The sequence below is a fragment of the Polynucleobacter sp. genome, assembly GCF_030693775.1.
Classification (GTDB): domain Bacteria; phylum Pseudomonadota; class Gammaproteobacteria; order Burkholderiales; family Burkholderiaceae; genus Polynucleobacter.
On the sequence record NZ_JAUXZY010000004.1, the window covers coordinates 959,750 to 1,013,326 of the forward strand.

Annotated in this window: 62 protein-coding genes and 1 pseudogene (1 of these 63 running past the window's edge); 48 read left to right on the top strand and 15 right to left on the bottom strand. The window is 50.1% G+C overall.

All coding sequences use genetic code 11. The features are described from left to right. From Q8M75_RS07645 to Q8M75_RS07680, 8 genes are all read right to left on the bottom strand, one after another. Positions 1–1,460, bottom strand: partial view of a bifunctional chorismate-binding protein/class IV aminotransferase gene (locus tag Q8M75_RS07645; protein WP_305488013.1) — the 5' portion only. 370 nt of this gene lie to the left of the window's left edge; the window shows 1,460 of its 1,830 coding nt (coding positions 1–1,460); the start codon lies at positions 1,458–1,460; the stop codon falls past the left edge of the window. Positions 1,461–1,484: 24 nt separating this feature from the next. Beyond that, entirely contained in the window at positions 1,485–2,081 is a 597-nt protein-coding gene (locus tag Q8M75_RS07650) for a peptidylprolyl isomerase (RefSeq protein WP_305488016.1), read from the bottom strand. A gap of 62 nt (positions 2,082–2,143) precedes the next feature. After that, positions 2,144–2,770 (bottom strand): 2-hydroxychromene-2-carboxylate isomerase, encoded by a 627-nt coding sequence (locus Q8M75_RS07655; protein ID WP_305488019.1) that lies wholly within the window; start codon positions 2,768–2,770, stop codon positions 2,144–2,146. Beyond that, positions 2,767–4,077, bottom strand: a complete 1,311-nt coding sequence (locus tag Q8M75_RS07660) for a replication-associated recombination protein A (protein ID WP_305488022.1) — start codon at positions 4,075–4,077, stop codon at positions 2,767–2,769. Before Q8M75_RS07660 ends, Q8M75_RS07655 begins: the two co-directional genes overlap by 4 nt. A gap of 28 nt (positions 4,078–4,105) precedes the next feature. Next, on the bottom strand, positions 4,106–4,618 hold the full coding sequence (locus tag Q8M75_RS07665; RefSeq protein ID WP_305488024.1) for a DUF3429 domain-containing protein: 513 nt from the start codon (positions 4,616–4,618) through the stop codon (positions 4,106–4,108). A gap of 12 nt (positions 4,619–4,630) precedes the next feature. Further along, positions 4,631–5,485 carry a 3-hydroxybutyryl-CoA dehydrogenase gene (locus tag Q8M75_RS07670; RefSeq protein WP_305488026.1) on the bottom strand — a complete coding sequence of 285 codons (855 nt, stop codon included), beginning with the start codon at positions 5,483–5,485 and terminating at the stop codon, positions 4,631–4,633. 46 nt (positions 5,486–5,531) lie between these two features. Continuing rightward, entirely contained in the window at positions 5,532–6,236 is a 705-nt protein-coding gene (locus Q8M75_RS07675; RefSeq protein WP_305488240.1) for a glutathione binding-like protein, read from the bottom strand. Between the two features lie 76 nt (positions 6,237–6,312). Then, complete coding sequence (locus Q8M75_RS07680; RefSeq protein WP_305488029.1) at positions 6,313–7,524, bottom strand: pyridoxal phosphate-dependent aminotransferase; 1,212 nt, start codon at positions 7,522–7,524, stop codon at positions 6,313–6,315. Between the two features lie 68 nt (positions 7,525–7,592). On the opposite strand from Q8M75_RS07680, the gene yaaA reads away from it, so the two are divergent. Beyond that, complete coding sequence (gene yaaA, locus Q8M75_RS07685) at positions 7,593–8,372, top strand: peroxide stress protein YaaA (RefSeq protein ID WP_305488032.1); 780 nt, start codon at positions 7,593–7,595, stop codon at positions 8,370–8,372. A 1-nt stretch (position 8,373) separates the two neighbouring features. Then, complete coding sequence (locus Q8M75_RS07690; protein ID WP_305488033.1) at positions 8,374–9,585, top strand: DUF2863 family protein; 1,212 nt, start codon at positions 8,374–8,376, stop codon at positions 9,583–9,585. Positions 9,586–9,670: 85 nt separating this feature from the next. Here Q8M75_RS07690 and Q8M75_RS07695 read toward each other — a convergent pair whose 3' ends face one another. Then, positions 9,671–10,036, bottom strand: coding sequence for a hypothetical protein (locus tag Q8M75_RS07695; RefSeq protein WP_305488035.1), 366 nt, complete (start codon positions 10,034–10,036; stop codon positions 9,671–9,673). A gap of 10 nt (positions 10,037–10,046) precedes the next feature. Continuing rightward, positions 10,047–11,036 carry a malate dehydrogenase gene (locus tag Q8M75_RS07700; protein WP_305488037.1) on the bottom strand — a complete coding sequence of 330 codons (990 nt, stop codon included), beginning with the start codon at positions 11,034–11,036 and terminating at the stop codon, positions 10,047–10,049. 153 nt (positions 11,037–11,189) lie between these two features. Between Q8M75_RS07700 and Q8M75_RS07705 the strand changes: the two genes are divergently transcribed. The 24 genes from Q8M75_RS07705 (at position 11,190) to Q8M75_RS07820 (ending at position 33,820) form a co-directional block, all read left to right on the top strand. Beyond that, entirely contained in the window at positions 11,190–11,927 is a 738-nt protein-coding gene (locus Q8M75_RS07705; protein WP_305488040.1) for a GntR family transcriptional regulator, read from the top strand. Between the two features lie 103 nt (positions 11,928–12,030). Next, the gene (sdhC, locus tag Q8M75_RS07710) at positions 12,031–12,450 is read left to right on the top strand and encodes a succinate dehydrogenase, cytochrome b556 subunit (protein WP_305488041.1); all 420 of its coding nucleotides are present in this window, start codon (positions 12,031–12,033) and stop codon (positions 12,448–12,450) included. 24 nt (positions 12,451–12,474) lie between these two features. Then, on the top strand, positions 12,475–12,840 hold the full coding sequence (sdhD, locus tag Q8M75_RS07715; RefSeq protein ID WP_305488044.1) for a succinate dehydrogenase, hydrophobic membrane anchor protein: 366 nt from the start codon (positions 12,475–12,477) through the stop codon (positions 12,838–12,840). A gap of 4 nt (positions 12,841–12,844) precedes the next feature. Next, positions 12,845–14,623, top strand: coding sequence for a succinate dehydrogenase flavoprotein subunit (sdhA, locus tag Q8M75_RS07720; RefSeq protein WP_108469115.1), 1,779 nt, complete (start codon positions 12,845–12,847; stop codon positions 14,621–14,623). A gap of 19 nt (positions 14,624–14,642) precedes the next feature. Continuing rightward, positions 14,643–15,347: a succinate dehydrogenase iron-sulfur subunit gene (locus Q8M75_RS07725; RefSeq protein ID WP_108469114.1), complete on the top strand. Its 705-nt coding sequence runs from the start codon at positions 14,643–14,645 to the stop codon at positions 15,345–15,347. Then, positions 15,344–15,613 (top strand): succinate dehydrogenase assembly factor 2, encoded by a 270-nt coding sequence (locus Q8M75_RS07730; protein WP_305488047.1) that lies wholly within the window; start codon positions 15,344–15,346, stop codon positions 15,611–15,613. The genes Q8M75_RS07725 and Q8M75_RS07730 overlap by 4 nt, the downstream gene beginning before the upstream one ends. Positions 15,614–15,671: 58 nt before the next feature. Then, on the top strand, positions 15,672–16,985 hold the full coding sequence (gene gltA, locus Q8M75_RS07735; protein WP_305488049.1) for a citrate synthase: 1,314 nt from the start codon (positions 15,672–15,674) through the stop codon (positions 16,983–16,985). Between the two features lie 17 nt (positions 16,986–17,002). Beyond that, the gene (gene leuC, locus Q8M75_RS07740; RefSeq protein WP_305488052.1) at positions 17,003–18,412 is read left to right on the top strand and encodes a 3-isopropylmalate dehydratase large subunit; all 1,410 of its coding nucleotides are present in this window, start codon (positions 17,003–17,005) and stop codon (positions 18,410–18,412) included. 24 nt (positions 18,413–18,436) lie between these two features. Next, positions 18,437–18,652 carry a hypothetical protein gene (locus Q8M75_RS07745; protein WP_305488053.1) on the top strand — a complete coding sequence of 72 codons (216 nt, stop codon included), beginning with the start codon at positions 18,437–18,439 and terminating at the stop codon, positions 18,650–18,652. Positions 18,653–18,683: 31 nt separating this feature from the next. Beyond that, entirely contained in the window at positions 18,684–19,331 is a 648-nt protein-coding gene (gene leuD / locus Q8M75_RS07750; RefSeq protein ID WP_305488056.1) for a 3-isopropylmalate dehydratase small subunit, read from the top strand. Between the two features lie 45 nt (positions 19,332–19,376). Beyond that, a complete protein-coding gene (gene leuB, locus Q8M75_RS07755; protein WP_305488058.1) occupies positions 19,377–20,447 on the top strand; it encodes a 3-isopropylmalate dehydrogenase in 1,071 nt (356 codons plus the stop codon). Positions 20,448–20,483: 36 nt separating this feature from the next. Continuing rightward, the gene (asd, locus tag Q8M75_RS07760; RefSeq protein WP_305488061.1) at positions 20,484–21,656 is read left to right on the top strand and encodes an aspartate-semialdehyde dehydrogenase; all 1,173 of its coding nucleotides are present in this window, start codon (positions 20,484–20,486) and stop codon (positions 21,654–21,656) included. Between the two features lie 2 nt (positions 21,657–21,658). Next, positions 21,659–23,077 carry a FimV/HubP family polar landmark protein gene (locus Q8M75_RS07765; RefSeq protein ID WP_305488064.1) on the top strand — a complete coding sequence of 473 codons (1,419 nt, stop codon included), beginning with the start codon at positions 21,659–21,661 and terminating at the stop codon, positions 23,075–23,077. Between the two features lie 35 nt (positions 23,078–23,112). Then, positions 23,113–23,988: a tRNA pseudouridine(38-40) synthase TruA gene (truA, locus tag Q8M75_RS07770; RefSeq protein WP_305488067.1), complete on the top strand. Its 876-nt coding sequence runs from the start codon at positions 23,113–23,115 to the stop codon at positions 23,986–23,988. 2 nt (positions 23,989–23,990) lie between these two features. Beyond that, the gene (locus Q8M75_RS07775) at positions 23,991–24,668 is read left to right on the top strand and encodes a phosphoribosylanthranilate isomerase (RefSeq protein ID WP_305488070.1); all 678 of its coding nucleotides are present in this window, start codon (positions 23,991–23,993) and stop codon (positions 24,666–24,668) included. 20 nt (positions 24,669–24,688) lie between these two features. Then, positions 24,689–25,882 carry a tryptophan synthase subunit beta gene (trpB, locus tag Q8M75_RS07780; RefSeq protein WP_305488072.1) on the top strand — a complete coding sequence of 398 codons (1,194 nt, stop codon included), beginning with the start codon at positions 24,689–24,691 and terminating at the stop codon, positions 25,880–25,882. Positions 25,883–25,898: 16 nt separating this feature from the next. Continuing rightward, the gene (gene trpA / locus Q8M75_RS07785; protein WP_305488075.1) at positions 25,899–26,696 is read left to right on the top strand and encodes a tryptophan synthase subunit alpha; all 798 of its coding nucleotides are present in this window, start codon (positions 25,899–25,901) and stop codon (positions 26,694–26,696) included. A 5-nt stretch (positions 26,697–26,701) separates the two neighbouring features. Beyond that, on the top strand, positions 26,702–27,595 hold the full coding sequence (gene accD, locus Q8M75_RS07790) for an acetyl-CoA carboxylase, carboxyltransferase subunit beta (protein ID WP_305488078.1): 894 nt from the start codon (positions 26,702–26,704) through the stop codon (positions 27,593–27,595). Between the two features lie 13 nt (positions 27,596–27,608). Beyond that, entirely contained in the window at positions 27,609–28,934 is a 1,326-nt protein-coding gene (folC, locus tag Q8M75_RS07795; RefSeq protein ID WP_305488080.1) for a bifunctional tetrahydrofolate synthase/dihydrofolate synthase, read from the top strand. Positions 28,935–28,937: 3 nt separating this feature from the next. Next, a complete protein-coding gene (locus Q8M75_RS07800; protein ID WP_305488083.1) occupies positions 28,938–29,756 on the top strand; it encodes an SPOR domain-containing protein in 819 nt (272 codons plus the stop codon). Between the two features lie 26 nt (positions 29,757–29,782). Then, positions 29,783–30,337 carry a CvpA family protein gene (locus Q8M75_RS07805; RefSeq protein WP_305488086.1) on the top strand — a complete coding sequence of 185 codons (555 nt, stop codon included), beginning with the start codon at positions 29,783–29,785 and terminating at the stop codon, positions 30,335–30,337. Between the two features lie 5 nt (positions 30,338–30,342). Continuing rightward, on the top strand, positions 30,343–31,881 hold the full coding sequence (purF, locus tag Q8M75_RS07810) for an amidophosphoribosyltransferase (protein ID WP_305488088.1): 1,539 nt from the start codon (positions 30,343–30,345) through the stop codon (positions 31,879–31,881). 13 nt (positions 31,882–31,894) lie between these two features. Then, positions 31,895–33,109, top strand: coding sequence for an O-succinylhomoserine sulfhydrylase (locus Q8M75_RS07815; RefSeq protein WP_305488090.1), 1,215 nt, complete (start codon positions 31,895–31,897; stop codon positions 33,107–33,109). A gap of 81 nt (positions 33,110–33,190) precedes the next feature. Continuing rightward, on the top strand, positions 33,191–33,820 hold the full coding sequence (locus Q8M75_RS07820; RefSeq protein WP_305488092.1) for a class I SAM-dependent methyltransferase: 630 nt from the start codon (positions 33,191–33,193) through the stop codon (positions 33,818–33,820). Positions 33,821–33,825: 5 nt separating this feature from the next. Here the strand turns inward: Q8M75_RS07820 and trxC are convergent, their stop codons facing one another. Next, positions 33,826–34,260, bottom strand: a complete 435-nt coding sequence (gene trxC / locus Q8M75_RS07825; RefSeq protein ID WP_305488094.1) for a thioredoxin TrxC — start codon at positions 34,258–34,260, stop codon at positions 33,826–33,828. An 11-nt stretch (positions 34,261–34,271) separates the two neighbouring features. Next, the gene (locus Q8M75_RS07830; protein ID WP_305488096.1) at positions 34,272–35,084 is read right to left on the bottom strand and encodes a sulfite exporter TauE/SafE family protein; all 813 of its coding nucleotides are present in this window, start codon (positions 35,082–35,084) and stop codon (positions 34,272–34,274) included. A gap of 75 nt (positions 35,085–35,159) precedes the next feature. Between Q8M75_RS07830 and Q8M75_RS07835 the strand changes: the two genes are divergently transcribed. From Q8M75_RS07835 to Q8M75_RS07845, 3 genes are read left to right on the top strand one after another with little or no spacing between them, the layout of a single operon-like run. Then, on the top strand, positions 35,160–36,029 hold the full coding sequence (locus Q8M75_RS07835; protein WP_305488098.1) for an MBL fold metallo-hydrolase: 870 nt from the start codon (positions 35,160–35,162) through the stop codon (positions 36,027–36,029). A 24-nt stretch (positions 36,030–36,053) separates the two neighbouring features. Then, positions 36,054–36,362: a metalloregulator ArsR/SmtB family transcription factor gene (locus tag Q8M75_RS07840; protein WP_305488100.1), complete on the top strand. Its 309-nt coding sequence runs from the start codon at positions 36,054–36,056 to the stop codon at positions 36,360–36,362. Positions 36,363–36,391: 29 nt separating this feature from the next. Further along, complete coding sequence (locus tag Q8M75_RS07845) at positions 36,392–36,580, top strand: DUF2892 domain-containing protein (protein ID WP_305488103.1); 189 nt, start codon at positions 36,392–36,394, stop codon at positions 36,578–36,580. A gap of 37 nt (positions 36,581–36,617) precedes the next feature. On the opposite strand, the gene Q8M75_RS07850 is transcribed toward Q8M75_RS07845, so the two are convergent. Both Q8M75_RS07850 and modB read right to left on the bottom strand, forming a co-directional pair. Continuing rightward, entirely contained in the window at positions 36,618–37,739 is a 1,122-nt protein-coding gene (locus Q8M75_RS07850; RefSeq protein WP_305488105.1) for an ABC transporter ATP-binding protein, read from the bottom strand. Then, positions 37,733–38,371: a molybdate ABC transporter permease subunit gene (modB, locus tag Q8M75_RS07855; RefSeq protein WP_371131765.1), complete on the bottom strand. Its 639-nt coding sequence runs from the start codon at positions 38,369–38,371 to the stop codon at positions 37,733–37,735. Before modB ends, Q8M75_RS07850 begins: the two co-directional genes overlap by 7 nt. A 146-nt stretch (positions 38,372–38,517) precedes the next feature. Here modB and Q8M75_RS07860 point away from each other — a divergent pair, with 146 nt between their 5' ends. From Q8M75_RS07860 to mnmH, 18 genes are all read left to right on the top strand, one after another. Further along, positions 38,518–38,856, top strand: coding sequence for a helix-turn-helix transcriptional regulator (locus tag Q8M75_RS07860; protein ID WP_305488107.1), 339 nt, complete (start codon positions 38,518–38,520; stop codon positions 38,854–38,856). A 36-nt stretch (positions 38,857–38,892) separates the two neighbouring features. Further along, on the top strand, positions 38,893–40,293 hold the full coding sequence (soxC, locus tag Q8M75_RS07865; RefSeq protein ID WP_305488109.1) for a sulfite dehydrogenase: 1,401 nt from the start codon (positions 38,893–38,895) through the stop codon (positions 40,291–40,293). Positions 40,294–40,315: 22 nt separating this feature from the next. Further along, on the top strand, positions 40,316–41,359 hold the full coding sequence (locus Q8M75_RS07870; protein ID WP_305488111.1) for a c-type cytochrome: 1,044 nt from the start codon (positions 40,316–40,318) through the stop codon (positions 41,357–41,359). Positions 41,360–41,440: 81 nt separating this feature from the next. Next, positions 41,441–41,893 carry a thiosulfate oxidation carrier protein SoxY gene (gene soxY / locus Q8M75_RS07875; protein WP_305488113.1) on the top strand — a complete coding sequence of 151 codons (453 nt, stop codon included), beginning with the start codon at positions 41,441–41,443 and terminating at the stop codon, positions 41,891–41,893. 59 nt (positions 41,894–41,952) lie between these two features. Continuing rightward, positions 41,953–42,261, top strand: coding sequence for a thiosulfate oxidation carrier complex protein SoxZ (gene soxZ / locus Q8M75_RS07880; RefSeq protein WP_108469085.1), 309 nt, complete (start codon positions 41,953–41,955; stop codon positions 42,259–42,261). A 46-nt stretch (positions 42,262–42,307) separates the two neighbouring features. After that, complete coding sequence (gene soxA / locus Q8M75_RS07885; RefSeq protein WP_305488115.1) at positions 42,308–43,162, top strand: sulfur oxidation c-type cytochrome SoxA; 855 nt, start codon at positions 42,308–42,310, stop codon at positions 43,160–43,162. Between the two features lie 20 nt (positions 43,163–43,182). Then, positions 43,183–43,788, top strand: coding sequence for a sulfur oxidation c-type cytochrome SoxX (soxX, locus tag Q8M75_RS07890; RefSeq protein WP_305488117.1), 606 nt, complete (start codon positions 43,183–43,185; stop codon positions 43,786–43,788). Between the two features lie 60 nt (positions 43,789–43,848). Beyond that, positions 43,849–45,579: a thiosulfohydrolase SoxB gene (gene soxB / locus Q8M75_RS07895; protein ID WP_371131767.1), complete on the top strand. Its 1,731-nt coding sequence runs from the start codon at positions 43,849–43,851 to the stop codon at positions 45,577–45,579. A gap of 21 nt (positions 45,580–45,600) precedes the next feature. Continuing rightward, entirely contained in the window at positions 45,601–46,035 is a 435-nt protein-coding gene (locus Q8M75_RS07900; protein ID WP_371131778.1) for a DsrE family protein, read from the top strand. A gap of 32 nt (positions 46,036–46,067) precedes the next feature. Then, positions 46,068–47,054, top strand: coding sequence for an MBL fold metallo-hydrolase (locus Q8M75_RS07905; protein WP_305488121.1), 987 nt, complete (start codon positions 46,068–46,070; stop codon positions 47,052–47,054). Between the two features lie 74 nt (positions 47,055–47,128). After that, positions 47,129–47,443 (top strand): hypothetical protein, encoded by a 315-nt coding sequence (locus tag Q8M75_RS07910; RefSeq protein WP_305488123.1) that lies wholly within the window; start codon positions 47,129–47,131, stop codon positions 47,441–47,443. 22 nt (positions 47,444–47,465) lie between these two features. After that, positions 47,466–48,587: a YeeE/YedE family protein gene (locus tag Q8M75_RS07915; protein WP_305488125.1), complete on the top strand. Its 1,122-nt coding sequence runs from the start codon at positions 47,466–47,468 to the stop codon at positions 48,585–48,587. Positions 48,588–48,719: 132 nt separating this feature from the next. Beyond that, the gene (locus Q8M75_RS07920; protein ID WP_305488126.1) at positions 48,720–49,154 is read left to right on the top strand and encodes a YeeE/YedE family protein; all 435 of its coding nucleotides are present in this window, start codon (positions 48,720–48,722) and stop codon (positions 49,152–49,154) included. Next, the gene (locus Q8M75_RS07925) at positions 49,154–49,600 is read left to right on the top strand and encodes a YeeE/YedE family protein (RefSeq protein ID WP_305488247.1); all 447 of its coding nucleotides are present in this window, start codon (positions 49,154–49,156) and stop codon (positions 49,598–49,600) included. Before Q8M75_RS07920 ends, Q8M75_RS07925 begins: the two co-directional genes overlap by 1 nt. A 29-nt stretch (positions 49,601–49,629) precedes the next feature. Beyond that, positions 49,630–49,974 (top strand): TIGR01244 family sulfur transferase, encoded by a 345-nt coding sequence (locus Q8M75_RS07930; protein WP_305488128.1) that lies wholly within the window; start codon positions 49,630–49,632, stop codon positions 49,972–49,974. 3 nt (positions 49,975–49,977) lie between these two features. After that, the gene (locus tag Q8M75_RS07935; RefSeq protein ID WP_305488130.1) at positions 49,978–50,289 is read left to right on the top strand and encodes a 4a-hydroxytetrahydrobiopterin dehydratase; all 312 of its coding nucleotides are present in this window, start codon (positions 49,978–49,980) and stop codon (positions 50,287–50,289) included. A gap of 29 nt (positions 50,290–50,318) precedes the next feature. Then, positions 50,319–50,750, top strand: coding sequence for a thioesterase family protein (locus Q8M75_RS07940; RefSeq protein ID WP_305488132.1), 432 nt, complete (start codon positions 50,319–50,321; stop codon positions 50,748–50,750). 1 nt (position 50,751) lies between these two features. Further along, positions 50,752–51,828, top strand: coding sequence for a tRNA 2-selenouridine(34) synthase MnmH (gene mnmH, locus Q8M75_RS07945; protein WP_305488134.1), 1,077 nt, complete (start codon positions 50,752–50,754; stop codon positions 51,826–51,828). A 68-nt stretch (positions 51,829–51,896) separates the two neighbouring features. Here mnmH and Q8M75_RS07950 read toward each other — a convergent pair whose 3' ends face one another. After that, complete coding sequence (locus tag Q8M75_RS07950; RefSeq protein ID WP_305488135.1) at positions 51,897–53,075, bottom strand: acyl-CoA dehydrogenase; 1,179 nt, start codon at positions 53,073–53,075, stop codon at positions 51,897–51,899. Between the two features lie 199 nt (positions 53,076–53,274). Here Q8M75_RS07950 and Q8M75_RS07955 point away from each other — a divergent pair. Then, positions 53,275–53,577: pseudogene (locus Q8M75_RS07955) on the top strand (protein-methionine-sulfoxide reductase catalytic subunit MsrP); the annotation flags it as partial.

Below are 53,577 nucleotides of genomic sequence, written 5' to 3' on the forward strand. Positions count from 1 at the left end.
TTTGCATTGGGCAATACCTGGGACGCCCAAAAAACAGTTACTTCATTTGCAATTGGCTCTAATGCATGGGTTACTGCTCTAACCGAGCTATCGGAGAGTAAGTCGATGCGTAAGCGATGGGGCAGTAGGCTAGGGACTGCGAGGCAGGCTTGCTCGGCCGCCTCAATCACACGCGCCGCTACAAATGGAATACGTAGGGCAAAGGCTGAATGCTGTAATCGCCGAAGGTGCGCCGCTAATCGGAGCGGCTTTTTTTCTTCAACGCGTATGGTCTCAAATAGACCCAGCTCAGTGGGCATCTCGGTAATAAATGCCGATTTAATTTGACACTCTTGCCACTCCAGTTTCGGATCGGAATCAATCGTAATGCCAGCACCAATACCTAAGGTGAACTTGGTTTGAGGGGTGCCGCTGTTTCCTTGCAGGGTGAGTGTACGTATCGGCACGCTAAATGCAAAATCGCCATTGGGGTCAAGCCAGCCTAAAGCGCCGCAGTAATAGCCGCGCGCGGCGCCCTCTAACTTCTGAATAATTTCCATACTGCGTTTTTTGGGGGCGCCAGTGACAGAGCCACAGGGAAAGACGGCATCGAGCAGGGTGCGCAGGTTTAAATCTGGCTTGGCTGTTGCTTCAATCGTCGATGTCATTTGCAGCACATTGCCATGCTGTGCAACGTGAAATAAATTCGGTACGCTAACGCTGCCGGCTAATGCAACTCTGCTGAGGTCATTGCGTAAGAGATCGACGATCATGATGTTCTCGGCACGATTTTTAGGATCGCTTGCCAATTGCTCTGGACTCTCGGTTTGTGCGCTGGCCGTGCCCTTCATCGGCATGGCGCGCAAGCAGTCGCCATTCCGCTCCACAAACAGTTCTGGTGATTGCGACAAAATGGTCGTGTCGCCTTCTTGAATAAAAGCGCCGAAACGGCCAGGTTGCCGCGCTCTGAGGCGCGCGTATAAAGCGAGCGGGTCACCGTAGATTTCCCCGTTGATGCGATAGGTGTGATTGATTTGATAGGTATCGCCGCAGCGGATCCATTCCTGAATCCGCTCTACATCCGCCTCGAACTGTGACTGGGTAATCGATTCCGTACAGGATGCTACGCCGCTGACACGCGCATCATCTTTTAACTGCGCTAGCTGGATCTCCAGCCAGGCATCCACCTCCGCTTTTGCGAGTAATTTGGGCGGATGAAATGCCCATGCTTGCATGAGCGGTGTGACTGGAGCACTAGGAGAGGATGAAGCAGGATGGATGGGCAGCCGATGAATGACTTGGCCATACTCATACGCGACGAGGCAAACCACATATTGGCCTGCCTTTAAGGCCGACTGGATCGCTTCAAAGCAGTCATCCATTTCAGCCGCAGTAAATGCGGCCCAGTGTGCGATGGGTTCTTGGTAAAGGCGGCTGCTAGGATTGGTTGCACCGCTCTCGACATCGTCCAGCAGAATCATCGCAAAACCCGGCTGCGTCTTAGATTACTTTAAGACGGTTGCCGACTCGATTACAACTGCGGTGGTAGGTACATCCGCCATCCGTCCAAATTTAGACGCTGGCGCAACCTTGGTTGGGATCTTGCGAATGCGGTCAATGGTTTGGGTGCCAGAGATCACTTTACCGAAGACGGTGTAGCCGTTGCCCATGGCATTCGGAAAATCGAGGCCTTGATTGTCACGCACATTGATAAAGAATTGCGCTGTCGCTGAATCCGGATCCGATGTTCTAGCCATGGCAATCGTATAGATTTGATTCTTGAGTCCATTTTGCGCTTCGGAGACCACGGGTGGATTGGTTGGCTTTTGATTCAAATCAGGTGTGAAGCCACCACCTTGAATCATGAAACCATCGATCACGCGATGAAAGATCGTGCCGTTGTAAAAGCCGCTTTGAACATACTTCAGGAAGTTATCCACTGTCTTGGGCGCCTTCGCCGAATCCAGATCCACAACAAAACTACCTTGATTGGTTTTGAACTCGACGCGTGGCTCTGCCTGGGCTATGCTATTGGCAAATAAAAAGACGCCAGCAACGGCAGTGATCACTGCACGGGAAAAGCGAAAAGATGAGGTACGCATAGTTGTTCCTAAGTGGTAAATGAATGGCAAATCGAGGTCCACTCCATTGTATTGCGTGACGCTTATGCTGGTGTGGGTGGCAGTCCGTTGGGTACAGATGCAGCGGCCCGATAGGATACTTGATCAAACATCTGCGGTTGATTGAGGTAGTCAATGACCCAATCAATCGCATCGACACCCCAAAAAATCCGATCTCCAAGCGCTAGGGTAGGCACGCCAAAGGCACCGCGATCGAGGGCTTCTTGGGTGTTGGCAATTAAGTCTGCTTTGGTTTGGGCGCTTTCGGGGCGGGGTGTGGTGGGATCTAAATGCAGGTGTGCACAAAAATCAGACCAGTGCAGATTGGGATCCTTGCCTAGCACCCAAACAAACTCAAATGCACGCTCTATCATGGCCCAGTCTGCCCGTTCCTGAACCAAAAGGCGCTGCGCTGCAACGGTAATAAAGGGATGGTGCTCTGGAAACCGAAAGGGAATGCCTAACTTTGCTGCTTGCCATACGCACGTTTGATACGTGTACGCGCGCTTTGCGGGGATTTCACCGGGACCTTGATTATGTGCGCCGCGCAACAGGCCGCCAAGTAATACCGGTACCGGCTCGATTTGCAAACGCGGCTCAAGGCGATGGCGCAATTTCACATAAAAGTACGCAAACGGAGAAATGATATCGAAGTAAAAACGTGCCTTCATTTTTTTTCTGCTTCGTCGAGTGAGCGTAAAAAAGCCATGCGTTCTGCAATCTGCGTTTCAAGACCGCGCTCTACGGGTTGGTACCAATGGGGCTCAGCCATGCCTTCGGGTAAGTAGCTCTCGCCCGCAGCATAGCCATAAGGCTCATCGTGCGCATACCGATACGCCTTGCCATGCCCGAGTTCCTGCATTAATTTAGTTGGCGCATTGCGTAAGTGATTAGGAACGCCCCGACTTTGATCGGCGGCGGCAAAAGCGCGCGCCTTGTTATAGGCGACATAACTGGCATTGCTTTTGGCTGCAACGGCTAAATAGACTGCCGCTTGACCCAGCGCTAGCTCACCTTCGGGTGAGCCGAGCCGTTCATAGGTTTCTGCCGCATCGTTTGCCAGTTGAATTGCCCTCGGGTCGGCTAAACCAATGTCTTCCCATGCCATGCGAATGATGCGACGCGCAAGGTAACGCGGATCTGCGCCGCCATCGAGCATGCGGCAAAGCCAATACAAGGCAGCATCTGGATTAGAACCCCGCACTGATTTGTGCAGCGCCGATATTTGGTCATAAAACTGATCTCCGCCTTTATCAAACCGACGACCATTGCTCGTTAATGCATTTTCAATAAAGGCTTGATCCACAACTGCCGTAGTAGATCCCGGAATCGAAATAGCATTGCGGATTTGTTCCAGTACATTGAGCAAGCGACGCGCATCGCCATCGGCATTGGCGATAATGGAATCGATCGCGGCGGAATCAAATTCCACGTTCGGCATGGCATAGGCCCTAGCGCGCTGAATTAATACACCAAGCTCTTCTGCACTTAAGGATTTAAGAACATAGACTTGAGCACGAGACAGTAAGGCAGAATTTACCTCAAAGGAGGGATTTTCCGTCGTGGCGCCGATAAACGTAAACAGGCCGGACTCGACGTGTGGCAGCAGTGCATCTTGCTGGCTTTTATTAAAGCGATGAATTTCATCCACAAACAGGATGGTTTGTTTGCCATATTGATTATTGTTTTGCTGGGCTTGCTCAATGGCTTCCCGAATTTCTTTCACGCCAGCAAGGACGGCTGAGATGGCAATAAATTCACGATCAAAGGCCTTGGCAGAAAGACGCGCTAAGGTTGTTTTGCCAACACCCGGAGGCCCCCACAAAATCATTGAATGGGGTTTGCCCGACGCAAAGGCCAGTTGCAAGGGCTTACCTGGTGCCAATAAATGCGACTGACCAATCACTTCGGCAATGGAGCTTGGGCGTAAGGCTTCCGCCAGCGGTGGTGGCGGTTTCGTATCAAACAGATTGCTCATGGCAAGTTGATCCAGACTTGATCGACTCTCACGTCATTGTCACCAGCATGACCAGCGCGGCCCATGTCAGGCAGAGTGTGGCGATCACAGTCAAACGTGTACGCATCACCAGGAATTCATCGAGTGCGGCTTTGCTACTGAAGTAATACTGGTATGTGTTTTGATCAATGCCACGCTGAACTAAGAGCATGGCAGCCAACATTAGCAAACCCACTGGAATATAAACATGCAATGCGAGCCAAGCCACTAGGGAGGGAATAACCCCCCAGATCCAGGCGTTGCGCTCAAACCAGCGCGATCCGCCGACATCGCCAGCGCTCGCTAAATGCGCGCTATCGGCAGCATTACCTAGATGCCGAAAGTTGGCGCCCCAATGGATGGCGCCCAAAAAAGAGCAGATGACAGCGCCGTAAGCGGCCAGGGATTCAGCACTAACAAAATCAAAGGGCGTGGGCGCCACTTGAACCAAGATGGCGCAAATAATAAATGGAATTAAACCGCCGTATCCCAAAATACGAACAATCGGCGGTAGGGTGCTCATGGTTGCCATTATTTAGGTGTCGTAGTGGTACACGCCACGGCCTGTTTTACGGCCCAAATACCCAGCTGCCACCATTTCACGTAGCAAAGGGCAGGGGCGATACTTGGAGTCATTAAAGTTATTAAAATAGACCTCCATGATTGCAAGGCAGGTATCGAGGCCAATTAAATCAGCGAGTGCGAGGGGGCCGATCGGTTGATTACAGCCGAGCTTCATGCCGGCATCAATGTCTTCTGCGCTCGCAAGTCCTTCGGCTAAAACAAAGAAGGCTTCGTTAATCATCGGCAGCAAAATGCGATTCACCACAAAGCCAGGACTGTTTTTTACGGTGATCGGCTCTTTACCAATTGCTTTGGCCATCGCAATAATGGCCTCATGGGTCTGATCACTGGTCTGCAGGCCACGTATCACTTCGACTAAGGCCATGAGCGGTGGCGGATTAAAAAAGTGCATTCCAATGAAGCGCTCTGGCGATGAGTTTAAAGCCGCCAATTGGGTTATCGATAGTGAGGACGTGTTGGTCGCAATAATCGTTTCTTTGCCGACCGTCTCATCGATCAGCTTCAATATCTTTTCTTTGATCGCTTGATTCTCTGTTGCCGCTTCAATCACGAGCGATAAGCCTTTTAAATCAGCATACGTCGTGCTGCCTTTAATGCGCTTCAATGCAAGATCTTTCTGCGCCTCCGTTAGTGTTTCTTTTTTAATCAGGCGATCGAGGCTGCGCTGAATGTTAGCGATGCCGCGATCAATGGCGGCTTCATTGATATCAATCATGACCACGTCTAACCCTGCGACGGCACAGACTTGAGCAATGCCATTGCCCATGGTTCCAGCGCCAATGATGCCAACCGATTTAATTTTCATGCTGCTTCCTTCGTGGTGTCATGCTGATTCAATTTAATCCTCTTGCTTAGCGCTTTTTATACTGCGAGGCGCCAAACAACAATTCATTTGCCCTTGCATCAAAGGTGGGTTTACGTAAATCCGTCAACACCTGCATGCCGCGTTTGACCGCAGGGCGCTGACCGATCGACTCAAACCAGCGTTTGAAGTGTGGAAATTCAGTGATATCGATTCCTTGTTTTTCCCAGCGATTGGTCCACGGAAAAATAGCGATATCGGCAATGGTGTATTGATTGCCTGCGACATAGCGATTGGTAGCTAGCTGCCGATCTAAAACCCCATACAAGCGCTTGGCTTCATTGGTATAGCGCTCAATCGCATAATCAATTTTCTGTGGAGCGTACAAGCGAAAGTGGTGATTCTGGCCGAGCATCGGTCCAAAGCCACCCATCTGAAACATCAGCCATTGCAAGACCTCATATTTTGCCCGTGTGTTGCTTGGCAAAAAGCGCCCCGTCTTTGCTGCAAGGTATAAAAGAATGGCGCCCGATTCAAAAAGATGAATGGGTTTTCCATCGGGGCCATTGGGATCGGTAATGGCTGGGATTTTATTATTGGGGCTAATTTTTAAAAAAGCCGGTGTAAATTGGTCACCCTTACCAATGTCAATCGGAATGGCGCGCCAATCGCGGCCAAGCTGGTAGCCACATTCTTCGAGCATGATGTGAACCTTGTGCCCATTGGGGGTTGCCCAACTGTAGACATCGATCATGCCTTGATTTGAATTCTTATCTTTCTTCATTCTGTTCGCCATCTTTTGGTTTGATTTCATTTGTTTTGCATCAACACTACACTGTGCGCAGTCGTGACAGTGCGGTTTCTAAGGTTTTCTCTTCTTTAGCAAAGCAAAACCGAATCACCTTGGAATCAGTTCCTGAGCCATAGAATGCGGAAACCGGAATCGCTGCGACCCCGATTTCGCAGGTTAACCAGCGACAGAACTCCGCTTCACTCAGGTTGCTTTGCGGGATTCCGAGTGCGGAGTAATCGACGCACTGAAAATAACTTCCGGGCGCAGGCAGTAATTTAAATCGGGTTTCAGCTAAACCGGCCCTAAAGAAGTCGCGTTTGCGTTGATAAAACGCCGATAGCCCTAAATAGTGCGCTGGATCAGATAAGTAATGCGCGATTCCCACTTGCATCGGTGCGTTGACTGAAAACACATTGAACTGATGCACTTTCCGGAACTCTGCGCTGAGAGAGGCTGGAGCTGCAACGTAGCCGATTTTCCAGCCCGTGACATGAAAAGTTTTTCCGAAGCTCGACACCACAAAGCTGCGCGCTGCTAAAGCCGGGTGGCTGGATGCACTGTGCTGCTGTTGTCCATCAAAGACCATGTGCTCGTAGACTTCATCGCTACACACCAATACATTTGTGTCGCTCAGTAAATCAGCTAGGCGATCCAGATCAGATCGTTGCCACACCATGCCAGTCGGATTGTGGGGTGAGTTAATCAGTAAGAGTCGTGTTTTGGGGGTAATTGCTTTTGCTAGGGAGTTCCATGGAATGGCATACGCCTCAACCAGGCCATCGGAATTGCGTTGCACATCCAGGCTCACGCTAATTGCTTTGCCACCCGCCATGGTAATTGCTGGCAGATAACAATCAAATGCAGGCTCAATCACGATGACCTCATCACCCGGACTAACGCAGGACAAAATTACTGTGAAGATCGCTTGCGTTGCGCCAGCAGTAATGGTGATCTCCGTAGCGGGATCGTAGGACTTGCCGTAAAGCTGATCGATTTTGTTGGCAATGGTTTTGCGCAGTTCAAGCACCCCTGGCATAGGAGGATATTGGTTATGGCCCGAGACCATTGCTTGGTTAACGGCATTGATTAAAGCCGGATCGCATTGAAAGTCTGGAAAACCTTGCCCCAGGTTGATGGCCTGGTATTCGGCGGCCAGAGTGGACATGACCGTAAAGATAGTGGTGCCAACCGCGGGTAAGCGCGATGGAAATAACGGGGTAAGGGGGGCAGCGGGGTGCAAATGAGCCATTGGGGCGCTTTATCTCGTGCTGCAGCTTCTGTCGCTAGAATAAGGGGAATCCATTTCTAAATTGTGCCATGTTGATCGTTCTCTCACCCGCTAAATCCTTGGATTACGAGACCCCAGTCCGGGTTAAAAAATCCACCTTGCCCGATTTTGTTGCTGATTCAGCCAAGCTGATTGCAGACCTGAAGACCCTATCGCCGCAGGCAGTGGCCAAGCTCATGAGCCTTTCAGACCCTTTGGCCGCCTTAAACGCAGGGCGTTTTCAGGATTGGTCGACTAAATTCACAGAGAAAAACAGTAAACAGGCGATTTTTGCCTTCAATGGCGATGTCTATGAGGGCTTTGACGCCGCCAGCTTAAATAGCAAGGCCATTGATTTTGCCCAAGATCATGTGCGGATTTTGTCGGGGCTCTATGGTTTGCTGCGGCCCCTGGACTTGATGCAACCTTACCGTTTAGAGATGGGTACGGCGTTTAAAAATGCCAGAGGAAAAGACTTGTATGCATTTTGGGGTGATCGGATTACGAATGCAGTCAAGAAGCAATTGGCCTCGCAAAAAAAGAACCCGTTCTTGTTAAACCTGGCGTCCGAAGAGTATTTCAAAGTACTGCAGCCCAAGGACTTGGGTTTTCCAGTGATCGCTCCGGTATTCCAGGATGCGAAAGATGGCAAGTACAAAATCATTTCGTTTTATGCCAAGCGTGCACGTGGCTTAATGGCTCGATTTGCGGTTGAACATCGCATTACCGATCCAGCCGATTTGCGTGATTTTAATTTAGAAGGCTATCGTTATAGCGCAGCCGAATCCAAACCAGATCGACCGGTATTCCGCCGCGCGGAGAAAAAATAATATGACCGTTCACCGTTCTAAATCATCCCAGCGCGCCTCACCCGAGGCTGAGCGCTTAGTCGCGGATGCGATTTCTCTGGCCGCCTCAGGCAGTCAAATCGAAGACCGATTTTGGGAAGGGCGCTTAAGTGCACGTCTACTCAAATTGATGACCAGTCAAAATCAAAACGTGATTGATGCCGCGCTTGATCAAACGTTTCGCATTAATACAGTTGCCTTTGAGGTGTTGGCTGATTGTGCTGAGACGCTTGCTGAATCGCAAACCATGACCGTCGATAAAGAGAGCTGGGATGTATTGCTGCTCGCTTTACCAATTGTTGCGCATACCCGCTATCAAATTCAGTCGGGGCCGTTGCCGGTGAAGGTGATTGAGTCGGTTGCCATGGCGATGCATGCATCGATTGCGGCAAGCGATACGCGCTTGGCGATCGTGCCATGGCTGTACAGCATCGATCAGATGCCCCATTCGCATTGCCAAACGCGCATTTTGACGGAGGCTTTGGGTACCGCTGCAATTACCGCAAGTGAAATGAAACTGGAGCTGCGCAATATGTCGGAAACGATTGCGGTGCTGGCGGACCCCCGTTTTATTATTGCGGCCATTGCTGCGCCAAGCGGTTCACCCCTGTTTCGTTGGCAAGCGGAACCACCGGTTCGGCAAGAGCGCGGCGTTAGTTTGATCGAATGGCAAACCGCCATGCGAGAGCCCATTTCCAGTTTATTACCCGGATGCGAATTCGAGTTACTGTTGCCCGAAGCTTACTTTACAAACTGCCGCTTGGCGGACAAGCAAGTACGCCCCTTAAGCATTCGTGCCGCCGTTAATTTTCTGGAGACTGCAGTTGGCGCTCAGCCCAATGGTTTGTCTTGCGTGGTGGGCGCTTTTGGTGAAGAGCAGGCGGACGAATACCGTATTGCATTCAGCCTAAAGGGTTCACCCGATGTGATGTACGGGGTCATTTGGCCAATGTACGATCGTGAGACGGTGTCGAACGATGCACTCAATGACATCAACGATGATGAGAGCCCAATTAAAAAGATTTGCGATGCCTTAAAAGAAGCAGGAGTAGAGGACGTGTTTCGTCACGCTGTTTTGTTTAGTCCCGAGCTCTGCGATGATTGTGGCGCGCCCTTGTTTCCAGATCGGCATGGCGAAGTGGTGCACGCAGAGATGCCAGAAGATACGCCAACGCAGCAGCCCTTATTTCACTAGAAACGTAGCATCATTGAGTGCATAAAAAAACCGAGGCGAACCTCGGTTTTTTACTTCTAGCCATCAAAGAACATTGCTGGCTAGATTACTCTTTAGCAAATAAATGTGGCTCTTTGCCGGTTTTCATGTCGGCTGTTTGGCAGTAATCAGCCAAACGAACGCCGCTGCGAATGTTAAACAACATTGCCTTGTTGCCTAAAACGACGAGATCCAAGCCAGTGTCGTGATTCTTGTAACGCAAGCTACCTGGTAATGAGACTTCTCTTTTCATTTCGTAGGTTTTAGCGTTCCAAACAAGGCCAATATTTGCGCCGCCATCCCCAATGGTTTTTAACTGATGGTTATTGTTGCAGCTCCAGGAATGAGTCTCTTTAGGATCTTTCGCATGCACAGCAGAGTGCGATACGAGCAAGACAGCGCTAATCAACAGCGTTTTAAAGGGGATATGCATATTGCTTTCCTTAGGACAGTAAGTGCTTAACGCCGGCTTGCTCTTCGAGTAATTCATTCAAAGTATGGGTCATGCGCTCACGCGAGAAGGCATCAATTTCGAGGCCCTCAATCATTTTGTATTCGCCATTTTCACAGACAACGGGGAATCCGTAAATAACGTCAGCTGGAATTTCGTATTCGCCGCGAGAAGGAATGCCCATGGTGACCCATTTGCCGTTGGTGCCAAGCACCCAGTCACGCATGTGATCGATGGCAGCATTGGCGGCTGAAGCTGCAGAAGATAGGCCGCGTGCCTCAATAATCGCTGCGCCACGTTTGCCTACGGTTGGTATAAAGACATCTTTATTCCAGGCGGCATCATTAATCATGTCTTTAACGGATTGCCCACCAATCGTGGCAAAACGGTAGTCTGGATACATGGTGGGGCTATGGTTACCCCAGACGACTAATTTTTCAATGTCAGCAACCGGTTGATTGACCTTGGCAGCGATTTGGGAAAGAGCGCGGTTGTGATCCAGGCGCAACATGGCCGTAAAGTTCTTGGCCGGCAAGCTAGGAGCCGATTTCATGGCAATGTAGGCATTGGTATTGGCAGGATTGCCTACAACCAGGACCTTAACGGTGCGCTTTGCAACGGCGTCCAAGGCTTTCCCTTGGGCGGTGAAGATTTGGGCATTGGCGGAGAGCAAGTCTTTTCGCTCCATACCTGGGCCGCGAGGACGAGCGCCCACCAGCAGCGCAATGTCGATATCTTTGAATGCAGTCATGGGATCTTGGTGGGCAGACATTCCGGCTAAGAGGGGGAATGCACAATCATCGAGCTCCATCATCACGCCTTTTAAGGCTTTTTGCGCTTTTTCATCAGGAATTTCAAGGAGTTGCAGAATAACAGGCTGGTCTTTGCCCAGTAAATCGCCGTTGGCGATGCGAAACAAGAGGGAATATCCGATTTGACCGGCAGCGCCAGTAACCGCGACGCGCATAGGGGTTTTTGCCATTACAAGTAACTCCAAAGGAAGGTTGATGGGTGTTGTTTCAGTGTTGTGATGCAGATTATCCCTGCAAGTTTATGGAGTTTACATTTACACTGTCAATAATGTCTTCTATAAGACAGCAGACTAGTCAGCCTAAATATCCTTTTTGGAACTACTTTGCCTGAAACAACCGCTCCATCGGCTACCTTTAGCCCCTTGTACCAGCAGATTAAGGCGCTGTTGCTGAGCAGCCTTCAGTCCGGCGAATGGCGGCCTGGCGCCCCGATTCCCAGTGAAATGGAGTTGGCGGCCCGTTACGAAGTCAGCCAAGGTACTGTCCGTAAGGCGGTAGATGAGCTGGCTACGGAAAACCTCCTAATTCGTCATCAGGGCAAAGGAACTTTTGTTGCCAGCCACCACAGTGAGGCCTGGCAATACCGCTTTTTTAGTTTGATGCCGGATTCCGGTAAAAAAGTCCCCCTCAAAAGTCACTTTTTAGCCTGCAAGCCAATCAAGTCCCCAGCGAAAATTGCGCAGTTGCTGAAAACGGCGGCAAGCGAGCGGGTGATTCAAATTGATCGCGTGCAAAGCTTGGGTGGCCAGGTTGCGGTATTTGAGCAAATCTGGCTCCCCGAGCAGCGTTTTAGCGGCATGACCCTCGATCGCCTGGAATCGTGGCCTGGCCCCTTGTATGCATTCTATGAAAGCGAGTTTGCAACCCACATGGTTCGGGCGGAAGAGAAAATCAAGGCCATTGCAGCGGAGGCGACGATTGCCAATCATTTGAAGCTGGAGCCCGGCTCTCCGCTGCTGTTGGTGGAGCGAGTCTCTTACACCTATGGGAATAAGCCAGTTGAGGTTCGGCGGGCGCATTACGATACCCGCCAACAGCATTATGAAAATAAGTTGAACTAAGTCATGTGTAAAGAAAAAAGTGCATTCCAGTGTTTTCCAATAGAATATGTTGCACAACAGCATTACTCCTTATTTAACCTTTACCTCACAAATGAGACCCTCTATGGTTGATGCCCATCAGGATGTAAAAAATGCCAAGCCGGTTTACCGTAACATTGGCCTTGCCCAGTTAATTAAATACCGCCTGCCTTGGGCTGGCAAGGTGTCGATTCTGCACCGCATTAGTGGCGCTGCCTTGTTTTTGCTACTCCCGTTCATTTTGTATTTGTTCGATCAAAGTTTGGCTTCTGAGCTCAGCTTCATGCAATTTCAGGCGTTCACCGATCACATCTTGGTCAAACTCATTTGCCTGGGCTTGATCTGGAGCTTCCTCCATCATTTCTGTGCCGGTATTCGTTACCTGCTACTCGACCTCGAAATTGGGGTTGAAAAAATTGCAGCGCAAAAATCCGCAATCATTGTGTTGTCTGTCAGCCTGGCTTTAACTGCCCTGGTAGGCGCTAAATTGTTTGGCTTGTTTTAATCCCGATTAGGTAAAGAGAACTTTATGTCGACAAATAATATTGGCCCCAAGCGTCTCGTTGTAGGCGCACATTACGGCCTGAAAGAATGGATTATTCAGCGTATCACCGCGGTAGTGATGGTCGTTTTTACGATTGTTTTGTTGGTCGCTTATCTGATTTCTGGGGGCGCAAGCTACGAAGCATGGGCAGGATTGTTTAGCAATCAATTGATGAAGTTGCTGACCTTTTTAACCTTCTTGAGCCTTTTTTATCATGCGTGGATTGGCATTCGCGACATCTGGATGGATTACATCAAGCCGGTAGGCATTCGCCTCACCCTGCAAACCTTGACTGTGTTGTGGCTGGTCGCTTGTGCGGCTTATGCTGCTGAAATTTTGTGGAAAGTGTAAGACGATGACTGCGATTAAAAAAGCATTACCCCGCCGTCGCTTTGACGCGGTAATTGTAGGTGCCGGTGGTTCTGGTATGCGTGCCTCATTGCAGCTGTCGGAAGCTGGCCTCAATGTAGCAGTTCTGACTAAAGTGTTTCCAACACGCTCACACACGGTTGCTGCTCAGGGCGGTATTGGTGCCTCGCTCGGCAATATGAGTGAAGACAACTGGCACTACCATTTTTACGACACCATCAAAGGCTCTGATTGGCTGGGTGATCAAGACGTGATTGAGTTTATGTGCCGTGAAGCTCCCAAAGTGGTCTATGAGCTTGAGCACTACGGCATGCCATTTGATCGCAATCCCGATGGCACAATTTATCAGCGCCCATTTGGCGGTCACACTGCCAACTACGGCGAGAAGCCAGTGCAGCGCGCATGTGCTGCGGCCGACCGTACTGGTCACGCTATGTTGCATACCCTGTACCAACGGAACGTTCAGGCCAAGACCAACTTTTTTGTTGAGTGGTTGGCCTTGGATTTAATTCGTGATGACGACGGTGATGTTGTCGGCGTGACTGCGCTGGAAATGGAAACGGGCGAGCTCTACATCCTAGAGGCCAAGATTGTTCTGATGGCAACCGGCGGTGCTGGTCGCATTTGGTCTGCCTCGACGAATGCTTATATCAATACTGGCGATGGCATGGGTATGGCTGCACGCGCCAATATTCCGCTGGAAGACATGGAGTTTTGGCAGTTTCATCCCACCGGCGTTGCGGGTGCGGGTGTGTTGCTGACTGAAGGTTGTCGTGGTGAGGGCGCCATCTTGCGTAACAAAGACGGCGAGCGTTTTATGGAGCGTTACGCTCCCACGCTCAAAGATTTGGCTCCGCGTGATTTCATTTCACGTTGCATGGATCAAGAGATTAAAGAGGGACGCGGTTGCGGCCCCAATGGTGATTATGTCGTACTCGATTTAACCCACATCGGCGCTGAGACCATCATGAAGCGTCTGCCATCGGTTTACGAGATTGGCATTAACTTTGCGAACGTCGATGTAACCAAAGAGCCGATTCCGGTGGTGCCAACGATTCACTACCAAATGGGTGGCATTCCGACCAACATTAATGGCCAGGTGGTGGTGCCGAAAGACGGCAATCCAAATCACATTGTGAATGGCTTGTACGCCATTGGTGAGTGCTCCTGTGTATCGGTTCACGGCGCCAATCGTTTAGGTACCAACTCCTTACTCGACTTGCTCGTGTTCGGCCGAGCTGCTGGCAATCACATCGTCAATATGGATCTGAAAAAGCGCGAGCACAAGCCTTTGCCAGCGAATGCGGGCGAGCAAACACTCGCACGGATTGCTGAGCTCGATAACTCGACTTCAGGCGAGTATGCGCAGGATGTGGCCAATGACATTCGTAAAACCATGCAGACCTATGCTGGTGTGTTCCGTAACCAGAAGCTGATGGATGAGGGCGTGCGTCAGATGGCTATTCTGACCGAGCGTGCAAAGCACCTCTGGGTTAAAGACAAGTCAAAGATTTTTAATACCGCACGCATTGAGGCTTTGGAAATCTCAAACTTAGTTGAGACTGCCAATGCCACCATCATCTCGGCTGCAGCCCGCAAAGAGAGCCGCGGCGCACATTCGCACGATGATTTCCCAACTCGCGATGACAAGACTTGGATGAAGCACACGCTTTGGTTTAGTGAGGGCAATCGCCTCGATTACAAACCAGTGCAACTCAAGCCATTAACCGCGGAATCGGTTCCACCCAAAGAGCGTACCTTCTAATTAAAAAACGAGATAAACCATGAGTGATACCCGTATATTTGAAATTTATCGCTACGATCCTGAGGTGGATGCTGCCCCGCGCATGCAACGCTACGAGTTGGAGTTAACGGATGAGCGCATGCTGCTGGACGCGCTGATTTCGCTGAAAAAACAGGATGAGAGCATTACCTACCGCCGTTCCTGCCGCGAAGGAGTTTGTGGCTCGGATGCGATGAACATCAATGGCAAAAACGGCTTAGCCTGCTTAACCAATATGAAGACCTTGCCTCAAGTCATCACATTGCGTCCGCTTCCAGGCTTGCCCGTTGTGCGCGATTTGATTGTCGACATGACGCTATTTTTCAAGCAGTACTTGTCGATCAAGCCATATTTAGTGAACTCCACCCGCCCACCGGAAAAAGAGCGCTTACAGAGCCCGGAAGAGCGTGAAGAGCTGGATGGACTGTACGAGTGCATCTTATGCGCTTCCTGCTCCACCTCTTGCCCTTCGTTTTGGTGGAATCCGGATAAGTTTGTCGGGCCAGCAGGCTTGCTGCAAGCCTATCGCTTTATTGCCGATAGCCGCGATGAAGATACGGCGGCTCGCCTTGACAATTTAGAGGATCCGTATCGCCTGTTCCGCTGCCATACCATTATGAATTGCGTCGATGTTTGTCCTAAGCACTTGAATCCAACCAAAGCCATTGGCAAAATCAAAGAGTTGATGGTTCGTAGGGCGGTATGACCATTAGTGCGGCGGCCTTGTATCGTTTAAAAAGCGATGCGCGCCGAGGTTTACTGGAAAACGATCTGATTTTGGAACGGTTCTTCCGGCGCTACGCAGATGGATTAACAGAGGAGCAGGGTGCAGTCTTGACCCAGCTGCTCGCCTTAAGTGACAACGATTTGATGGATCTTCTGATTGGGCGAGTTGATTCGGTTGTGGCCTTGGGTGAAGTATGCAGTACCCCCACCTTTTTGGCTTTATTAGGTCGTTTGCGGGAGAGGTAGTAGTAAGGGTGCAATAATTTGTAATTCACTTATTTTTTAACGAACAGTGGGATCAGACATGATTGAATCAAACATCAAGGCAAAGTTATCGTTCTCTGACGGTACTCCCGATATCGATTTGCCAATTTATCAAGGCACAGTCGGACCTGATGTAATTGATATCCGTAAACTCTACGGCCAGACCGGCAAATTTACCTATGATCCCGGTTTCTTATCGACGGCATCGTGTAATTCCAAGATCACCTTTATTGATGGTGACAAGGGTGAGTTACTCTACCGCGGTTACCCCATTCAAGATTTAGCCGCCAATTGTGATTTTTTAGAGGTGTGCTACCTGTTGCTTAATGGCCATCTGCCAAACGAAAAAGAAAATTCGGAATTTCAGAACATCATCATGCACCACACCATGGTGCATGAGCAGATGCAATTTTTCTTACGTGGCTTTAGACGTGATGCACACCCCATGGCGGTGTTGACCGGCTTGGTCGGTGCGATGGCGGCCTTCTACCACAATGAGATTGACTACAGCGAACCCAAGGCGCGTGAAATCGCGCAAATGCGTTTGATTGCAAAAATGCCAACCTTAGTCGCTATGTCCTATAAGTATTCCGTTGGTCAGCCATTTATTTATCCCGATAACTCGCTGTCGTATACCGCCAATTTCATGCGCATGATGTTTGCTACGCCATGCGAACCGTACAAAGTGAATCCTGTCTTGGTCCGCGCCTTGGATCGCATCTTTATTTTGCATGCCGACCATGAACAAAATGCATCGACCTCTACAGTGCGTTTGTGTGGTTCTTCGGGCACCAATCCATTTGCTGCGATCTCAGCTGGTATTGCCTGCTTATGGGGCCCAGCGCATGGTGGCGCCAATGAGGCTTGCCTGCAAATGCTGACTGAGATTCAGGCTAATGGTGGAGTCGAAAAAGTGGGCGAGTTTATTGCCCAAGTGAAAGACAAGAACTCCAATGTCCGTTTAATGGGCTTTGGGCATCGGGTGTATAAAAACTTCGATCCACGCGCAAAACTGATGCGCGAAACCTGTTATGAAGTCCTCAATGAGTTGGGACTCGAGAATGATCCGCTCTTCAAGTTAGCAATGACTTTAGAGAAGATTGCGCTAGAGGACGAATACTTTGTTAGCCGCAAGCTGTACCCGAATGTCGACTTTTACTCCGGCATTGTGCAGCGCGCCCTTGGCATTCCAACCGACATGTTCACCTGCATTTTTGCTTTGGCGAGAACGGTGGGCTGGATAGCGCAGTGGGAAGAAATGATTACTGACTCGGAGTACAAAATCGGTCGTCCACGGCAGTTGTTCGTTGGGGAAACGGAGCGCAAAGTTCCCCCATTGTCCGGGCGTAAATAAGGTTTATAGGAATGGGTATGTCACGCACGCTATACGATAAGTTATGGGATGAGCACGTGGTTTGTGCGGAAGAGGATGGTACAGCAACCCTCTACATTGATCGGCACTTACTGCATGAAGTAACGAGCCCACAGGCTTTTGAAGGTTTAAGTTTGGCTAAGCGCCCGGTATGGCGAATTTCTGCCAACCTGGCTGTCTCTGATCACAACGTACCCACAACGGATCGATCGGAAGGAATTGCCGATCCAATTTCCAAGCTTCAAGTTGATACCTTGGATCAGAATTGCGCGTCCTTTGGTATTACGCAATTCAAGATGAATGATTTGCGCCAGGGCATCGTTCACGTGATCGGGCCGGAGCAGGGCGCTACATTACCTGGCATGACGGTTGTGTGCGGTGATTCGCATACCAGCACCCATGGCGCATTTGGCGCTCTGGCGTTTGGTATTGGCACCTCTGAAGTAGAACATGTACTGGCAACCCAAACCTTGCTGATGAAGAAGAGCAAGAATATGTTGGTTCGAGTCGAGGGTCGTTTACAGCCCGGCTCGACCGCAAAAGATATTGTGTTGGCGGTGATCGGAAAAATAGGTACCGCCGGCGGCACTGGCTACACCATCGAGTTTGCAGGCGAAGCCATTCGCAATTTATCGATGGAAGGCCGCATGACCATCTGCAATATGGCAATTGAAGCAGGTGCGCGTGCTGGTCTAGTTGCAGTGGATGAGACCACCATTGAATACATTCAGGGGCGCCCTTATGCTCCCAGCGGAGAGATCTTGCGTCATGCCTTGCAGTATTGGCGCACCTTGCATTCCGACGCCGACGCGAAGTTTGATCAGGTGGTGGAATTGCGCGCTGAAGAAATTCAGCCTCAAGTCACGTGGGGCACTTCTCCAGAAATGGTATTGCCGATCAGTGAGCGCGTTCCTGATCCGGAAAAAGAGCGAGATCCCAATAAGCGCAGTGCGATGGAGCGTGCGTTGCAGTATATGAATTTAACGCCTAACACCTTGCTCAGCAGCATCCCCATTGATAAGGTGTTTATTGGTTCGTGTACCAATAGCCGAATCGAGGATTTGCGTGCCGCGGCGAAGGTGGTCGATCGCCTGGGTAAAAAGGTCTCACCGAACATTAAGCTGGCCTTGGTCGTGCCGGGATCTGGATTAGTGAAAGCGCAGGCTGAGCGCGAAGGGCTCGATCGGGTATTTAAGGCTGCTGGCTTTGAGTGGCGCGAACCCGGCTGTTCCATGTGTTTGGCCATGAATTCCGATCGCTTAGAGCCAGGCGAGCGCTGCGCATCAACATCGAATCGCAATTTTGAAGGTCGGCAAGGCGCTGGCGGTAGAACCCATTTAGTGAGCCCTGCTATGGCTGCTGCTGCTGCCATCGAAGGGCATTTTGTTGATGTACGCAAAATTGCGTAACAAGCCAAGCGAAAGGACGATCCCATGCAAACTTCCCGCTATACGATGATTGCCAAGTTGTCCGTGGTTCTAGTCACTGGCATTTTTATTAGTGCATGTGCCAATACCATGGAGGGGGTTGGTAAGGATTTGCAAAAAATAGGCACATCGATGGATTCGAAATCATCATCTTCCGGATCAAGTAATCCTCCGGCATCGCAAACCCAAGGCAAAGACGTTGTGGTGACACCAATAAAATAAGCGGTAACAATAAAAAACAGAGACAGAAGTAATGGAAAAATTTACGCAATACCAAGGATTAGTTGCTCCCCTCGACCGAGAGAACGTCGATACCGATGCCATCATTCCAAAGCAGTTTTTAAAGTCGATTAAAAAAACCGGCTTTGGTCAAAACCTGTTTGATGAATGGCGTTATTTAGATCAGGGTGAGCCTGGACAAGATTGCAGTGGGCGTCCGCTAAATCCAGACTTTGTTTTAAACCAGCCTCGCTATAAAAATCCAGGCATCTTGCTGGCCCGCAAGAATTTTGGTTGTGGCAGTTCGCGTGAGCATGCTCCCTGGGCTTTGGGTCAATATGGCTTTCGTGCAGTAATTGCCCCCAGTTTTGCCGATATATTCTTCAATAATTGCTACAAAAACGGGCTTTTGCCGATTGTGCTGACGGAGCAGCAGGTTGACCACCTCTTTAATGAGACCCTGGCCTTTAATGGCTATCAGCTCACCATTGATTTAGAGGCGCAAGAGGTGATTGCGCCCGATAATCGCCGCTATTCCTTTGAAATCGATGGATTTCGTAAATACTGCCTACTCAATGGCTTAGACGATATTGGCCTCACCCTCAAAAATGCCGATAAAATAAAGGCATACGAAGCAGAGCGCGTGTTACGGATGCCTTGGCTAGCTACCCAGCTGCCGTAAAAACAGCCTTACGCTGGCTTCTTAACCCTTTTTTAAAGGTTTGCCATGAAAATTGCAGTATTGCCGGGCGACGGTATTGGCCCGGAAATTGTCGCTGAGGCGGTCAAAGTCCTCAAGGCCTTAGCCCCTACATTTGATCTTGAAGAGGCCCCTGTTGGTGGGGCGGCGTATGACCTTTCTGGACACCCTTTGCCGCCAGCCACCCTTGAGCTCGCGAAAAGCGCTGATGCCATTTTGTTTGGCGCCGTCGGTGACTGGAAGTACGACACCTTAGCGCGTGGATTGCGCCCAGAGCAAGCCATCCTCGGTTTACGTAAACACTTGGCGTTGTTTGCTAACTTTCGTCCGGCAATTTGCTATCCCGAGTTAACCGCCGCCTCCAGTCTCAAGCCGGAAATTGTCGGCGGTTTGGATATCTTGATTGTGCGTGAACTCAATGGCGATATTTATTTTGGTCAGCCGCGCGGTATTCGCACTTCAGAGCATGCTCTGTTTAAAGGTGCGCGCGAAGGATTTGACACCATGCACTACAGCGAACCCGAAGTCATCCGCATTGGTAAAGTAGCGTTTGAGGCAGCACGCAAGCGCAGCAAAAAAGTATGTAGCGTGGACAAAGCTAACGTACTTGAAACATCGCAGCTTTGGCGTGATGTGATGACCAAGCTAGCAGCCGACTATCCCGATGTCGAGTTATCGCATATGTATGTCGATAACGCAGCCATGCAACTCGTCAAAGCACCCAAGGCATTTGATGTGGTGGTCACTGGCAATTTATTCGGCGACATTCTCTCGGATGAGGCGGCGATGCTCACTGGCTCGATTGGTATGTTGCCATCCGCATCTTTAGATAAAAACAACAAAGGCTTGTATGAGCCAAGCCACGGCTCTGCTCCCGATATCGCCGGGAAGGGCATTGCCAATCCTTTGGCAACCATCCTATCTGCGGCCATGATGCTGCGTTACTCCTTAGGTATGACGGCAGAAGCAGATCGAATTGAAAAAGCAGTTCAGAAAGTATTGCAGCAGGGCTTGCGCACGGCCGATATTTACACCGAAGGGACTCAGCGAGTATCCACAGTGCAAATGGGCGATGCAGTCGTGGCAGCACTGGCGTAATTCATTGATATAGGAACGTAAGGCATTCGTAATTTTATGGCGACACACACATCAAACTCTACAAACGCTCCTCTGGTCGGCTTGGTCGGATGGCGCGGCATGGTGGGCAGCGTGCTCATGGATCGCATGTTGGCGGAGGGCGATTTTGATTTCATCGAGCCAGTATTTTTTAGTACCAGTAATGCGGGCGGCGATGTGCCTGCGATCAATGGTCGCAACATCACCAAAAGCGAAACGAAGTTACAAGACGCGAATGATATTAAAGCGCTTGCCCGTTGCGACATTATTCTGACCTGCCAAGGCGGTGACTACACCAAGGCTATCTTTCCAGCGCTGCGAGCTGCTGGTTGGCAGGGTCATTGGATTGATGCTGCCAGCGCACTGCGCATGAATGATGATGCGGTCCTCGTATTGGATCCAGTCAATCGACCCGTGATTGATCGTGCATTGGCTGCGGGCGGTAAGAATTGGATTGGCGGCAATTGCACCGTGAGCTTGATGATGATTGCCATGGGTGGATTGCTGAAAGCTGATCTGGTTGAATGGATTAGTGCCATGACCTATCAAGCTGCCTCCGGCGCTGGCGCGCAAAACATGCGTGAATTGCTGTTGCAAATGGGCGCATTGCGGGATAGCGTGAATACTGAATTGAATGATCCGGCTTCCTGGATTTTGGATATTGATCGCAAGATCTCTGCAACCATGCGATCGGCTGAGTTTCCAACCAAGAACTTCCGTAATACAGCCTTAGCTGGCAGCCTGATTCCTTGGATTGATGTGCCAGTCGAAAATGGCCAGACCAAAGAAGAGTGGAAGGGCGGTGCAGAATGCAACAAGATTTTAGGACGCCCCCCTTTTAGAACGCCGGGAAGCATTCCGATTGATGGCATTTGTGTGCGTGTTGGCGCCATGCGCTGCCACTCTCAAGGGTTGACCGTTAAGCTTAAGAAAGACATTCCCTTGGCCGAGATTGAGGCCATGCTAGCGAAGGACAATGCCTGGGTCAAAGTGGTGCCCAACGAACGTGAAGCAACCGAGCGTGAGCTGTCGCCAGCCAAAATCAGCGGCACCTTAACGGTTCCGATCGGACGTCTGCATAAGTTGGCCATGGGACCTGAGTATTTAGGTGCTTTTACAGTAGGCGATCAACTGCTATGGGGCGCTGCTGAGCCATTGCGCCGTATGTTGCGTATCTTGTTGGAACGCTAAAGGTGTCTGTGCGTGTGCCCGCTCGGTTGGTACAGGGCCTAGCGGCGATCATTGGTGGTGTTTTCTTTGCTTGGAGCGTAGCTAGTAGCGCATTTTCATTAGGAACTCCCAGAGTACTCTCGCAGCCTGGTCAGCCCATTCGCGCTGAAATTCCCATACGTGTATCGGCTGCAGAGCAAGAGCAGCTCTCTAGCTTACAGGTGAGTAATGCAAGTAAAGCGAGTTATGAGCGCCTCGGCATATCTTTTGCCATAGCAGAGCTTGATCCACAGTTGCGCATTGATCGCCGCGATGGCAATCGCAGTGTGATTGTGGTCGAGACAGCAAAGACGGTTAGCGCAGCGCAGCTCAAGCAAGATCCATTTATTGATCTGATGGTCACTTTGCAATGGCCTTCCGGTCAGCTGACTAAAAATTACACCTTACTCTTGGGTGACCCAAATCAAGTTACGGTGCGTCCCGGTCAAACCTTAAGTGAGATTGCGGCGCAGATGGCACCGCTGCTGGATGGTGCTACCTTAGATCAAACCATCATGGCATTGTATAAAGCCAATCCCGATGCCTTTGCGGGCGGCAGCATTCATCGTTTGCCTGCTGGGGCTGAGTTAGTTAAGCCAAGCCAATCCTTATTGCAATCCATTACGCCAGCCCAGGCAAGTCAGTTTGTTGAAAAAGCCAATCAAGCTTGGGCTGAATCCCATGGCGGTCCGGCTAAAGCAGCTGCTACTAAATCAAGCGAGACAAGCAAGGCGGCGAATGATCCCGCTGCCGCAAAAGATCGCTTAACGATTGGGCCCGGTGCCGATGCCAATTCGGATCAACGGCGCTATACCGAAGAAATCGTGGCCCAAGAAAAAATGCTGGAACAAACACGCACCCGCATTGTTGAGTTAGAAAAGAATATTGCCGATTTACAAAAGTTGCTCGATGCAGGCAAGGCGCAGTCTAAATCGGGGTCTAGCACCAAGACCGATGTAGCGAAAAACTCCTGGGCCCCGGCTTTACTTGCATTGGGTGTGATTGCATTCACTGGGCTCCTATTGTGGTTTATGGCGCGCCATGCCCGGCAATCGGAACGAAGTGCGCCAATACGTGCTGTCAAACCTGCTTCCGTACCGCAGCAGGGCGATATGGGTCATTCAGCAGCCAGTCATGGTATGCCCGAGCGGGCCAAGAACTTGTTTGCCGGTATTGATCTTGAGTTGACGCCAGCCAAAAGCGACCTGGCTATTCGGAATGACGCATTGCGCGTCAAACTCAATCTTGCTAAAGCGTATATAACGATTGAAGATTTTGCTGCTGCCACGCGCAGCTTGGATGACATTATTCAGCAAAGCCTTGATCCCTCGAATTCAGTCGACTCATCCTTGGTTGCCGATGCCAAAGCCATGCTATCGGACATCCAGCGGCGTAGTAGCTAATTGGCATGCGAACCCGTGTTTGCCAAACTAGGTAGATGATGCGAATTGCTCTGGGCTTGCAGTACGACGGTACCCGATTTGTGGGGTGGCAAACACAGCCCAGTCAAAACACCGTACAAGATAAAGTAGAGCGCGCCATACAGGCTTTTATTGGCGATACCGATTCGCATACAAACCCCATTCGAGTCACCGCTGCTGGAAGAACCGATACCGGAGTGCATGCCCTTGGGCAGGTAGTTCATTTTGATTGCGACACGCATCGCGACCCATGGTCCTGGGTACGCGGTCTCAATAGTTTTCTACCAAGCGATATTGTGGTGAACTGGGCTCAAACGGTTGACGCATCGTTTGATGCGCGCTTTTCCGCATTTGAGCGCAGTTACGTATATGCCTTGCATGTGGGTCCTTGTCGTGCGCCGAGTGTGGCATCCCGTGCCGGTTATTTGATGCTGGCCGCCGATAAGTGGCTGGATACCGATGCAATGCAAATGGCTGCCCAATGCCTTTTGGGAGAACATGACTTTTCCTCTTTTCGGTCATCCGAGTGCCAGAGCAAAACGCCAATTAAAACGGTCTACGACATTAACATTTTGGATCAGAAACCCTGGGTCTATATTGTGGTTCGGGCCAACGCCTTTTTGCACCATATGGTTCGAAATCTAGTGGGTAGCCTCTTGGCTATCGGTCAAGGAAAGCAGTCGTCAGCTTGGTTGGCTGATGTATTGGAGGCGAAAAGCCGCCAATTGGCTGCGCCAACGTTCGCGCCTGATGGGCTCTATTTGGCTCGGGTCGGGTATCCGCCGGAACACCAGATTCCGGCACCCTGGCTGGCGCATTCATGGCTGCCGGCTGAGGTCATTGCGTTGCTGCAGGAGCCCCTTCTTGAACAGCCGAAGCGGATTATGATTTAGCCATGGGATTACTTCACTACGCACCGGACCGTACCCGCATCAAGATTTGCGGCCTTAAACGCCCGGAAGACGTTGATTTTGCAGTGAATTCTGGTGTAGATGCGCTGGGTTTTGTGTTTTATCCTCCCAGCCCACGGGCGGTCAGCCCGCAGCATGCCGCCGGGCTCATTTCTCGCTTGCCAGCCGGGGTGGACGCCGTCGGCCTCGTTGTAAACGCCTCCGACGCTGAATTTGCGGCAATTCGAGCCTATGCGCCAATTACGCTTTGGCAATTTCATGGTGATGAGAGTCCGGAAGAGTGCCAGCGCTTAGCAGCTGGGGATCCTTGGATCAAGGCAGGCCGAGTGGGTGAGGGCTTCGCTTTCGCCGATTTTTCCCTACAATATAGGCAAGCAGCCGGTTTCTTGCTGGATGCCCTGGTTGAGGGCTATGGTGGGGGCGGCATTCCTTTTGATTGGCAATGGATTCCAGAAGCATGGGTAAGCGCAAACGCGCCTCGGGTCGTTTTGAGTGGTGGGTTGAACGCACACAACGTGGGCGAAGCGATTGCGCGCCTACAACCCTGTGCCGTGGACATTTCGAGCGGCGTTGAAAGCGCAAAAGGCATTAAAGATGCCGTTTTAATGGCCCAGTTTATTGAGGCAGTTCGACTGGCCGATTCCAAGAAACCAAAGCGGTAACCCAATCAAAAGAGGTAACTATGTACGATAAGCCGGATTCACGCGGGCACTTTGGCCCTTACGGCGGTGTTTTCGTTTCAGAAACACTCATGTTTGCTCTAGAAGAGCTAAAGGATGCATACGCACGCTACCAGCACGACCCCGAATTCATTGAAGAGTTTCATTACGAGCTCAAGCACTTTGTTGGTCGTCCATCCCCCGTATATCACGCCAAACGATGGAGTGAAATGCTGGGTGGCGCGCAGATTTATTTAAAGCGCGAAGACTTAAACCATACCGGCGCGCACAAGATTAATAACGTCATTGGGCAAGCCATGCTAGCTAAGCGCATGGGCAAGCCGCGCATTATTGCTGAAACCGGTGCAGGACAGCATGGTGTTGCTACCGCCACCATTTGTGCGCGCTTTGGTCTTGACTGTACGGTATATCAAGGCTCAGTCGATGTGGCCCGTCAGGCGCAAAACGTCTTTCGCATGAAGCTCTTGGGCGCCAAGGTAGTGCCCGTAGAGTCGGGTACGAAAACTTTAAAAGATGCCTTGAATGAAGCGATGCGTGACTGGGTCACTAATGTGGAAGATACCTTCTACATCATTGGTACCGTTGCCGGCCCACACCCATACCCAATGATGGTTCGCGACTTTCAGAGCGTCATTGGAGAAGAGTGCAAAGTGCAAATGCCGGACATGATCGGTCGTCAGCCAGACTACGTGATGGCTTGCGTTGGCGGTGGTTCAAATGCCATGGGTATTTTTTATCCCTACATTGACTATCCTGAGGTAAAACTCGTTGGCGTTGAGGCGGCTGGTCATGGCCTCAATACGGCCGCACACTCCGCTGCATTGTGCGTCGGCAAACCCGGCGTATTGCACGGCAACCGCACCTATTTATTGCAAGATGAGAATGGCCAAATTGCAGAAACCCATTCGGTATCCGCCGGCATGGACTATCCAGGAGTGGGTCCTGAACACGCTTGGCTCAAAGACTCCGGCCGCGCTGAGTATGTGGCGATTACGGATCAAGAAGCGCTTAAAGCTTTTCATGATTGCTGCCAAATTGAAGGCATCATTCCCGCCTTAGAGTCCGCGCATGCGATTGCATACGCCTGCAAGCTCGCTGCCACCTTACCAAAAGATAAAACCATTTTGGTGAACTTGTCTGGCCGCGGCGATAAGGATATGCATACCGTTGCGCAAGCAACCGGATCGGAAGGTTAAGGGGTAGGGCGGATTTATGTCGAAAATTTCAGCGGTATTTAGTGATTTAAAGCAGGCGGGTAAAAAAGGCTTAGTTCCTTTTATTACTGCCGGCGATCCGGAGCCGGGTTTAACGGTTGCGCTTATGCATGCACTGGTGCGTGGTGGCGCCAACGTGATTGAGCTCGGCGTGCCATTTTCGGATCCGATGGCCGATGGTCCGGTGATCCAGCGTTCATCCGAAAGGGCGCTGAGTCAGGGCGTTACCTTGCGCCATTGCCTGGAGATGGTGAAAGCATTTCGGGAGACCGATGCAAATACGCCGGTTGTGCTGATGGGCTACGCCAATCCAGTGGAGCAAATGGGCGCTGCGCGTTTTGCAGCCGAGGCAAAAGCAGCTGGTGTTGATGGGGTACTGATTGTGGATTACCCACCGGAAGAGTGTGTTGATTTTGCCCAGCAGATGCGCACGGCTGGAGTAGACCCAATTTTCCTATTGGCACCAACCTCATCGCCAACGCGTATTAAAGAGGCTGCGAAAATCGCTTCGGGCTATATTTACTACGTTTCATTACGCGGTGTGACCGGCGCCAATAACCTCAATACCCAAGATGTGGCCAGTATCATTCCGCAGATTCGAGCGGCTACTCCCATACCGATTGCGGTTGGTTTTGGTATTCATGATGCTGCCAGCGCCAAGGCCGTTTCCAACACGGCCGACGCCGTTGTGATTGGCAGCCGCATCATTCGCTTATTAGAAGAGGCAACTCCGGGCGAGGCGGTACAATCGCTTGAACATTTCATACGCGAGATTCGCACTGCATTGGATAGCTAAAGTACATGAGCTGGATCGATAAACTTCTTCCGCCGCAAATTCAGCATACTGACCCTGCTAATCGCAAGTCGGTTCCTGAAGGTTTGTGGGTGAAATGCCCTGGATGTGAAGCGGTTTTGTACAGTACCGATATTGAAGCCAATCTTTCGGTATGCCCAAAATGCAGTCATCACATGCGCATTGGCGCACGTCAACGCTTAGATAGTTTGCTGGATCCAAAGGGCCGATATGAAATTGGTGCCAATGTGTTTCCGGTTGATCCATTGAAATTTAAAGATTCCAAAAAATACCCCGATCGTATTAAGGAGGCCGTCGATGTTTCTGGTGAGACCGATGCTTTGGTGGTTCTCGGTGGAAAAATTGAGTCGATTCCCGTTGTTACCGCTTGTTTTGAATTTCAATTCATGGGCGGTTCCATGGGCTCGGTTGTAGGCGAGCGTTTTGCCCGTGGCGCTCAAGAAGCGATTGATAAAAAATGTGCCTTTATTTGCATTACTGCGACGGGTGGTGCCCGCATGCAAGAGAGTCTGCTCTCTCTGTTGCAAATGGCTAAAACGAATTCGATGTTAACGAAGCTGTCAAAAGCAGGCTTGCCTTACATTAGCGTGCTAACTGACCCTACCATGGGCGGTATTTCGGCTAGCTTTGCTTTCATGGGCGATGTGGTCATGGCCGAGCCCAAAGCATTAATTGGTTTTGCTGGACCACGGGTGATTGAGCAAACCGTTCGTGAAAAATTGCCAGAGGGATTTCAGCGTTCTGAGTTTTTAATGCAAAAGGGCGGTGTTGACATGATTGTGGATCGCCGTAATATGCGCGCTGAGATTGCCCGAATATTGGCGCTCTTGCAAAAACTACCAGAGCCGTCGATCACCGCTGCTGTTGGCTCATCCTCTTAGTCCCTTTAAAGCATTGAGCGAATCAAGACCAGATCCAATTTGCTTCTCTAGCCTCGAGGCCTGGCTTAGTCACCTCGAAACGGCCCATCCGGTTGGAATTGATATGGGTCTTGAGCGGATTAGTCGGGTTAAAGCAGCGCTCGATCTTCGCTTTGTCTGCCCCATTATTACTGTTGCGGGCACCAATGGTAAAGGCTCTACCTGTGCTTTTTTGGAGAGCATTTTGCTAGCAGCGGGTTATCGCGTAGGCTGCCACACATCACCTCACTTACTGAAATTCAATGAGCGTGCGCGCATCAATGGCATGGATGCCAGCGATGCCCAGTTGCTAGTGCATTTTGCCGAGGTTGAAGCAGCACGAGTCAGTCTGCCTAATGCCCCCACGCTGACCTATTTTGAATTTACCGCTTTGGCCATCATGCGTCTATTCGCAGCAGCTAAATTAGATGCGGTTATTTTAGAAGTAGGCATGGGCGGCCGTTTGGATGCCATCAATATCTTAGATGCTGATTGCGCTATTGTGACCAGCATTGATATTGATCACGCCGCTTTTTTAGGCGACACCCGAGAAAAAATTGCGCAAGAAAAGGCTGGCGTGTTTCGTGCCAATTCGATTGCAGTTTGTGGCGATCCAATGCCTCCCGATAGCTTAGTTGCCCATGCAGAATCCTTGGGGTGCGATCTTTGGCTCATGGGTCGTGATTACAACTTTCAAGGGGATAAACAGCAATGGGCATGGTCTGGTCGTGGCAAGCGCTTTAGTGGCTTGGGTTACCCCGCTTTGCGGGGCGCCAATCAATTGCTCAATGCTTCCGCTGTGATTGCAGCCCTGAGTGCTTTACGAGACCGCATCCCCGTTAGTGCGCAAGACATTCGCAATGGCTTTGCCATGGTGGAGTTGCCGGGTCGTTTTCAGGTTCTGCCAGGACAACCGACGATTGTGCTCGATGTAGCGCACAATCCCCATGCAGCAGCGACCTTAGGGCAGGGCCTGGATAAGATGGGTTATCACCCCTATACCTATGCTGTTTTTGGCGCGATGGCCGATAAGGACATTGCCGGCGTCATAGGACCGATGGTAGGCGTTATCGACCACTGGTTTTGCACGGACTTGCCAACCAGCAGGGCGGCAAGCGCGAGTGAGCTTGCTGGGTTTTTGGAGGCCAGTGGTGTCAAGCCTGATCAGGGCGTGGACGGTGGCATTCAGACCTTTGCAAGTCCTGGAGATGCCTACCAAAAGGCGCTTTTATCTGCAGGCGAGGGTGATAGAATAGTGGTATTCGGCTCTTTCTATACTGTCGCAGGCGTAATGGCTTATCGAAACAATCAGGCGCACTAATCCATGATTCGTCTATCCCAGCTGTTTAAGCGCGATTCTCAACCTGATGATGGGTTGCGTGCTTCGACACGATCGCGCACAGACGCCAAGCTGAATAGTCGTAGTTCGCGTGTAACGGCCGATGATCCCGTTTTAACCGAAGATCCGGAGCATCAACGTGCACGTCATCGGCTCATTGGCGCTGCCGTTCTGGTTTTGGTTGCGATTATTGTGTTGCCTCGGGTGCTTGATAGCAAGCCAAAGTCCATTAGCAATGATATCGCCGTAACCATTGTCAGTAGCTTGCCAGCAGTAGCTCCACCCCAGCCAAGCTCACCACCATCCGCCGAGCAAAAGTCCGATGAAGTAAAAACGGCAACGCCACCAGTGGCGCCCGCGATCGCTACTCCTGCTCCTGTAACCGAGCCCAAAGAATCGAGCAAACCAACGCCAACAACCCCAGCCGCCGCATCTTCTTCAAAAGCAGTTGCGCCAAGCTCAGCCGACAAAACAATGGGGCTGGCCGCCGGTGAAGAAATTGTCGTTGCTGCCAAATCAAATGCGAATGGGTCTGCTACCGCAAATGCCAACCCAAGTGCCTCAGTGAAGTTTGTAATTCAAATTGGCGCCTTTGCATCAGAAGAGCGCGCAAATGGTTGGATCGCAAAACTGAAAGAGCAAAAAATTCCGAATTATGTTTTAAATCGTACTGGCACTGACGGCACAAAATTGATTGCTCTCCGTGCAGGCCCATTTCAAGATAAAGAAGCAGCGGAAGCTGCCGAAAAGAAAATCAAGGCCATGGGCCTTACTCCCCGTGTGGTTGAAGTGGGGAAGCAGTGATCCTTCGCCCATTTACTGGATAGCGCATGGACATTCTTGCCGCCCTCAAGCTAACCTCGGTCGACTATTTCGCCTTTGCTATTTTGCTGGTTTCTGCTTTCGTTGGAATCTACCGTGGCTTTTTTAAAGAGGTACTTGCCTTGGCCTCTTGGTTTGTGGCTGCATGGGTTGCTTATCACTACAGTAATTATTTGGCGATGGAATGGCTTTCCACTTTTCAGCTCGATGAGATGGTGCGACTTGGCCTCAGCTTTCTGATTTTGTTTATCGCGGTACTCATTGCGGGCAACTTCATTGGATCCATGATTCAAAAGGCGATCATCTCCGCCGGTCTGAGCTCTACTGATCGATTTTTAGGTCTAGTCTTTGGCTTGGTGCGCGGCGCGTTTGTCGTGGTTGTTCTATCGACCTTGGCAGTATTAACGCCGGTTCCTCAAACCAATGCATGGAAGGCAGCAATTACCCGGCCTGCAATTGATGTTGCGATGGGAGTTATTCAAGTATGGTTACCGTCTGATTGGGCGGCGAAGCTAAGCGCGCCTAACAGCGTTGTTCCTGCACCACCACCCTCAGGGAGTTAAGTTATATGTGCGGCGTAGTCGGAAGTGTTTCGCGTTACCCAGTAAATCAGTTGCTGTATGACGCATTGCTGCTACTCCAGCATCGCGGTCAGGATGCGGCTGGTATTGCAACGATGAATGGCAATTCATTTACGATGCATAAGGCAAATGGCTTGGTACGTGACGTGTTCCGTACTCGCAATATGCGCAGCTTGGTTGGCAATGTGGGGATTGGTCAGGTACGTTATCCCACTGCAGGTTCAGCGAGCAGTGAGGAGGAGGCCCAACCCTTTTATGTTAGCGCGCCGTATGGAATCATTTTGGCGCACAACGGCAATCTCACCAATGCGCCTGCACTGCGTACGGAGATGGCTTACCGTGATCGCCGTCACATTAATACCAGTTCGGATACAGAAGTTCTCTTGAACGTGCTTGCCGATGAGTTGCAAAAAGAAACCAATAGCGCTGCACTTGATGAGCAATCCATGTTTAAGGCGGTAACAGGTTTGACTCGAAGAGTAAGGGGCTCATATGCCGTGGTGTCCTTAATTGCAGGCTATGGCCTCCTGGCGTTCCGCGACCCATTTGGTATTCGTCCTTTGTGCATCGGCCGGATTGATGGTCCGGACGGTCCCGAGTGGATGGTTGCCTCTGAATCAGTAGCACTCGAAGGTTTGGGTTTTACCTTTGTACGTGACGTAGCACCAGGGGAAGCGATCTATATTGACCTTGATGGAAACTTTGTCGCCCAGCAATGCGTGCCCAATGCGGTCCTCAACCCCTGTATTTTTGAATACGTTTACATGGCTAGACCGGACTCCACGATTGATGGCGTAACGGTTTACAACGTGCGCATGCGTATGGGTGATTATTTAGCCGAGAAAATTCGGGCCGAAACCGATGTCAGTGAAATTGATGTAGTCATGCCGATTCCAGACTCTAGCCGACCAGCAGCCATGCAAGTGGCTAAGCGCTTAGGCATCAGTTACCGCGAAGGTTTCTTTAAGAATCGCTACATTGGGCGTACCTTCATCATGCCTGGACAGGCTGTGCGTCGTAAATCTGTGCGCCAAAAACTCAATGCGATGCGGATTGAGTTTAAAGATAAGGCCGTCTTAATTGTGGATGACTCCATCGTGCGCGGTACAACCTCCTACGAGATTGTGCAAATGGCGCGAGAGTCGGGTGCCAAAAAAGTGATCTTTGCATCAGCAGCGCCCCCCGTACGTTTTCCGAATGTGTACGGTATTGATATGCCAACCCGCAGCGAATTAGTCGCCTATGGTCGTACCGATGCGGAGATTAATAAGATGATTGGCGCCGATCAGCTGATTTATCAAAGTGTTGAGGATATGAAACAGGCGGTGCGCGACATTAATCCAGAGATTCAGAATTTTGAGGCATCGTGCTTTGATGGCCATTACATTACCGGCGACATTAACGATTCCTATCTAGATGCCTTAGAAGCTGCACGTACCTCTGAAACCGCACAAGCTGACCGCCAAAAGGATCCCGGCGACTTTGCGCGCTCCCAGTTGCACTTGCACTTAGCTACTGAAGATTAAGTACACTAATAGCATGGCTAGCAAAATTACCTCAAAGCGTCGATCACCCGACCTATCCAAACTTGCCCCTGAATCGGTTGCGGTTCGTGCGGGTACGCGTCGCTCCCAAGAGTATCAAGAGCATTCAGAAGCCCTGTATCTAACATCGAGCTTTTGCTTTAATAGCGCTGAAGAGGCGGAGTTGGGGTTTGCAAATGCCGAAACGGGTTTTATATATTCTCGTTTTACCAACCCCACCGTCAGCATGTTCCAAGATCGCTTGGCTGCACTGGAAGGCGGAGAGGCGTGTATTGCTACCGCATCGGGTATGGCTGCCATCATGACAACTGCCATGGCGCACCTCAAAGCGGGTGACCATGTGGTTTGCTCGCGTTCGGTATTTGGTGCAACTATTCAATTGTTTGGCAGTATTTTGGGTCGCTTTGGCATCACCACTAGCTATGTTGACTTATCCGATAACAAAGCGTGGCAGGCTGCAGTGCAACCCAATACCCGGATGTTTTACCTTGAGACGCCATCCAATCCCTTAACGGAGATTGCTGACATTCGTGCGATCGCCAAGATTGCCAATAAAGCAAAGGCCTTGTTTGTGGTGGACAACTGTTTTTGTACGCCGGCATTGCAGCGGCCCCTTGATTTGGGAGCCGATGTCATCATTCATTCGGCTACCAAATATTTGGATGGTCAGGGTAGAGTGCTCGGCGGGGCTATCGTGGGTAAGAAATCCTTCATCATGGATAAAGTATTTCCATACGTACGCACAGCAGGACCAACCCTGTCGGCTTTCAATGCATGGATTTTTTTAAAGGGCCTAGAGACCCTTGATCTCCGCATGAGGCAACAGAGTGCCAATGCACTAGCTTTAGCGCAGTGGCTTGAAAAGCAAGCGGGAGTTGAAGCAGTTTATTACCCAGGCCTAAAGTCCCATCGGCAATTTGCTTTGGCGAAGAAGCAGCAAAAAGCGGGCGGTGCAATTTTGTCTTTTGTTCTCAAAGGTGGCAAAAAGGCAGCATTTAAGTTAATCGATCAAACTACACTGTGCTCGATAACCGCCAATTTAGGTGATACCCGTACCACGATTACGCATCCTGCAACGACCACCCATTGCCGCGTATCACCTGAAGCACGTAAAGCCGCAGGCATTTCCGATGGTTTGGTGCGGATTGCGGTTGGCCTTGAAAATCCCGATGATTTGATCCGTGATCTGCAAGGCGGTCTTAAAAAATAAGCCCGTGATAAAGCACATCACCCTTTTTGTGAAGCTTGCTTAGGCAAGCTTTTCTATTTCAATCAGTACAGAACCGAAACCATGGCAACTGCATTCTCAGACAGCACTGATTTTTGGAATAAGCGCTTTGATACGCCGGATTATATTTTTGGCAGGGCGCCTAATGAGTATCTACAAACGCAAGCCAATCGTCATTTAAATAAAGGCGATGCGGCCTTGTGCGTTGCTGATGGCGAAGGGAGAAACTCGGTTTGGCTAGCAAAGCAGGGGATGCAGGTTGATGCATTTGACTTATCAGGAGTCGCCCTCAAAAAAGCGGTTGCGCTTGCAAAAGAAGAGGCTGCAGCAGTTCAATTTACGCTGGCATCGAGCGATTCCTGGGATTGGCAGCCAAACCAGTACGATGCCGTAGTCGGAATCTTTATTCAGTTTGCTGACCCAGTCATGCGCCTCCGTTTATTTGCGCAAATGGCTTCGACCTTAAGGCCTGGAGGACTGCTCATCCTTCAGGGATACACGCCCAAGCAGTTGGAATTTAAAACCGGCGGACCTTCCATACTGGAGCACCTGTACACAGAAGATATGATTCGCACTCTAATTGGCGATCTAGAACCGATTGATCTATGTCTCTATGAAAAAGAGCTATCCGAAGGCCCAAAGCATACCGGGATGTCAGCTTTATTAGGTTTGGTTGCGCGTAAACCGTTTTAACAAAACTAAACGCTCCATTTGCGCAGAATAGTATTCACGTATTGCTCCAGTTCTGGCGGTCTGAGCGCGCCCGACAATCGGTCTAGTTCTTTTCCCCCTTTAAAGACTGCCAAGGTTGGAATTGAGCGAATCTGAAATTGCGAACCGAGCGCCTGCTCTGCCTCGGTATTAACCTTTGCAAAGACCAGTTGGTTTGCATAGCGCTGGGCGGCTGCGGCAAAGGTGGGGGCGAACTGAGTGCATGGACCACACCAGGGCGCCCAAAAATCAAGCAAAACAGGCAGATGGTTTTGCCCCGTTACTTCTGCAAAATTACCTTGGTTTAATTCAATTGGCAAAGACAGCAGGCTTTTTTTACAGGCGCCACACTGCGGATCCTCCGCAATGCGATCGTTTGGAAAGCGATTTTGCTTACGACAATGGGGGCAGCTAATTTGCATGGAATGCTCCTCTACTCAATTGCTTTATACAACAAACTGATTGATATTAAAAAGGTAAAGATGGCAAACGCCTGCTGAATGCGTGGCCCACTGATTTGTTTTGCAATCAAGCTACCCAATAGCATTCCAACCATAGCCCCAGCCGCAAATGGCATTCCGATTGACCAGTTCAGGTGACCCGCTAGCGCAGCGCTGGTAAAGCCCGCTATTGAGATTAGGGATAAGACGCCCAGCGAAGTCGCAACGATTGATTGCATGGGCAGGTCGGTATATTTTTTTAGGGCAGGGACAATAATGAAGCCGCCACCAACTCCGAGAAGTCCAGATAGGAATCCCGCTACGGCGCCAGAGCCTATCAGTGCCCGCGCACACGGCACAGACCATATTAAGCGACCAATCGATTGGTCTAGTTTGCAGGGTGGGGCGGGTAGTTCTTTTGGAATCGTGCCAGTGATTTCTTGCTGGGCTTGAATCAGCATCCGAGCGGACACAATCATGAGTAGGCTAGCAAAGGCAATTAATAGCGGCTGATTGGGGATGCGATGCGCAAAATATAGACCGATGGGTGCCAGTACGATGCCCAGCGCTGCCATGACGAGGGCAGCCCGATAGCGTAATAGCCCGGTGCGCAGACCATTGATAGCACCAAAAGAGCCTGCCACGGCGATCGCCAACAAGCCAATCGGACCCGCGCTAGCAACGCTGAGCTTAAGTCCGAATACTAAGAGTGGCACCGACAGAATTCCTCCGCCGGCCCCCGTCAAGGCCATCATCATACCGACGAAGACCCCAAGCCCTACGCTTACTGCATTAATGCTTTCCATATGGCTCAGTATCGACCCTTCAGTAATAAATTGATACTTATATTATATATTTAAATATAATGTTATACTCAAGAAATGAACACAACAGCAAAAGCGACCGTTAAGGCATTTTTTGACCCGCAGACGTGGACATATACCTATGTGGTGTATGCATCGAAAGGGTCGGAATGCATCGTAATCGACTCCGTTCTGAATTACGACCCGAAGTCGGGTCGCACCAAAACAGAGTCGGCCGATGAAGTGATTTCCTTTATTACGGAAAACCACTTACAGCTCGAATGGATTTTAGAAACCCATGCCCATGCTGACCATCTGACAGCAGCACCGTATATTCAGGAAAAACTGGGTGGAAAGATAGCGATTGGCGATCACATTACCACCGTACAGGGTGTATTTAAGGGTGTATTTAACTTAGACGATGTTGCGGTGGATGGCTCGCAGTTTGATGCGTTAATTAAAGAAGGCGAAGCCATACAATTTGGCAACTTATCCTTCAAGGCCTTGTATGTTCCTGGCCATACTCCGGCATGTATGGCGTACGAGATCGGGGACAGCATCTTTGTTGGCGATACCTTATTTATGCCGGATGTCGGAACGGCACGCTGTGACTTCCCTGGAGGCAGCGCCAGCAATTTGTATCGATCCATCCAATCCATTTTGAAGTACCCGCCCAGCACCAAGCTATACATGTGTCATGATTACCCTCCGGATGGCAGATCTCCTGAATACCAATCCACTGTGGCAGATCAAAAAAAGAACAATATTCATGTGCACGATGGCGTGACCGAAGAGCAGTTTGTGGCTATGCGTAATAAACGCGATTCAGGCCTCTCAATGCCGGTACTTATTTTGCCGTCGATCCAGGTCAACATTCGTGCGGGCCATATGCCCAAAGCAGAGGATAACGGTACTGCATACTTAAAGATTCCATTAAACGCGCTTTAAACTCAGAAGAAAAAATAGACCACCATGCCAGCAACCATTGACTTAGAGCGGATGCGCACTTCGGCTGACGAGGCCTGCCGTTTAATGAAGGTATTGTCGAATCCTGATCGGATGCTATTGCTGTGTGAGATTAGTCAAGGTGAGAAGTGCGTTGGTGAGCTTGAGGCTATATTGGATATTCATCAGCCGACGCTGTCGCAGCAATTGACTGTATTGCGTAATGAAGAGTTGGTTGAAACCCGCCGTGATGGTAAGTTAATCTATTACTCCCTTTCGAGCGCTATTGCAGTTGATGTAATGACATTACTTTACAAGCACTATTGCCGTAAATAAATCCGATTCATTACAACTTGGAGTTCATTATGAAATGCAACGTAGGCAAGGCGGATCGTGCGATCCGAATCATCGTAGGCTTAGCGTTAATTGGGCTTGCTGCTACTGGCACGATTGGCATGTGGGGCTGGATTGGCGTCATCCCAGTATTAACAGGGGCGTTTCGTTTTTGTCCAGCCTATCCACTCTTGGGCATCAATACCAACGGCAAACCATAAAACAGCTCGCATCCAATTAAAGTTTTTTAGAGGTGTTTTAGCTGGGCGCAGTCGTTGTAAAGCGACGCGGATCATTAATCGGTCGCAGTGGCATGATGTGGATTTGCTTGCCATCAAGCTCAAGCTCAACCTGGATGCCAACTCTGAGCTCGAGTCGCCGCACCTCAGCTGCAGAGGCTTCCCAGATGACGGTTTGATCGCTTCCTGGAATGGAGAACTGAATCACGGCAATTTGCCCGATGGTGCTGATTTCACTTACAAGAGCCGACTGAGTGAGTGCTGTTTTTGTTCTGCTGACGCTGATGCCGCTTTGCGGAATAACCCAGGCAACAATACTGTCAGCCGGAATTTTATTTTTATCTACGACATCGAATGCAATATTCGTACCCTGCCAGTGCAGCTTGCCTTGATTAAATCGCCCTTGGAATAGATTGCTGATGCCGACTAGTTCCGCCACCTTGGAGTTGCGTGGTTTTTGGAATAAATTTTGCGGACTTGCTGTTTGTAAACCAATGCCGCGATCAATGACGGTAATGCGATCGGCTAATAAGCCTGCCTCACGCAAATCGTGCGTCACTAAAATAATCGGAATCTGTAAATCACGTCGTAACTGCGCCAATGTTTTATAAAGGCCTTGCCGTGTTGGCGTATCGATCGCAGAAAAGGGTTCATCTAACAGTAATATCTTGGGCTCACGCGCCAGCGCTCTTGCCAGTGCCACGCGCTGCTGTTGACCGCCCGAGAGTTGATTGGGCATACGCAGTGCAAGTTCACCAATACCCATGCGCTCCAGCCAATCTTGCGCAATGGCCTGTTTTTCAGTATGTGTATGCCGCGTATTTTGCAAAGGAATCTTTACATTATCAATGGCGGACAAATGCGGAAAGAGGGCGTATTGCTGAAATAAGAGTCCGCACGAGCGCTGGGCCGGCGATAAGGCAAGGGATTGAGTCTTGCTTCCTTCTTCTGCGTTAAACCAAATTTCACCATTGCATTCGATTTGGCCGTGGGCCGGATTGCGTAAACCAGCGATGGTGCGTAGTACTGATGTTTTGCCGCTGCCTGATGGTCCGACTAGTGCATGCAATTCCCCATTGGCGCACTCAATATTGAGTTGCAGCGGCATGGGTGTAGTTTGGTGTATGCGCAGCTTTAGCATGATTTGCGTCTGCCTAAAATGCCATAGGAGAGTGCTATTGCAATCAGCGAGGTTGCTAATAGCAAGAGTGAGAGTAATCCTGCTCCAGCAATATCAAACCCCTGAACCTTGTCATAAATGGCAATCGAGACGGTTTTGGTTTCGCCGGGAATGGCGCCGCCCACCATTAATATGACGCCGAATTCCCCCAGGGTGTGGGCAAAGGTCATAACGGCAGCGCTAGTTACCCCACGCCAGGCCAAAGGCAACTCGATCAGGCGAAAAATTTGCCACTGCGATAGTCCGCTGACCTCGGCCGCCTCGCGTATTTCTGGGTTGATGGCCTCCAAGGCTCTCTGGATTGGCTGCACCGCAAACGGCAAATTAACAATCAGGGATGCCAAGAGAATTCCCTCAAACGAGAAGACCAAGGGGTGGCCAAATAGGCTGACATCCCTAAAGCCGGTCAAAAGGTAATAACCGAGCACCGTGGGCGGCAAGACCAAGGGTAAGGCCAGAAAAGCCTCCAGCCAGGGCTTTGCGGGCCCCATTCGGACTAGACGATGCGCCAGCCAAATACCCAAGGGCAGCATGATCGCCAATGTGTATAGGGCCAACTTAAATGAGAGAAAAATCGCTTCGGTATCCAGCACGCCCCAATTTTATGGCCTAAGTGCATTATTCCTGACGTTCTGACCTAGGGTAACTCTCTATAGTCGCTGACCTAGCAAAGGCGTTAAATATGCATAATTGCGCTAAGATGCATATTTACACTTCATTTGTAACTAAGAATAGACACATGAGTAAGCTAGTTCCACCAGAAACCAAAGACCTTACCCCAGCCCAAATGGAGCAGGTTTTCGCCCAGGTATCTCAATTTTTTAGCTTGTTGGCTGAGCCATCTCGCTTAAAGATCCTCTTCATCCTGTGTGGCGGTGAACAGTCTGTTAACGCAATAACCGAGCAGGCTGGTTCGAGCCAGGCGAATGTATCTAGGCACTTAACGGCATTGCACCGCGAAGGAATACTAAAGCGCCGCAAAGAGGGTGTCACGGTCTATTACTCGATTGGCGATGAGGCCACATTGGGCATTTGCCAAGGCGTATGTGCACGTGTTGTAGAAGAGATGAAAACATAGTTGTATTAATTAATTATTAAGCGAGCAATTAATCTAATGAATAAAAATCAACTGGAACTGAATTCAGAAGATATTCAATACGTTGAAAAGCCGAAAGGACAATCGCGACTTCGTAAGGCGCCGGAGCATTTTATTCCGGAAGACTTTATTGCTGACGTCAATAAGAATGGCCTGGATGAACAGCGCCGCGGTTTTCTGCGTAAAGGCTTTTTGTCTGCGATTGGAGGTGCCGCTGGCCTCGCTGCAGCACCTGCTGCATTAGCCTCAGCTGCAGGCGACCCAGCCATTTTAGAAAAGCAAGAGTGGCAAACTACCTTAGGTAAAAACGTGGCGACTATGCCCTATGGCTTGCCTTCGGTGTATGAATCGAATTTAATCCGCCGTGAGTCACCCGGTTTAACTCGCGTTTCAGCAGCATCGGTTGCATTTACGCCGTTGCAGGGACTCTTTGGCATCATCACTCCCAATGGTCTGCATTTTGAGCGCCACCATCAAGGTTGGTATAACTTGGATCCGAATAAGCATCGCCTCATGGTCAATGGCCTAGTTAAAAGCGAACGTGTTTTTACCATGAGCGATTTGATGCGTATGCCGTCGGTATCGCGCATTCACTTCATTGAGTGTGGTGCGAACACCGGTTTGGAATGGGGCAATGTGGCAGTACCCACCGTGCAATACACCCATGGCATGTTGTCTTGCTGCGAATTCACTGGAGTACCGCTTTCGGTCTTACTTGATGAGTGCGGTGCCGATTTGAAAAAAGGTAAGTTCTTATTGGCCGAAGGTGGCGATGGTTCTGGTATGACGCGCACCATTAATTTGGACAGCGCACTCAAGGATTCGATTGTGGCCTGGGGCATGAATGGCGAGATGCTACGTCCGGAGAATGGCTTTCCACTACGTTTGGTTGTGCCAGGAGTGCAGGGTGTCAGTTGGGTGAAGTGGCTGCGCCGCTTGGAAGTCGGTGATATGCCTTATGGCGCCAAAGACGAAGCGATTCACTACATTGACTTGATGCCCAATGGCTTGCATCGCCAGTACACCTCAATTCAGGAGTGCAAATCGGTTATTACAACGCCGTCGGGTGGTCAGCAGTTACTTGATAAAGGCTTTTACAACGTGTCCGGCATGGCTTGGTCGGGCCGCGGAAAAATTAAACGCGTTGATGTCTCGTTCGACGGTGGTAACAACTGGAGAACGGCCCGTTTAGAAACGCCGGTACTGACCAAAGCAGTAACGCGTTTCAATATTGATTGGGTTTGGGATGGTTCGCCGACGATCATGCAGTCACGCGCGATGGATGACACGGGTTACGTTCAGCCGACCATTAAGGCATTGCGCGACGTGCGCGGCACGCGATCGATCTATCACAACAACGCAATTCAATCGTGGAAATTAGATTCCAATGGCGAGGTGAGTAATGTACAAGTTGGGTAAATTAGCCACGTGTTTCAGTCTCATGGCTACGCTCATGATGGCTGCGGGTATCGCGTATGCACAAGGCGCATCGGGTCCAGGAAAGTTTCCTGGCATTGGAAGGGCGGCAACACCGGCCGAAGTAGCTGCCTGGGATATCGATGTTCGTCCGGATTTCAAGGGCCTGCCGAATGGTTCGGGCTCGGTAAAAAAGGGTGAGGCGGTTTGGGAAGCACAATGCGCCAGTTGCCACGGTACTTTTGGCGAGTCGAATGAAGTCTTTACGCCTATTGCAGGCGGCACAACGAAAGACGATATCAAGACGGGGCGGGTAGCTGCTTTAAACGATAATAAACAGCCACAGCGCACTACGCTGATGAAGGTGGCAACGATCTCCACTCTGTGGGATTACATCTATCGTGCGATGCCCTGGAATGCACCTCGTTCACTCAGTTACGACGACACCTATGCGTTGGTCGCCTATATACTTTATTTGGGCGAGATTGTTCCGGATACATTTGTTCTGAGCAATACCAATATGAAGCAAGCGCAAGCCATGCTGCCCAACCGCAATGGCATGACGCAGCAGCATGGTCTATGGAGCGTGAATGGCAAGCCAGACGTGAATGCCAAACCCTGCATGAATAATTGCGTCCCATTTGTGCAGATTGGCTCCACTTTGCCGGATTACGCTCGCAATGCACATGAAAACATTGCACTGCAAAATCGCCAGTACGGCCCATACCTTGGCGCAGATTCAACCAAGCCACCGCTAAGTAAGTTGCCTGGTGCCTCTGCTGCAGGAATGATGCCGGTAGTTATGGCTGCTACACCTTCAGGTCCAGCCGCACTCTTCAAGAAAGAGAACTGCTCGGCTTGCCACGCACCTGCAGCAAAACTAGTGGGCCCCTCGATTGAGCAGGTGGCAACTAAATACAAAGGTCAGGCTGATGCGGTGCAAAAACTGATGGCGAAGGTGAAAAAGGGCGGTGCAGGTGCTTGGGGTGCTATTCCGATGCCTGCTCAAGATCAGCTGTCGGATGCCGACAATAAAGCCTTAGTAGAGTGGATGCTGACAGGAAAGTAAAAGTGAGTAGAATCGTATCAAATATATTATTTTTTATGGGCTTATTGCTTAGTAACAAAACTAATTAACAAAGGAGTTTTTATGAATCAGCAGCGCCGTAGTCTTTTAAAGTATTCCGCGGTCTTTGGCCTCATGGCTTCGGCCGGTTTAATTACAGAAGCACAAGCACAAGAGTGGAATAAAGCCGCTTTTGAGGGCAAAAGCTTGGATGACGTATTCAAGGCCCTCAATGCAGGTAAGCCAAGCAGCTCCACTGCAGTGACTTTAGTTGCACCAGACATCGCAGAAAATGGCGCGGTAGTGCCCGTCGGTATCTCCAGCACACTAAAAGCAGAGCAAATGGCCATTTTGGTTGAGAAAAACCCCAGCTCACTGGCAGCCCAATTTTTTATTCCACCTGGAACTGAGCCATTTGTGACTACCCGCGTCAAGATGGGCCAAACCTCCAACGTTTACGCTGTGGTGAAAGCGGACGGCAAATGGTTTATGTCGATGAAAGAAGTCAAAGTTACCTTGGGTGGTTGCGGCGGCTAATGCCGACTCGCATCACGAGATAACTGTTTATATATATAGATAATTAGAGAGGAAGCAAAATGGCTGATCCAATGCGCGTTAGAGCAACTGAAGCAGGTGGTGTAGTTGATGTCAAGATTTTGATGAAGCACGATATGGAAGCCGGTCAGCGCAAAGACGCATCGGGCAAAACCATCCCTCAGTGGTTTATCAGTACTGTGACCGTTCAGGCCCAAGGTAAAAATGTCTTTATGGGCGAGTTTGGCCCCGCAGTATCAAAAGACCCCTTTTTGAATTTCAAGTACAAGGGCGCCAAAGGTGAGAAGGTCACGGTAACGTGGGTTGATAACCGCGGTGCTAAGCGCACCGACGAGGCAACGGTTTCTTAATTTACCAATCTGACAGATAGATTCGCACCAAGACGAAGGGGTTACCATGGATAAGCGCATTGCTTATGGAGTTGTTATTGCATCATTCGCCTTTTTGCAGGCTTGTACCAGCCCGACAAAAAGTGAAGCACCCAAAGCGGCGGCCGCACCTGCTGCTGCTCCCAGTGGCTCTGCTACCGATGAAATTGCACGCTACCGCGCCATGATTGCGGATGGCAACCCTGCAGACTTGTATGAGGCGGCGGGCGAAGAGATTTGGAAAAAGCCCATGGGGCCCAAAAACGTCAGCTTGCAAAAGTGTGACTTAGGTAAGGGCCCCGGTGTTGTGAAGGGTGCCTCTGCAGAATTGCCGCGCTACTTTAAAGATACCAATAAAGTGCAAGATCTTGAGTCTCGCTTGGTAACTTGTATGGTGCGCTTACAAGGCTATGATGCAAACGAAATCATCACTGCTGGCTTTGAAAAAGGCAAGCGCAAAGACGTAGAGGCGGTTGTTGCCTACGTGGTTGCGAATTCCAAAGGAATGCCGATCAAGGTCTCCATCAAGCACCCCAAAGAAAAAGAAATGTATGAACTGGGCAAGAAGTCCTTCTTCTTCCAAGGTGGCCCAATGGATTTCTCCTGCGCCTCGTGCCATGCAGAAAATGGCAAACGCATTCGCTTGCAAGATTTGCCTAATATCACTGAACAAAAGGGTGCTGCCTTGGGTTGGGGTTACTGGCCGGCTTATCGCGTATCCAGTGGCAACTTTTGGACCATGCAGCGTCGCCTAAACGATTGCTATCGTCAGCAGCGCTTCCCAGAACCCGTTTACATTTCCGACAACACAATTGCGCTATCGATGTATATGGCGTACACGGGTAATGGCGGCACGATCGAAACACCAGGATTAAAGCGTTAACTCGCCGGAGAATATAAAAAATGAAAAAAACAATACTTATTTCTGCGGCTCTCTTGGCCATGCCATTTGCCAGTGCTCAAGCGCAAAGCGCATTTGACAAGATGATGAAGGCTGGCTTTGAGGCCAAAGGTCAGGCGGGTCTTGATCGTATTAATCAGGATGCGACCCAAAAGTTTTGCTCTGACGCGAAAAATCTAACCGATGAGAAGACCGGAGCCAAACGTGCCGAGATCGAAAAGATCAATATGGCCACCATCAAGCAGCCATCCGATGGCAAATACATTGGCGACTGGAAAAGTGGCGAGCGGATTGCCCAGAGCGGTCGTGGTGCAACCTGGACCGATAAGCCAGATTCAGCTGTTGGTGGTGGATGCTATAACTGCCATCAAATTAATAAGGCTGAAATCTCACATGGAAATATTGGCCCAAGCCTGTGGAACTACGGCAAGATGCGCGGCTACTCGAAAGAAGTGGTTGAGTACACCTGGGGCCGTATTAGTAATTCCAAAGCCTATAACGCCTGTAGCAATATGCCGCGTTTTGCACACTTCAAGCTCTTAAATGAGAAGCAGATCCAAGATGTCATGGCTTTATTGCTTGATCCTCAGTCGCCTGTGAATAAATAAATAAGTCAATCAATAAAAAAGACAGGCCGCAAGGCCTGTTTTAGTAATAGGAAAAAGAAAATGTCATTGAATCGCCGTGAGTTTATGCAAGCATTGGCTTTTGCCTCTGCCGGTGGAATGAGTTTGCAATCGAGCTTCGCCAGTGCTCAAAGCGCTGCTCAAAAATTTTACAATTTACCGAAATTCGGTAACGTCCACTTGCTGCATTTCACGGACTGCCATGCGCAATTACTGCCGATTTATTTTCGTGAGCCTAACGTTAATTTAGGTATTGGTTCGCAGTATGGCAAAGAGCCGCATTTGGTGGGCGAGGCATTCCTTAAGGCCAATGGAATTAAGCCAGGTACACGCGATGCCCACGCATTTACGTATCTAGATTTTGCTGCTGCTGCGCAGACCTACGGCAAGATGGGCGGCTTTGCCCACATGTCGACTTTAGTCAAGCAACTAAAGGCATCCAGACCAGGCGCATTATTGTTGGATGGTGGCGATACCTGGCAGGGCTCCGGAACTGCGCTTTGGACCAATGGTCAAGATATGGTGGATGCGGCACTCAACTTAGGCGTTGACATCATGACTCCGCATTGGGAAATGACCTTGGGCGAAAAGCGCGTGATGGAAATCGTGCAAAAGGATTTTCAGGGCAAGATTTCCTTTATCGCGCAGAACATCAAGACCGCTGACTTTGGCGATCAGGTATTTAGTCCTTACACCATCCGCAACATGAATGGCGTTTCAGTTGCCATTATTGGTCAGGCCTTCCCCTATACGCCGATTGCTAATCCGCGCTACTTTACGCCTGACTGGACCTTTGGTATTCAGGAAGAGAATCTGCAGAAGATGATCGATGAAGTGAAGGGCAAGGGTGCTAAGGTGGTTGTTTTGTTGTCGCATAACGGTATGGACGTGGATCTTAAAATGGCTTCACGCGTGCGTGGTCTTGATGCAATCATGGGCGGCCACACGCACGATGGCGTGCCGATTCCAGTCAAGGTAAAGAATGCTGGCGGAATTACCCTGGTAACCAATGCGGGTTCGAATGGCAAATTTTTAGGCGTGCTCGACTTTGATGTTAAGGGTGGCAAAGCGGTTGATTTCCGTTACAAGTTATTGCCCATCTTCTCGAACCTCTTGCCGGCTGATTCCGCGATGACGCAGCTGATTAAAAAGGTACGCGCACCGTACGAAACGAAGTTGGCAGAAAAGCTAGCAATTACTGAGGGCACCCTTTATCGCCGCGGTAACTTTAATGGCAGTTTTGACCAGGTGATCTTAGATGGCTTACTCAAGCAGAAGAACGCTGAAATTGCGTTCTCACCTGGATTCCGTTGGGGTACGAGCTTATTACCAGGGCAGGCCATCACCATGGAAAACCTACTGGATCAAACGGCAATTACCTATCCCTACACCACCGTTGCACCCATGTCGGGCGCAACCATTAAGACGATCCTAGAAGACGTAGCAGACAATCTCTTTAATCCAGACCCGTATTACCAGCAGGGCGGTGACATGGTTCGTGTTGGGGGCCTGCAATACACCATTGATCCTGCTGGAAGTATGGGTTCTCGGATCTCGGAGATGCGTTTAAATGGCGAGCTCTTGGATGCGAATAAAACCTACCGCGTTGCAGGATGGGCGCCGGTCAGCGAAGAGGCAAAGAACGCCGGTGGTGAGCCGATTTGGGATGTGATTGCACGTCACTTGCGTGATGTCAAGACCGTGAAAGCCGTCAAACTGAACGAGCCAATCATTAAAGGCGTTAAAGGCAATCCTGGAATGGCAGCAATTTAATCAAGGAGCAGCAGAATGAAAATGAATTGGATGGCAATTCGATTTACCGCTTTTATCGGACTCAGTTTATTTTTTATTGCTCCAAGCCCGGCATTCGCCCAAACCTCCGTGGTCTATCACATCGATGATGCCCAGGCGCAAGGCTTAAAAGGATTGCGCAATATTCGCAACCATTTGGATGTAGCGCCGGATACGAAGATAACCGTAGTAACTCATGCCAATGGCGTTGATATCCTCATGGATGGCGGTAAGGACATGAAGAGCAATGTGGACTACGGCCCCTTGGTTGGCGCACTCAAGTCGAGGGGTGTACGCTTTGAGGTCTGTGAAATTACGCTCAAAAACCGGAATCTAAAAAAAGAGCAGTTCACCTTAGATGCGGATTTCACTCCCTCTGGAGTGGTGCGGATCGCTGATTTGCAATTCAAGAATAACTTTGCATACATTCGTCCGTAAATTTTTGCGTATTTAATTTCAGTTGGCCACGAATGCATAAGCAACCATACCGCATTTGTATTCTGTCGCTTGCCCTCATGGCCGCCTGTTTAGCTGGCATTCCGATAGCGCATGCGCAAACATCCCATGTTCCTCAAGTCAGTGCAGACGGCACAATTCAGGTTAAGGCGATTCAGGTAGCGCCCCATACGTATTTTGTCCAAGGCGTTCCTGAAATGGGCAGCAAGCAGAATCAGAATTTCATTTCCAATGCTGGCTTTGTGGTGACGCCCAAAGGGGTGGTGGTGATCGACGCTTTGGGTTCACCGGTATTGGCGCAAAAGCTGATTCAAGAAATTCGGAAAGTAACGAAGCAAAAAATTGTGGCGGTTGTTTTAACGCACTATCACGCAGACCATGTGTATGGCTTGCAAGAATTTAAACGTCTGGGCGCAACCATTTATGCGCAACGCGATGGCCTGAATTACCTGGCGTCTGAAACTGCGAAGCAGCGCCTGATTGCATCTCGAACCGATTTTGCTCCTTGGGTGAATGAAAATACCCGCCTCGTGCCTGCCGATGTTTGGATTGATCAAAGTAAAACCATTACCGTTGGCGGCGTGGAATTCATCCTGAATCGAGTAGGGCCTGCGCATGCACACGAAGATTTAATTGTGTATGTGCCATCGGAGAAGGTGTTATTTGCAGGAGATTTGGTTTTTCGGGGGCGCATTCCGTTTGTGGGCAATGCCGATAGCCGCGGCTGGGTGAATGCATTAAATGAAATCCAGAAGTTAAACCCCGCCATTGTGGTGCCTGGTCATGGGCCATATTCCACTAATGCCGTAGAAGATGTGGTTTTTACACGCAACTATTTGGCCTATTTACGCGAAGTCATGGGCCCAGCTGCCCGCGATTTAGACCCCTTTGAGGAGGCTTACGCTAAGGCAAACTGGTCGGAATACGATGGAATGCCCTTATTTCGGGCTGCCAATCGCATGAATGCCTATAACGTCTACCTCTCAATTCAGGCTGAATAGACCAAAATGGCCCATAGGGCTTTAAAATAGCGGGATATGTTGATTTTGGTAATTATTCCCCCTGAGGTCATCCGATGAAGTGCGTCACCCCTAAAGCAGTTCTGCTGTCGATTGCCTTGCTGCTATCGAGCCATGCGTATGCCGCCCCGAATATTCAAAATGGCAAAGCCATTGATCAGGCAAAGTGCTATGCATGCCATGCTAAAAAAACGGGGTTTTCCAATGGTGACATGATTTATACGCGCTCGGATCGCAAGGTCAAAGACTACGCTCGGCTCAAGACCATGGTGGCGATGTGTAATACCGAACTCCGTTTGGACATGTTTCCAGAAGATGAGGCCGATGTGGTCGCCTATCTGAATAAGCAGTTTTATAAATTCAAACCTTAATTATTAGAAGAAATTATTTAGTATGGATTCAGTAGCAGTTGCCGCGCTCGGCAAGATTGTTTTATGGTTTACCTTTGGAATCACCGTGCTGCTCGGTATCGTGATGCAAAAAACCGGATTTTGCACCATGGGCGCAGTATCCGACGCGTTCATTATGTCGAACTGGACACGCTTGAAGCAGTGGTCTTTGGCGATCGGCGTCGCCATGATTGGCGTCGCCTTAATGGCCTATTTGGGCATGATTGATACCTCGAAATCAATTTATACCGGTAGCCGGGTCCTTTATCTGTCTGCTTTTTTAGGAAGCGTCCTGTTTGGTATTGGTATGGTCTTGGCTTCAGGTTGCGGCAGTAAAACATTAGTGCGCATTGGCGGCGGCAATTTAAAGTCGGTGGTGGTGTTCATGGTTTTGGGACTTACGGCCTACATGACGATGCGCGGCTTTTTAGGCATGATTCGGGTGGAAACCATTGATAAAGTATTTTTCACGCTGGGTAGCAATCAAGATCTGCCTAGCGTGATTGCTGCGCAAACAGGCATTGCAAAGCCTTTACTGCAACTGATCTTGGGATTTGCAATTGGTGGCGCCTTAATCGCTTATGCCTTAGTCCAAAAATCCTTTTGGACCTTCGATAATTTGTTGGCTGGTATTGGTATTGGCTTTGGTATTTGCGCCATTTGGTGGGTTTCGGGTTCGTTAGGATATGTTGCTGAAGACCCGAACACCTTAGAAGAGGTATTTTTGCTGACCAATACGGGTCGCATGGAAAGCCTGTCCTTTGTGGCTCCATATGCCTTTACTCTCGATTGGTTAATGCTTTATAGCGATACGTCGCGGGTCTTAACCGTGGGCATCGTGGCAGTGGCTGGAATCATTACGGGATCTGCTATCAGCTCGCTTGCCACCAAAAAATTCCGCTGGGAGTCCTTTCGGAATGCCGAAGATACTGGTAATCATTTGGTCGGCGGTGCCTTAATGGGTTTTGGCGGCATCACGGCGATGGGTTGCACGGTTGGCCAGGGCTTGACCGGTATTTCCACGCTAGCGATTGGCTCCTTTATTGCACTGCCTGGATTTATATTAGGCGCCTATCTTTGCCTGCTGTATCTGCAATGGCGTATGGCCCCCAATCCCTGCCAATAACCCCAACGTATTTAGTTTTTTCTAAGTAGACTAGGGGATTAACATTATATATTTACATATAATGTTATACTGATTGTTGCTTGAGGCTTAAAAGATTAGCCTCATTCAAGCATACTAATTTGGAGCAAGGCAATGCACATTGATTGGACCGCATTTACACCTGGACCAGCGTTATTCGGAGGCGTTCTACTGGGAATAGCCGCCGCACTCTATATTCATTTTCATGGCCGCATCCTTGGCATTAGCGGGATTGTGAGCGGACTGCTGCGCCTTCAAAAGGGTGATCTGTTTTGGCGCATTTGTTTTGTGCTGGGTTTATTGACTGCCTCATTTTGGGCAGGATTTTTATTTGACTTTCATCCTGCGCAGGTAGTCCAGGCCGAATGGGGCGCATTGATTCTCGCTGGTTTACTCGTTGGTTTTGGTGCGCACTATGGCTCTGGTTGTACTAGTGGCCATGGCATTTGTGGCTTATCGCGTTTATCGCCGCGCTCATTAGTTGCCACCGCCTCCTTTATGGGCGCTGGTTTCTTCACCGTATTTGTTATTCGGCACGTACTCTCATGATGCGTAAATCCGTTGGATTCATAAGTCAGTACCTCATTGGTGTTTTATTTGGCTTGGGGCTGCTCGTCTCTGGAATGAGTAATCCAGAAAAGATTTTGGCCTTCCTCGACCTTGGCGGCGCCTGGGATCCCTCTTTAATCTTTGTCATGGGCGGCGCAGTGTTGGTGGGTCTAGTGGCTTTTTATTTGGCTAAAAGGCGCACACAAAGCTTTTTTGGTGATGCCCTGCAGATCCCGACTCGAAGGGATATTGATAGGCGATTGGTGATTGGCAGCCTGTTATTTGGTCTTGGCTGGGGTGTTGCTGGGTTTTGTCCCGGTCCTGCCTTAGTGGCGCTCGGCACTGGGCATGCGAAACCCTTGGTCTTCGTTTTGGCGATGCTGGTTGGCATGGCCGCTTGCGAATGGTTCTTTAGCGGCAATAAACGGACTCCTGCTTTAAAATAGTGTTTTTATTGCTTTAGTACGAGGATCCGATGAGCGTTGCCATTACTTGCCATAACACTGCCTTTGGCACTGCAGGCCAAATCGAGCCTGCCCAGTTAGTTGAAATTGCTGCCCAAGGTTATAAAAGCGTCATTAATAATCGGCCAGACGGAGAAGCAGGACCGTCGCAGCCCAAGAATGCCGACATTGCCGCAAAAGCAGAGTCCTTGGGTCTGCACTACGCCTTTCTGCCCGTAGCCCCAGGATCAATGACGCCGGCTGAAGTCCAAGAAATGAATCGCCTCTTAAAAACGATGCCTGGCCCCATTTTGGCGTTTTGCCGCTCAGGCGCGCGCTCAACCAATTTGTATCACCTCGCACTGCAGCTTGGCTAAGAAATGCCAGGCTTGTTAACGCAGCCCGAGCAAGAGAGTCAACTTCAGCACTTGCCGCTGTGGCAAATTGCCCGCGACCCTGATCGCTTAGTTTGTACTTTTGTGTTTGCTGACTTTAAATGCGCGTTTGCATTTATGACGGCAGCGGCCTTGCATGCAGAACAAATGAATCACCATCCCGATTGGTCGAATTGTTGGAATAGGGTGACGGTTCATTTATCGACGCATGACAAGGGTGGTCTGACCCAATTGGATTTTGATTTAGCAAAAGCCATGTCGCAACTCCACACCACTGTATTTTCGCAATCCAAGTAATACGGCGATAGGAATAGAGAGGCTGGACCATGCGCATTGATATTCCTGAAAACAAGAAAAAGATTCATGAGACGATCATCTCCATTCGTTGGGGTGATATGGATTCGTATCGGCATATTAACAATACCGTTTATTTTCGGTATATGGAGCAGGCTCGGATTGAATGGATTACCTCGCTCGGCTTTAGCTCCACCGCAGAAAAAGAAGCGATGATCATGGTCAACGGCTTTTGTAATTTTTACAAGCAAGCAAGTTTCCCGGGATCACTGCGCATCACCACCTTTGTTGGCGCAATTGGAAATTCCACCGTTGATCTATTAAATACCATGGAGTTTATTGGCGATAACGCAGATGAAGATCCCGTGTTGTCTGCCGCTGGCGGCGCAACCATGCTGTGGGTTGATTTGGAGAAGAACAAGTCAATGCCCTGGCCCGAATCCATTCTGAAGGTGTTGCGCTAAGATGGCAGCGCAGGGTGCTGGCAACTCAGCTAAGCTCTTGCCAGCATTGCTCAGCACTCAGCTGAGTACGTTTGATTGCATCATTGATACCCGCTCGCCCGCCGAGTTTGAGCTAGACCATATCCCAGGCTCAATGAATTGCCCAGTACTCGATAATGATGAGCGTATTTTGATTGGTACGCTGTATAAGCAAGAATCCCCATTTGCCGCTAAGAAGCGCGGCGCTGCATTGGTAGCTAAGAATATTGCCCGTCATCTTGAGGCCCACTTTATGGATATGCCACGCGAGTGGCGTCCATTAATTTACTGCTGGCGCGGTGGCGAACGTAGCGGTGCTTTTACGCATATCTTGCAACGCATTGGTTGGAAGGCAGTTCAGCTGGATGGCGGCTATCAAGGATTTCGGCGACAGGTGATTGCTGAGCTGGATGCGGCTGCAAAGCAATTTTCTTTTCAGGTTGTTTGCGGCATGACCGGCAGTGGTAAGACGCGCATATTGCAGGAGCTCACCCTACAAGGCGAGCAAGTGCTCGACCTGGAGGGTTTGGCCAATCACCGCGGCTCCGTATTGGGAGGCGACCCCTCAGATCCTCAACCCGCCCAGAAAGCATTTGAGACGCGCCTATGGAATGCATTGCGCAGTATGGATCCGGCCCGAATAATTTATGTTGAGTCGGAGAGTAAAAAAGTGGGCGGGGTCCATGTTCCTGATGCATTAATGGAGCGGATTCGGGATGGGGAGTGCGTTGAGGTGCGGGCAAGCAATGTAACACGCGTGGCGTGGCTAATGCGCGAATATCAGCATTTCTTAGGCGATGTGCCGGCACTTGAAAGCAAGCTACAGATGCTCAACGCCCGTTACGGCAAAGAAACGATTGCTGCATGGTGCCGGCAGGCTCGAGAAGGGCAGTTTACCGATTTAGTAAACGATCTATTGGTCACCCATTATGATCCGTCCTACCAGTCCTCGATCGAGCGTAACTTTCCGCGCTACCAATCGGAGCAATGCGTCTCCTTGGATAGCGACAGCGATGCCGATTTTGCTAAGGCGGCTAGCGCCATTCGAGCGAGGCAGTAATAAAAAAGAGGCTAGTGCATTACGCCTAGCCTCTTGAATTGACTTCTGTAAACCTATAAAGCGTTACATCAACTAAATGCTTGGATGCCAGTTTGCGCACGCCCTAGAATCAGTGCGTGGATGTCGTGCGTCCCTTCATAGGTATTCACTGCCTCTAGATTAAGCATGTGGCGAATCACACCGTATTCATCTGATACACCATTACCACCATGCATATCGCGTGCCATGCGGGCAATATCCAGAGCTTTGCCGCAGGAGTTGCGTTTCATGATCGAGGTGATCTCTGGGGCAGCAATGTGCTCATCCTTCATGCGACCAAGACGCAAACAGCCCTGTAGTGCCAAGGCGATATCGGTTTGCATATCGGCTAATTTTTTCTGGATTAGTTGATTGGCGGCTAGTGGGCGGCCAAATTGCTGGCGGTCCATAGTGTATTGCCGTGCTTTAAACCAGCAATCTTCTGCGGCGCCGAGTACACCCCATGAGATGCCATAGCGCGCTGAATTAAGGCAAGTGAAGGGGCCTTTAAGGCCGGTGATGTCAGGGAACTCATTCTCAGCAGGAACAAAAACGCTGTCCATCACGATCTCGCCGGTAATCGAGGCGCGCAGGCTCATCTTGCCGGAAATCTTGGGGGCCGATAAGCCCTTCATGCCTTTCTCTAAAATATAGCCTCGAATTACGCCTTCATCGTTTTTGGCCCAGACCACAAATACATCGGCAATCGGTGAGTTGGAAATCCACATTTTGGAGCCGGTGAGTTCAAAGCCGCCTGGCACAGTGCGCGCCCGAGTAATCATGGCACCCGCATCCGAGCCGTAGTTGGGTTCGGTTAAGCCGAAGCACCCAATCCACTCACCACTCGCTAATTTAGGTAAAAACTTTTCTTTTTGTGCCTTACTACCGAATTCATTGATCGGCACCATCACTAAGGAAGATTGCACGCTCATCATCGAGCGATAACCGGAGTCGACCCGCTCGATTTCACGAGCAATCAGGCCATACGAGACGTAATTGAGGTTGGCGCCACCGTATTCTTCCGGGGTCGTAATACCGAGCAAGCCTAATTCTCCCATTTCACGGAAGATGGCGGGGTCTGTTGTTTCGTTCCGGAAGGCCTCATGAACCCGCGGAGCAAGGCTGCCTTGGGCGTACTCATAGGCGGCATCCCGAATCATGCGCTCTTCGCTGCTGAGCTGGGAATCTAGCATTAAGGGGTCTTCCCAGTGAAAAATCGGCTTACTCATATATCGGCATTTCCTGTGTTTTTTGTTAAATCCAGCTATCCTATTGATTATCCAACTTTTGAACTAAACCTGCTTTTAAGATCAGAACTATATGGATTTGATGTTGTGGCTGCGCACAGCCCCTGTTTTTGATAGATGCAAATGATGGCATTGGTATCGTTTGCAGTAATCGTATGAAATTTTAATTAAAGGTCCATTGATGAAGCCATTTCACGATCCTACTATTCAAGCCAGTGACATCACACCGAAGTCTATCTTTGAGCAGCGTCGCTCTTTAATCCAGCTTGCTGCGGCAGGGGGTATGGGCTTAGCACTGGCCCCTTGGTTCTCACGCAAGGCGTTTGCTAATAATCCCGATGCAGTGAAATTTAAGAATGTGATTGAATCGCCGTATTCCACTAAAGAGACCCTCTCGGAATACAAAGAGGTCACCACCTACAATAATTTCTATGAGTTTGGGCTAGACAAGGCCGATCCTGCGCGCCGCGCCGGCTCTCTAAAA

What these genes read in the sequence shown, in the direction of transcription:
- leuD (WP_305488056.1), top strand. Translation starts at nt 18,684, where the DNA reads ATGGAAAAATTTACGCAATACCAAGGATTAGTTGCTCCCCTCGACCGA.
- Q8M75_RS07930 (WP_305488128.1), top strand. Translation starts at nt 49,630, where the DNA reads ATGAGCGTTGCCATTACTTGCCATAACACTGCCTTTGGCACTGCAGGC.
- Q8M75_RS07820 (WP_305488092.1), top strand. Translation starts at nt 33,191, where the DNA reads ATGGCAACTGCATTCTCAGACAGCACTGATTTTTGGAATAAGCGCTTT.
- Q8M75_RS07830 (WP_305488096.1), bottom strand. Translation starts at nt 35,084, where the DNA reads ATGGAAAGCATTAATGCAGTAAGCGTAGGGCTTGGGGTCTTCGTCGGT.
- asd (WP_305488061.1), top strand. Translation starts at nt 20,484, where the DNA reads ATGGCGACACACACATCAAACTCTACAAACGCTCCTCTGGTCGGCTTG.
- Q8M75_RS07850 (WP_305488105.1), bottom strand. Translation starts at nt 37,739, where the DNA reads ATGCTAAAGCTGCGCATACACCAAACTACACCCATGCCGCTGCAACTC.
- Q8M75_RS07940 (WP_305488132.1), top strand. Translation starts at nt 50,319, where the DNA reads ATGCGCATTGATATTCCTGAAAACAAGAAAAAGATTCATGAGACGATC.
- Q8M75_RS07655 (WP_305488019.1), bottom strand. Translation starts at nt 2,770, where the DNA reads ATGAAGGCACGTTTTTACTTCGATATCATTTCTCCGTTTGCGTACTTT.
- Q8M75_RS07700 (WP_305488037.1), bottom strand. Translation starts at nt 11,036, where the DNA reads ATGGCAAAAACCCCTATGCGCGTCGCGGTTACTGGCGCTGCCGGTCAA.
- Q8M75_RS07870 (WP_305488111.1), top strand. Translation starts at nt 40,316, where the DNA reads ATGGCTACGCTCATGATGGCTGCGGGTATCGCGTATGCACAAGGCGCA.
- yaaA (WP_305488032.1), top strand. Translation starts at nt 7,593, where the DNA reads ATGTTGATCGTTCTCTCACCCGCTAAATCCTTGGATTACGAGACCCCA.
- Q8M75_RS07690 (WP_305488033.1), top strand. Translation starts at nt 8,374, where the DNA reads ATGACCGTTCACCGTTCTAAATCATCCCAGCGCGCCTCACCCGAGGCT.
- truA (WP_305488067.1), top strand. Translation starts at nt 23,113, where the DNA reads ATGATGCGAATTGCTCTGGGCTTGCAGTACGACGGTACCCGATTTGTG.
- soxX (WP_305488117.1), top strand. Translation starts at nt 43,183, where the DNA reads ATGAAAAAAACAATACTTATTTCTGCGGCTCTCTTGGCCATGCCATTT.
- Q8M75_RS07660 (WP_305488022.1), bottom strand. Translation starts at nt 4,077, where the DNA reads ATGAGCAATCTGTTTGATACGAAACCGCCACCACCGCTGGCGGAAGCC.
- Q8M75_RS07805 (WP_305488086.1), top strand. Translation starts at nt 29,783, where the DNA reads ATGGACATTCTTGCCGCCCTCAAGCTAACCTCGGTCGACTATTTCGCC.
- Q8M75_RS07935 (WP_305488130.1), top strand. Translation starts at nt 49,978, where the DNA reads ATGCCAGGCTTGTTAACGCAGCCCGAGCAAGAGAGTCAACTTCAGCAC.
- soxB (WP_371131767.1), top strand. Translation starts at nt 43,849, where the DNA reads ATGTCATTGAATCGCCGTGAGTTTATGCAAGCATTGGCTTTTGCCTCT.
- Q8M75_RS07680 (WP_305488029.1), bottom strand. Translation starts at nt 7,524, where the DNA reads ATGGCTCATTTGCACCCCGCTGCCCCCCTTACCCCGTTATTTCCATCG.
- accD (WP_305488078.1), top strand. Translation starts at nt 26,702, where the DNA reads ATGAGCTGGATCGATAAACTTCTTCCGCCGCAAATTCAGCATACTGAC.
- sdhA (WP_108469115.1), top strand. Translation starts at nt 12,845, where the DNA reads ATGACTGCGATTAAAAAAGCATTACCCCGCCGTCGCTTTGACGCGGTA.
- Q8M75_RS07925 (WP_305488247.1), top strand. Translation starts at nt 49,154, where the DNA reads ATGCGTAAATCCGTTGGATTCATAAGTCAGTACCTCATTGGTGTTTTA.
- Q8M75_RS07860 (WP_305488107.1), top strand. Translation starts at nt 38,518, where the DNA reads ATGAGTAAGCTAGTTCCACCAGAAACCAAAGACCTTACCCCAGCCCAA.
- Q8M75_RS07840 (WP_305488100.1), top strand. Translation starts at nt 36,054, where the DNA reads ATGCCAGCAACCATTGACTTAGAGCGGATGCGCACTTCGGCTGACGAG.
- soxC (WP_305488109.1), top strand. Translation starts at nt 38,893, where the DNA reads ATGAATAAAAATCAACTGGAACTGAATTCAGAAGATATTCAATACGTT.
- Q8M75_RS07910 (WP_305488123.1), top strand. Translation starts at nt 47,129, where the DNA reads ATGAAGTGCGTCACCCCTAAAGCAGTTCTGCTGTCGATTGCCTTGCTG.
- Q8M75_RS07905 (WP_305488121.1), top strand. Translation starts at nt 46,068, where the DNA reads ATGCATAAGCAACCATACCGCATTTGTATTCTGTCGCTTGCCCTCATG.
- Q8M75_RS07665 (WP_305488024.1), bottom strand. Translation starts at nt 4,618, where the DNA reads ATGAGCACCCTACCGCCGATTGTTCGTATTTTGGGATACGGCGGTTTA.
- purF (WP_305488088.1), top strand. Translation starts at nt 30,343, where the DNA reads ATGTGCGGCGTAGTCGGAAGTGTTTCGCGTTACCCAGTAAATCAGTTG.
- sdhC (WP_305488041.1), top strand. Translation starts at nt 12,031, where the DNA reads ATGGTTGATGCCCATCAGGATGTAAAAAATGCCAAGCCGGTTTACCGT.
- leuB (WP_305488058.1), top strand. Translation starts at nt 19,377, where the DNA reads ATGAAAATTGCAGTATTGCCGGGCGACGGTATTGGCCCGGAAATTGTC.
- soxZ (WP_108469085.1), top strand. Translation starts at nt 41,953, where the DNA reads ATGGCTGATCCAATGCGCGTTAGAGCAACTGAAGCAGGTGGTGTAGTT.
- gltA (WP_305488049.1), top strand. Translation starts at nt 15,672, where the DNA reads ATGATTGAATCAAACATCAAGGCAAAGTTATCGTTCTCTGACGGTACT.
- Q8M75_RS07670 (WP_305488026.1), bottom strand. Translation starts at nt 5,485, where the DNA reads ATGAAAATTAAATCGGTTGGCATCATTGGCGCTGGAACCATGGGCAAT.
- Q8M75_RS07845 (WP_305488103.1), top strand. Translation starts at nt 36,392, where the DNA reads ATGAAATGCAACGTAGGCAAGGCGGATCGTGCGATCCGAATCATCGTA.
- Q8M75_RS07915 (WP_305488125.1), top strand. Translation starts at nt 47,466, where the DNA reads ATGGATTCAGTAGCAGTTGCCGCGCTCGGCAAGATTGTTTTATGGTTT.
- Q8M75_RS07695 (WP_305488035.1), bottom strand. Translation starts at nt 10,036, where the DNA reads ATGCATATCCCCTTTAAAACGCTGTTGATTAGCGCTGTCTTGCTCGTA.
- mnmH (WP_305488134.1), top strand. Translation starts at nt 50,752, where the DNA reads ATGGCAGCGCAGGGTGCTGGCAACTCAGCTAAGCTCTTGCCAGCATTG.
- Q8M75_RS07815 (WP_305488090.1), top strand. Translation starts at nt 31,895, where the DNA reads ATGGCTAGCAAAATTACCTCAAAGCGTCGATCACCCGACCTATCCAAA.
- Q8M75_RS07730 (WP_305488047.1), top strand. Translation starts at nt 15,344, where the DNA reads ATGACCATTAGTGCGGCGGCCTTGTATCGTTTAAAAAGCGATGCGCGC.
- Q8M75_RS07800 (WP_305488083.1), top strand. Translation starts at nt 28,938, where the DNA reads ATGATTCGTCTATCCCAGCTGTTTAAGCGCGATTCTCAACCTGATGAT.
- Q8M75_RS07950 (WP_305488135.1), bottom strand. Translation starts at nt 53,075, where the DNA reads ATGAGTAAGCCGATTTTTCACTGGGAAGACCCCTTAATGCTAGATTCC.
- trxC (WP_305488094.1), bottom strand. Translation starts at nt 34,260, where the DNA reads ATGCAAATTAGCTGCCCCCATTGTCGTAAGCAAAATCGCTTTCCAAAC.
- sdhD (WP_305488044.1), top strand. Translation starts at nt 12,475, where the DNA reads ATGTCGACAAATAATATTGGCCCCAAGCGTCTCGTTGTAGGCGCACAT.
- Q8M75_RS07775 (WP_305488070.1), top strand. Translation starts at nt 23,991, where the DNA reads ATGGGATTACTTCACTACGCACCGGACCGTACCCGCATCAAGATTTGC.
- soxA (WP_305488115.1), top strand. Translation starts at nt 42,308, where the DNA reads ATGGATAAGCGCATTGCTTATGGAGTTGTTATTGCATCATTCGCCTTT.
- Q8M75_RS07835 (WP_305488098.1), top strand. Translation starts at nt 35,160, where the DNA reads ATGAACACAACAGCAAAAGCGACCGTTAAGGCATTTTTTGACCCGCAG.
- Q8M75_RS07675 (WP_305488240.1), bottom strand. Translation starts at nt 6,236, where the DNA reads ATGATCGATGTCTACAGTTGGGCAACCCCCAATGGGCACAAGGTTCAC.
- leuC (WP_305488052.1), top strand. Translation starts at nt 17,003, where the DNA reads ATGTCACGCACGCTATACGATAAGTTATGGGATGAGCACGTGGTTTGT.
- Q8M75_RS07650 (WP_305488016.1), bottom strand. Translation starts at nt 2,081, where the DNA reads ATGCGTACCTCATCTTTTCGCTTTTCCCGTGCAGTGATCACTGCCGTT.
- trpB (WP_305488072.1), top strand. Translation starts at nt 24,689, where the DNA reads ATGTACGATAAGCCGGATTCACGCGGGCACTTTGGCCCTTACGGCGGT.
- Q8M75_RS07745 (WP_305488053.1), top strand. Translation starts at nt 18,437, where the DNA reads ATGCAAACTTCCCGCTATACGATGATTGCCAAGTTGTCCGTGGTTCTA.
- soxY (WP_305488113.1), top strand. Translation starts at nt 41,441, where the DNA reads ATGAATCAGCAGCGCCGTAGTCTTTTAAAGTATTCCGCGGTCTTTGGC.
- Q8M75_RS07920 (WP_305488126.1), top strand. Translation starts at nt 48,720, where the DNA reads ATGCACATTGATTGGACCGCATTTACACCTGGACCAGCGTTATTCGGA.
- trpA (WP_305488075.1), top strand. Translation starts at nt 25,899, where the DNA reads ATGTCGAAAATTTCAGCGGTATTTAGTGATTTAAAGCAGGCGGGTAAA.
- Q8M75_RS07725 (WP_108469114.1), top strand. Translation starts at nt 14,643, where the DNA reads ATGAGTGATACCCGTATATTTGAAATTTATCGCTACGATCCTGAGGTG.
- Q8M75_RS07900 (WP_371131778.1), top strand. Translation starts at nt 45,601, where the DNA reads ATGAATTGGATGGCAATTCGATTTACCGCTTTTATCGGACTCAGTTTA.